Source organism: Streptomyces sp. NPDC001678 (assembly GCF_042892945.1).
Lineage (GTDB): Bacteria > Actinomycetota > Actinomycetes > Streptomycetales > Streptomycetaceae > Streptomyces.
On sequence record NZ_JBIAUP010000011.1, the window covers coordinates 111,657 to 166,761 of the forward strand.

Genomic DNA, 55,105 nt, shown 5'->3' on the forward strand with positions numbered 1-55,105 from the left:
AAGCGGCAGCCGTACGCGCCTCAGAGCGCCGACAGCTCCGTCACCAGGTCGTCCAGGCCCAGCGAGCCCAGGGACAGCGCCGCCATGTGCCAGGCCTTGGCGTCGAACGCGTCCCCGTGCCGCTTCCGCGCCGCCTCGCGCCCCGTCAGCCACGCCCGCTCGCCGAGCTTGTAGCCGATCGCCTGCGCCGCCATCCCCTGATAGCGCACCAGCTCGCTGTCGACGAAGTCCGCCGGGCGGCCGCTGTGCATGCCGAAGAACTCCCGCGCCAGCTCCGGCGTCCAGCGCTCACCGGGGTGGAAGGGGGAGTGCCCGGGGATCTCCAGCTCCAGGTGCATACCGATGTCGATGATCACCCGCGTGGCGCGCATCATCTGGGCGTCCAGATAGCCCAGGCGACGCTCGGGGTCGGTGAGGAAGCCCAGCTCGTCCATGAGCCGCTCCGCGTAGAGCGCCCAGCCCTCGCAGTTGGCGCTGACGAGGCCGACCGTGGCCTGGTAGCGGGAGAGCCGGTCCGCGACGTGCACCCACTGCGCCAGCTGGAGGTGGTGGCCGGGCACGCCCTCGTGGTACCAGGTCGACACCAGGTCGTACACCGGGAAGCGGGTCTCGCCCATGGTGGGCAGCCAGGTGCGGCCCGGGCGGGAGAAGTCCTCGGACGGCTGGCTGTAGTACGGCGCCGCCGCGCCGCCCGGCGGGGCGATGCGGGACTCGACGCGCTTGACGCGCTCGGCCAGTTCGAAGTGGGTGCCGTCCAGCGCCTCGATCGCCTCGTCCATCAGCTCCTGGAGCCAGACGCGCACCTCCTCGACGCCCTCGATGTGGGTGCCGTGCGCGTCGAGGTGGGCCAGCGCCTCCCACGGGCTCTTCGCGCCCGGCAGGATCTTCTCCGCCTCCACGCGCATCTCCCCGAGTATGCGGTGGAATTCGGACCACCCATAGGCGTACGCCTCGTCCAGGTCCAGGTCGGTGCCGTTCCAGTAGCGGGACCAGCGGGCGTACCGCTCACGGCCCACGACGTCCGGCGCGCCCTCGACGGCCGGGGCGTAGACGTCCCGCAGCCAGTCGCGCAGCGCGACGAGGCCGCCCGTGGCGACGAGCGCCGACTCCGCGAGCTCGGCGCGCAGTTCCTCGGGCCCGTCGGCGACGAAGTCGCCGAACCAGCCCGCGTCCGTGCCGATCCAGTCCGTCAGCTGCCCCAGCACCGTGGTCACCTGGAGGGGGCCGCCGAGCAGGCCCCGCGACAGACCCTCGGCGAGGGAGGCGCGATAGCCCTCCAGGGCCGCCGGCACGGCGCGCAGCCGCTCGGCGACGGCCGACCAGTCGTCCTTGCCGTCGAGCGGCATGAGCGTGAACACCTCGCGCACCATGTGCAGCGGCGAGTGCAGATTGCTGACCGTGCGCAGGTGCTCGCCCGCGTCGTGCACGGCGAGTTCGGCGGTCAGCCGCTCGCGCAGCAGCCGGGCGCAGCGCCGCTCGCCGTCGCTGTCCGCGCCAGGCCGCGTCTCGGCCTCGGCCAGCGCCGCCAGGGTGGCGCGGGCCAGGTCGGCGACGGCCCGCTGCCCCGCCGGGGAGAAGTCCGGCAGCCGCCGGGAGCTCTCCGCGACCCCCAGGAAGGTGCCGGTGATCGGATCGAGCTCGGTGAAAGCGGTGACGTAGGCGTCGGCGACCTGGCGGGGCAGTTCTGCGCTGGTGGTGTTCGGCATGCGCCCATCCTCGTACGCGCGGTGCCGCCGCGTCACCGGTTTTTTCCTCCGGCGGGCCGCCGGTCAGCCACCCGTGGCGCGGCGTACGGTCACGGGACGTCCCGGGGTGACCGGGGGCCGGCCGGCGGTGCGGGCGGCGATGCGGGCGGTGATGACGAGCGTGCCCTCCTCGACCTGGTAGTCCAGGGGCAGTTCCAGGGCGCGCATGGCGGCGACGACGCCGGTGTTGGAGGCGGTGGTGACGGCGTAGACGCTCTCGCAGCCCGCCTCGGTGGCCATGGCCGCCAGCCGGCCCAGCAGTTGGCCGCCGACCCCGCGCCGCTGCCAGGCGTCCTCGACGAGCAGCGCGACCTCCGTCTCGTCGCCGTCCCACAGCAGATGTCCCAGCGCCACCAGCCGTCCGGTGGCGGTGTACGCGGCCAGGGTGCGGCCGAAGCGGGGGCTCAGCAGGTGGTGGAGATAACGGTCGGCGTCGCCGACGGGGCCGTGGTAGCGCTGGGAGAGCGTCGCGGGGGAGCAGCGCTCGTGCATCTCCCGGGCGGCGGCCAGGTCGCCGGCGCAGGCGCGCCGGACGGTGATCTCGCCGCCCTCGGGCAGCGTCAGCACGTCGCCCGGGCGCGTGGCGCGCGGGCCCAGGCGGGCGTCGAGCTCGACCAGCGCGCGGGCGCGGGCGAACTCGGTCGGGGTGAAGGGCAGATACGGGCGGTCGATGGTGATGGTGCCGCCGGAGGGGTCGCGCAGCCGCATCACCGTCCCCTCCCACACCCCGTCGTCCGGTACGGACTCGCCGTCCGCGCCGGAACGGGCGGCCGGTATCGAGCGGATGGTGCAGCGGCCCAGCAGCCGGCGCAGGGCGAGCGGCAGTTCGGCGGCGTCGAGGGCGGTGCGGGTGGCGAGGTGGAGGACCCGGGTGGGGGCGTCCACGAGGTCGTGGGCGTCGGCCCGCTCCAGCCAGGTGTCGCGGCCGCCGCCCTCGGCTGCGGCGCGGGTGAGCTCGGCGGGAGCCAGGGCGGCGGGGGCGCGCAGCAGCAGTTCGTCGGCGGTGCCGTCGCCCAGCGGGTGGGTCTGGAGGGACAGTATGTCGACGCCGAGGCCCGCGAGGGCCAGGCCGAGGGCGGCCAGGCTGCCGGGCTCGTCGCGTACGGTCGTCCGCATCCGCCACAGCGTCGTGGGGCCGCCCTGCCGGGCGGAGGGCGCGGCGCCGTCGGCCGTGGCGGGCGGAGCGGGTGTGGGGTCGGGGGCCGGGGGCGCGGGGCCGCGGCGCCGTGACCACCAGGTGTGGAAGGCGGCCGTGGCCAGCAGCGCGGCGGCGGAGGCACCCAGCAGGACGGGGCCGTCGGGGCCGTGGACGACGGTGTCGGCGACCGAGTCGGCGATGGCGACCGCGCTGAACAGGGCGGCCAGTTCCACCAGGTCCCGGCGCCAGTGGTGCCGGTGGGAGCTCTTCGCGATGGTCTCGTCGGTCATGCGGCCACCCTGACGGAGCGGTGTTGCGTGATCACGAACACCCTGTGTCCGATGAGTAAAGGCCGCTTCTGTTCGCTTCTGTGCCCGCTGGGTAAATTTTCCTGATGTTTACGCGCCGAGATCGCGCAGCGCGTCCTCCACGCCCCGGTGGAAGGTGGGGTAGGCGTAGATCATGTGCCGGAGCGTGGCCACGGGCACCCGCGCCTGGACCGCCACCGCCAGGCCGTACATCACCTCGCCGCCCATGGGCCCCATCGCCGTCGCCCCGACCAGCACCCCGCGCTCCGCGTCCTCGACCAGTTTGACCAGTCCCTCGTTGCCCGCCTTGTGGATCCAGCCGCGCGTCGAGTCCGGCACCTTCGAGCACCCCGTGCGCACCCGCAGCCCCTTGTCGCGGGCCTGCTTCTCGGTCAGGCCCACCGCGCCGACCTCCGGGTCGGTGAAGGTGACCCGGGGCAGGGCGCGGTAGTCGGCGTCCGGGCCGCCCCGGCCGAGGATCTCGCGGAGCACGATGTCCGCCTCGTACATCGCCACATGGGTGAAGGCCCCGTGCCCGGTCACATCGCCCAGCGCCCACAGCCCCGGCGCCACCCGCATCCGGCCGTCCGTCGGCAGCGCCCGGGCCGACGGGTCGAGGCCGACGGTGTCCAGCCCGAGCCCGGAGAGGTTTGCATGGCGGCCGGTGGCCACCAGCAGCTGATCTCCCGTCAGTTCCGAGCCGTCCGCCAGTTCCAGCACGAACGCGTCGCCGTCGTGCCGCACCCGCGCGGCCCGGGTGCCCGTCCGCAGCGTCAGCCCCTCGGCGCGCAGCACCCCGGCCAGCAGTTCGCCCGCCTCCGGCTCCTCCGCGGGGATCAGGCCGTCCATCGCCTCGATGACGGTGACGCGCGTACCGAAACGGGCGTAGACCTGGGAGAGCTCGACGCCGATCGCCCCGCCGCCCAGCACCAGCAGCGAGCGCGGCGGCTCCTTCGCGGCGATCGCGTCCCGGTTGGTCCAGTACGGCACGGTGTCCAGGCCCGGCACCGGCGGGATCTGCGGCTTGCTGCCCGTGGCGACGACGATGCCGCGCCGGGCCTCGAAGACCTCGTCGCCGACCGCCACCTTCCCCGGCCCGGCGAGCCGCCCCCGGCCGCGCACCAGCCGGCCGCCCTTCCCGGTGAACCGGTCGGCCGCGACCCGGTCGTCCCAGTCGTCGGTGGCGTCGTCCCGGACCCGGGCGGCGACCGGGGCCCAGTCCGCGTCGACCCGCGCCGAGCCCGCCATACCGGGCACCCGGCGGGCCTCGGCCAGCAGATTCCCGGCGCGGATCATCATCTTGCTGGGCACACAGGCCCAGTACGGGCACTCGCCGCCGACCAGCTCGGCCTCGACGCCCACCACGTTCAGCCCGGCCTCCGCCAGACCGCCCGCGACGTGCTCACCGCCGGGGCCCATCCCGATGACGACGACATCCACCTCTTCGGCCACGGCACCGCACCTTCCTCGCGACGGGGTGAGGCTGTCACCATCCCACCGCGCCTGGAAGAGTGCTGCAACTGGGGCGCGTCGGACAGTCAACTTCTCAGCCTTGAAGGACCCTGCTGACCGACCGGATCCCTAGCTGAGTCGCGCTCCCGACTGTCCCCTACGGCAGGACGGTCACGGGTCGCATCTCCCACGGCAGAAGCCTTACCTCCGCTGTGAAACGGGTCCGTTGACGAGGACCCACGCCGAGCGTGCACGGTTGCGCACGTTGACCCCGGCGACGAGGTCGGCGGGGCCAGCGAGCCCGCACCGCCTGCATCGGAAAGTGTCCCGTTCGGGACGGTTGTCCCTCGCTGTGTGCCTGCAGCGTGGGCACATCTGTGAGGTGTAGGCAGCATCCACTTCGATCACCGGTACACCCAGACGGAGGGCCTTGTAATGGATGTGTTCGGCGAGCTGGTGGAACGGCCAAGTGGAGAACGTGGCCCGCTGGTCGCGGGAAGGCCGTACCCGGTCGCGGATGCCGTCGAGCTCTTCGAGGGCGATGCCGCGTCCGGTGCGTTGTGCGACGGCCACGATCTTTTTGGCGATTCTGTGGTTGATGTGCGCGGCGTGCCGAGCTTCTCTCTTTGCGCGCCGTTTGGCTCGGCGGTTCGCTGAACGAGTCCGCTTTGCCTGGAGCTCCTGACGTTTTCGGGCATGCCACCGCCGATACCGGGACAGGCGGCGGCCCTGATGGTTGTCCCCGTCCGAAGTGGTGGCGAGGTTGACGACGCCCCGGTCTACTCCGATCCAGTCGACGGGGTCGTACAGCTCACCTTCTGGCACTTCACATACCGCCACCAGGAACCACTTCCCGTCCCGGTGTGCCAGATCGGTCTGACCTTTTCGGTACTCGCGCAGTGTCTTGAGTTGATTCGCACCACCGGCGAACTCGATACCGCGCAGACGTCCGCACACGGTCCAGATGCTCACTGTGCCCGTGTCCATCTGCCAGGACAGAATGCGGTCGTCGAACGGTTGCGCCGCGTCGATACGGAAAGAGATCGGCTTGCCTTCTGCCTTCGCGCGTCGTTTCGAGCCCTCCGGCCCGAGATTTCCGGCTCGGATGTTCGCGCGTAGCGTGGTGTAAGCGTCCACGACCTTCTTGACTGTGCGGACCGCTGGTTGTGCACCGAGCCCATAGTCGGCCTTGAGGTGGGCGTATACGAGCTTCTGTAAGTCGTTCCGGGACTGGGGGCCAGTCTCGAATGCAACGGTTGACGCCCGGTTGGCCGCCGTATTGCACGCGTGCAGTGTGGCCTTGAGGGCTGTCGCCTGCTCGGGCGACGGCAGAAGCTTCACCTGCACCACGATCTTCACCCGTTCACCGTATCGGGGGGGCGCCGTCAATACGCTCGAGATTTTCTTTTTTGTGCGTTCAAACCACTTCAGTGCACTGTTTGGGGCAGTTTCTGTTCCTTTCTGAAGAAGTTGTTCGGTGAGGCATGGGCGCGCTGGCTCAGTGGGCGCGCCCATGCCGCCACCGTCCTGCCCCGCGCTGTCGTGGGCCCGGCAGTCGAACATCCCGTGAACAGCGCTCAGCGCGAGGTGTCCAGTGCGACGCGGGTGACGAGCGCCGGGTCGTCGTTCATGGGCACGTGACCACAGCCGGGCAGGCGGACCAGCCGGGCCCCGGGGATCACCTTCTTCGCCCGCACCCCCTGGCGCCGCGGAAGCACCCGGTCACTGGTGCCCCAGGCGATGGTGACCGGCACGTCCGGCACGTCGTGGGTGTAGAGCAGCGAGCGCCCGGCGGCCAGGGTGGCCTCGAAGCCCGTCGCCCCGCGCATCGCCCGTGACTCGGCGACCACCGCGTCGGGCGAACGGCGGCCCGGCCGGGCGTAGATGGAGCCGGTCAGCGCGGCGCGCCCCGCGGCCGAGCGGGCCAGCCGGGCCACGGTGGGCTCCGGCATCCGCGACGCGCCCGTCCGCAGGGACCGCAGCACCGCGTACGCCCACCGGCGCTCGCCCTTGGTCCAGAACCCGGCGGGCGAGAGCGCCGTGACGGACCGTACGAGCTTGCGGTGCCCCAGCTCCAGGGCGATCAGGCCGCCGAGGGAGTTGCCCACGACGTGCGGCCGGTCCAGGCCGAGGGCGTCGAAGAGCGCGCCGAGCACGGGGATCACGCCCTTGAGGTCGTAGGAGATCCCGCCGGGCAGCCCGGGGGAGAGCCCGAAGCCCGGCAGGTCGACGGCGATGACGTCGTGCTCGGCGGCGAGCAGGCCCAGCACCGGGTCCCAGACCTGCAGATGGTGGCCGATCCCGTGCAGCAGAACCATGGGCTCCCCGCCGCCGAGGCGTTCGTACACCACCGTGGCCGTGCGCGGTCCGGAGGGCGTGTCGACGGGAAAGGAGATCTTCTCGGCCATGGGCGGCTCCTCGTCATCCGTGGGGCGACGTACCCAAGCGCTCCGCTGGAAGTCCGGTACGTCATCTGCTGGTGCGTCGTGGCTGGTCGCGCAGTTCCCCACGCCCCTTCGGGGCGCCACCGAACCGCACCGGACTTCGCCAAGGCCGCTTAGACAGGATGTCAGCAACGGTTACCGCTGGGTAGAGCGTGGGCGCGAGCTCTGCCCACGAGCGACGGGTGAGACCCGGTTCACGTGGACATTCACCATCCCCTCCGCTGGGATGAGGAGGTGAACGCAAGCGATGCCCTGCTCGACGTCTTCGAGGAACACCGCGCCACCCTGGGCGGGGTGGCCTACCGCATGCTCGGCCGGTTCGCCGACGCGGAGGACGTCGTCCAGGAGGCGTGGCTGCGCTGGTCGGCGGCGGACCGCGAGGACGTCCGCGACCCGCGCGGCTATCTCGTGCGCGTCACCACCCGGCTGGCCCTCGACCGGCTGCGCCTGGCACACACGCGGCGCGAGGCCTATGTGGGGCCGTGGCTGCCCGAGCCCGTCGCCACCGACTTCGGCGCGACCGTCCCCGACACCGCCGAACGGGCCGTGCTCGCCGACACCGTCTCCCTCGCCCTGCTCGTCGTCCTCGAATCGCTCTCCCCGCCGGAGCGCGCGGTCTTCGTCCTCCGCGAGGCCTTCGGTTTCCCCTACGCGGACATCGCCGAGGCCCTCGACCGCTCGGAGGCGGCCGTGCGGCAGCTCGCCGGGCGGGCCCGCCGTCATGTGGCGGAGCGCAGACCGCGCTTCGACGTCGACGCCGCGGGCCGCCGGGAGCTCACCGAGCGGTTCCTCGCCGCCGCCACCGGCGGCAGCGTCGGGGACCTCCTGGCCCTCCTCGCCCCCGGTGTCCGTCTCGTGGGCGACAGCGGCGGCAAGGCCAAGGGCCCGCTGCGCGTGCTGGAGAGCGCCGACAAGGTCGCCCGTTTCCTGCTGGCCATCGCCGCCAAGCCGATTCCCGACCCGGAGGTCCGCCTCGTCGAGGTCAACGGCGCCCCGGCGGTGCTGGTGCTGTCCCGGGGGCTGCCCGACACCGTGCTCAGCGTCGAGACCACCGACGGGCTCATCGCGGAGATCCATGTCATGCGCAACCCCGACAAGCTGACGGGGGTGCTGCCCTGACGTCCCGGCCGGGGCCGGGACGTCAGGACGGGCCGGGGTACGGCTACAGCCCGCCGGCCACGCGCAGCACCGCGCCCGTGGTGTACGACGCCTCCGGCGACAGCAGCCACGCCACCGCCCCGGCGACCTCCTCCGGCTCCCCGGGGCGGCCCATCGGTATCCCGCCGGCCTTGCGCCAGGGGCGCTCGGGGTCGCCCATCGAGGCGTGGATGTCCGTGGCGATCATGCCGGGCTGGACGGAGTTGACCCGGATACCTTCGGCGGCCAGCTCCTTGGACAGGCCCATCGTCATGGCGTCCACGGCGGCCTTGCTCGCCGCGTAGTGGACGTACTCGCCCGGGCTGCCCAGGGTGGCGGCGGCCGAGGAGATGTTCACGATGGCGCCGCCCCGGCCGCCGAGGCTCGTCGACATCTCCAGCGCCGCCCGCCGGGCGCAGATCAGCGCACCGGTGACATTGACGTCGACCACGCGGCGCATCTGCTCCACGGGGGTCTCCGTGAACCGGCCCAACAGCCCGGTGATCCCGGCGTTGTTGACGAGGCCGGTGACCGCTCCCAACCGCTCCTTCACCGCGTCGAAGAAGGCGTCGACCTCGCTCTCGACGCTGGTGTCGACCTGCAGGGCGACGGCCGCCACGCCCTCCGCGCGCACCGCCTCGGCCGTCTTCTCCGCGGCCTCCGCCGAACGCTCGTAGCCGATGGCCACCGCGTGACCCGCGCGCGCCAGCCGCAGGGCGACCGCGGCGCCGATGCCCCTGCTCGCTCCGGTGACCACCGTGACCTGGTCCGGGATCTGGTCCGTGACCTGTCGCATCGTCCGCCCCCTTGCCGCTCCGCCGATTCGCACCGACTCGTACTGGTGATCAATAACCGTATCCGACGGTATCGGAGGGCACTGACAGTGGCCGGTTCGCGACGCCATTGGTCTTGACCAAGTAGGCGCACCGCCCTATGGTCGCAGGCATACTGCAACAACCTTTAATAAATAAGCGCGCGAAAAGCCTTTGCGGAGGGTCAGGGTGGGGAGCACGCAGCTGGAATCGGTGCCGGAGCCCAAGTACTGGCACCTGAAAACCGTCCTCAGCGACGCACTCGACTCCGAGTTCGCGGTGGGTGAGATCCTGCCCAACGAGCGTGAGCTCGCGGCCCGTTTCGGCGTCGCCCGGGCCACGCTCCGTCAGGCGCTGGAGCAGTTGGAGCTCGAGGGCCGGCTGCAGCGCCGGCGCGGCGTCGGCACCACCGTCGCCCCGCCCCGGATGGGGGTCGCGGTCACCGACACCGAGCACTCCTGGCCCGGTGCGCCGGGCGACGCCTGGCAGCCCGTCGACAGCGCCGAGCAGATCCCGCCGGCCGCCGTGGCCCGGCTCCTCGACCTGGATCCGGCCGCATCGCTGCACACCGTCCGCCGCACCCGCAAGACGCGCGCCCAGCCGGTCGCCACCGAGGTGCTGTACGTGCCCGCCGCCAGCGTGCCCGGTCTCGCCGCCGACGAGCCGCCCACCGGGCCGGCCCGCGCCCACGCCGTGCTCCGCGAGCTCCAGCGGCTGCGGCTGGAGGGGCAGGACCAGGCCGTGGAGCTGGGCTCGGCCCGCGCCGACGACGCCAAGCAGCTCGACAGGCTGCCCGGTTCTCCCGTCCTCGTCGTCACCACGCGCTACTTCTCGGGCGGGCGCACCGTCGCCGTCGCCGTGGCCACGTACCGCGCCGACACCTGCCGGCTGACCTTCGGGGACACCCCCGCTGTCCAGCTCCTGGCAGGCTGACGCGCGCCGCCCGCCCGCCGGTCACCGGCGGGCGGTGACCGTGCTCTCGACCGCGAAGAGCTGCTTCTCGACGTGGTCGAGGGCCAGGCGCAGCGCCCCCGTGGCGACCGCCGCCTCGCCCAGCAGCGACTGGGCCACCAGCGGCGGCCGCAGACAGTAGCGGGCGAGCCGGGTGCGCAGCGGCTCCAGGATCCCGTCCAGGCCGGCGGCCCAGCCGCCGACCACGACCAGTTCCGGGTCCAGCGCCAGCACCAGCGCCGCCACGTCGTGCACGAGCCTGCGCAGATACCGCTCCACGGCGGCCCGGGCGCGTTCGTCCCCCCGTGCCGCGAGCGCGAACACCTCGGCCACCTGGGCCTCGTCCAGCGGATGCAGCGGTTCCCCGGTGGGGGAGAGGACCTCCTCGGGGGTGGCCTCGCGCCCCAGCAGATGCAGCGCGCCGATCTCCCCGGCCGCGCCCCCGAAGCCCCGGTGGAGCCGCCCGCCGATCAGCGCGCCGGCGCCCGGGCTCAGCCCGGCCAGCACGAACACGACGTCGTCGGACTGCCGGGCCGCGCCCTTCCAGTGCTCGGCCACGGCCGCCGCGTTGGCGTCGTTCTCCACCAGCACCGGGCAGCGGAACGAGCGGCGCAGCCGCTCCCCGAGCGGCAGCCCCGTCCAGCCCGGCAGCGCCGTGCCCAGCCGTACGGTGCCGTCCGCCTCCACGATGCCGGGGGTGGCCACGCCCACCGCCCGCAGTGAACTGCGGGCCACGCCAGAGCGCTTGAGCAGATCGGCGACGGCCACCCGCACCTGCTCCAGGCGCTCGTCGGCCGGCGCGGTCTCGGAGACCTCCACCTGCGCGGAGCCCATGACCCGCCCGCCCAGATCCGCCATCAGCGCGGCGACGCGGTGCGGGCCGATCTCGACGCCCAGCAGATGCCCGGCCTCCACCCGGAAGCGGAACCGCCGGGCGGGGCGGCCCTGACGGCGCGTCGCGCTCTCGTCGACGGCGGCCTCCACCACCAGACCGGTGTCGATGAGCCCCTCGACCACGCCTTCGACGGTCGGCCGGGACAGGCCCGTCACCGTGACCAGGTCCGTGAGCGTGGGGGCCTCGGCGGCGCGCAGCGCGTGCAGCACCACGGCCGAATTGATCCGCCGCAGCAGCGACGGATCCCCGCCGGTGAGCCGCCCCACGTGCCGCCTCCTACTAGCTTTGCGCTCCCTTTGCCGACGGATCGTAGCCGGTGGGAGTCGAGGGGGCGAGCGTCAGGGCTTACCCGTTGCCCACGGCGGCGCGCAGCCGCCCGTACTCCTCGGCCATCCTGGGCAGCGTCCAGTGCGCGTTCAGCCCACTGGGGTTCGGCAGGGCCCAGATCCGTGTGTCCCCGATCGTCCGCTCCTGCGGCCCGATCTTCGCCTTCTTGTCGCCGAAGGCGACGCGATAGGCGGTCACTCCGGCTATCGCCAGCCATTTCGGCCGCAGCAGGAGGACCTTCTCCACGAGAAGGCGCCCGCCCTCCCGGTACTCCTCGTCCGTCAGCTCGTCGGCCCGCGCGGAGGCCCGGGCCACCACATTGGTGATCCCGAGCCCGTAGCCGGGCAGCTCGTCCTGCTCCGCCGGTGCCAACTGGCGGGGGGTGAAGCCGGAGGCGTGGAGGACGGGCCAGAAGCGATTGCCGGGGCGGGCGAAGTGATGGCCCGTGGCAGCGGTCATCAGCCCGGGGTTGATGCCGCAGAACAGGACGTCGAGGCCGTCCGCGACCACGTCGGGGACGAGACGGTCGCGGGCGGCCTCCAGCTCTTCGGGAGTCATCCTTAAAGGATGGACCCCGGCTTGTACGCGGCCGCCTCGGGGTACCGCTCGGCGATGTCCTCGATACGGGAGACCACGGTGGCGACCTGGTCGCCCGCCGCGCCCGTGAAGGACAGCTTGTCGGCCATCAGCGCGTCGAGCGCGGCGCGGTCCAGCGGGACGCGCTCGTCGGCGGCCAGCTTGTCCAGCAGCTCGTTGCGCTCGGCGCCCTGCTCGCGCATCGCCAGCGCGGAGGCCACCGCGTGCTCCTTGATGACCTCGTGCGCGACCTCGCGGCCGACACCGGCCCGCACCGCGCCCATCAGCACCTTGGTGGTGGCGAGGAAGGGGAGGTAGCGGTCCAGCTCACGGGCGACGACGGCCGGGAAGGCGCCGAACTCGTCGAGGACGGTCAGGAAGGTCTCCAGCAGGCCGTCGAGCGCGAAGAACGCGTCCGGCAGCGCCACGCGGCGCACCACGGAGCAGGAGACGTCGCCCTCGTTCCACTGGTCGCCCGCCAGCTCGCCGGTCATCGAGGCGTAGCCGCGCAGGATCACCATCAGGCCGTTGACGCGCTCGCAGGAGCGGGTGTTCATCTTGTGCGGCATCGCGGACGAGCCGACCTGGCCGGGCTTGAAGCCCTCGGTGACCAGCTCGTGGCCGGCCATCAGCCGGATCGTCTTGGCGAGCGAGGACGGCGCGGCGGCCAGCTGCACCAGCGCGGTGACGACGTCGTAGTCGAGGGAGCGCGGGTAGACCTGGCCGACGGAGGTGAAGGCGTGCGCGAAGCCGAGGTGCTCGGCGGTCCGGCGCTCCAGCTCCGCGAGCTTCTCCGTGTCGCCGCCGAGCAGGTCGAGCATGTCCTGGGCGGTGCCGACCGGGCCCTTGACGCCGCGCAGCGGGTAGCGGGCGAGGAGCTCCTCGGTGCGGGCGAAGGCCACCAGCAGCTCGTCGGCGGTGGTCGCGAAGCGCTTGCCCAGCGTGGTGGCCTGCGCGGCGACGTTGTGCGAGCGGCCCGCGACGACCAGCTCGGCGTGGTCGGCGGCCAGCTTGCCGAGCCGGGTCAGGACGGCCACGACGCGGTCGCGGACCAGCTCAAGGGAGAGCCGGATCTGGAGCTGCTCGACGTTCTCCGTGAGGTCGCGGGAGGTCATGCCCTTGTGGACGTGCTCATGGCCGGCGAGGGCGTTGAACTCCTCGATACGGGCCTTCACATCGTGCCGCGTGACCTTCTCGCGCTCGGCGATCGAGACCAGGTCGACCTGGTCGAGGACGCGCTCGTAGTCGGCGAGGGCGGTGTCCGGCACCTCGATCCCCAGGTCCTTCTGCGCGCGGAGCACGGCCAGCCACAGCCGGCGCTCCAGCTTCACCTTGTGTTCGGGGGACCACAGCACGGCCAGCTCGGGGGAGGCGTAGCGGCCGGCGAGGACGTTGGGGATGCGGGGCTTTGCAGTCACGTGACCGAAGTCTACTGGCGGTTCGCGCAGACGGACGCCCCGCCCCGGTTTGTGGCTTGCTACGAGAGCGCCGGGATCAGGAGGCCGGGGCGTCGTACGGCAGCAGCTCGGCGCGCTTGGGCGGCCGGCCGTCGCCCGAGGAGCGGCCGGTCAGCCGGCGGCCGATCCACGGGGCCAGGTGCTCCCGGGCGAAGCGCGCGTCGGCCGTGCGGCGGGCGGCCCAGCCGGGGCGCACGGCCGGCGGCAGGGGCGCCCGCCAGTCGTACTCCGCCGGGTGGCCCAGCGCCTGCCAGACCGCCTCGGCCACCCGCCGGTGCCCCTCGGCGTCGAGGTGCAGCCGGTCCTCGGCCCACAGCCGGGGATCGCCCAGGACGTCGGCGCCGAAGAGGTCGACGACCACCGCGCCGTGCCGCTCGGCCAGCTCGTCGACGAAGCCGAAGAGGTGTTCCATGCGCGGCCGGAACCGTTCCGCCACCGGGCCCCGGCGTCCCGGGCTGCGCATCAGCACCAGCTGCCGGCAGCTCGGGGCCAGCCTGTCCGCCGCCTCGGCGAGGCGGGCGCAGACGAGGTCCACGTCGCACTTGGGGCGCAGGACGTCGTTGAGCCCGCCCACCAGCGTCACCAGGTCCGCGCCCATGGCGGCGGCCGGGCCCGCCTGCTCGTCGGCGATCTGGGCGATCAGCTTGCCGCGCACCGCCAGATTGGCGTAGCGGAAGCCGGTGGTCCGGGCCGCGAGCCGGGCGGCGAGAAGATCCGCCCAGCCGCGGTAGGAACCGTCCGGCAGACCGTCGGACATGCCCTCGGTGAAGGAGTCTCCGACGGCGACGAAGCTGGTGTACGGCTCGGGGTGGGTGTACGCGGCATTCATCGGCATGGCGGGGCGATCCTATCGCCCCGCCACCGGGGACCGCCGGTCACGGCAGGGAGCCGACCAGCTCGCGCAGCACGTCCTCCAGGGTGACCAGCCCGGCCAGCCGGTTGTCCTCGCCGATGACCGCGGCGAGGTGGGCGCCGGTGCCGCTCATGGCCGTGATCACGTCGTCCAGCGGGGTATCCGCCCGGACCCGGGCGATCGGGCGCATCCGCCGCAGCGGGAAGGGCATGTCGCGCGGCTTGGCGTCCAGGGCGTCCTTGACATGGAGATAGCCCAGGATGCGGCTCCCGTCGTCGACCACGGGGAAACGCGAGTAGCCGGATGCGGCGGAGAGCTGCTCCAGCTCCTCCGGGGTCACCCCGAAGTGGGCGCTGACCACGCGCTCCAGCGGCATCACCACGTCCTGGACCGGGCGCTTGCCCAGCTCCAGGGCGTTGCGCAGCCGCGCGGTGGCCCGCTGGTCCAGCAGCTCCGCCGCGCTGGAGTCGGCGACCATCCGGGCGAGCTGGTCGTCCGAGAAGACGGCCGTGACCTCGTCCTTGGGTTCGACGCGCAGCAGCTTCAGCACCCCGTTCGCCAGCCGGTTGATGGCGAAGACGAAGGGGCGCAGGGCCCGTGCCAGCGTCACCAGCGGCGGGCCGAGCAGCAGCGCGGTGCGCACCGGCTCGGCGAGCGCGATGTTCTTCGGCACCATCTCGCCGAAGAGCATGTGGAGATAGGTGGCCAGGGCCAGGGCGATCACGAAGGACAGCGGGTGGATCATCCCGTCCGGCAGCCCCACCGCCTCGAAGAGCGGCGTCGTCACATGCGCGATGGCCGGCTCGGCCACCACACCGAGGACCAGTGTGCACAGCGTGATGCCGAGCTGGGCCGCGGCCATCAGCGCGGAGATGTGCTTCAGGCCCCACAGGACACTGCGGGCCCGGCGGTCGCCGTCCTCCGCGTAGGGCTCGATCTGGCCGCGGCGCACGGAGATCATGGCGAACTCCGCGCCCACGAAGAAGGCGTTGGCGACCAGCGTCGCCAGCCCGATCAGCAACTGGACCAGCGTCATCGGTCCGCACCCCCCTCGGCGGGCGCGCCGCCGTCCGCCTCCGGCGGCGGGGCCGTCAGCAGCACCCGCGCCGCGCGCCGCCCGGCGGCGTCGGTGACCCGGATCCGCCAGCCCGCGACCTCGATCGTGTCGCCCTCGTCCGGGATCCGGCCGAGCTCGGTGGCGATCAGCCCGGCCACGGTCTCGTACGGGCCCTCCGGCGCGCGCAGCCCGATGTGCTCCAGCTGGTCGGTGCGGGCCGCGCCGTCGGCGTCGTAGAGCTTGCGGCCGTCGGCGTCCCGGCCCGCGGGGGCCAGGTCGGGCAGCTCGTGCGGGTCGTGCTCGTCGCGCACCTCGCCGACGACCTCCTCGATGATGTCCTCCAGCGTGACGACGCCGGCGGTGCCGCCGTACTCGTCGATGACGACGGCCATGCTGCGCTTGCCCGCGAGCCGGTCCAGCAGCCGGTCCACGGTCAGCGACTCCGGGACGAGCAGGGGCTCGCGCGTGATCGCCGTGACGGAGCGGCGCGGGCGCTCGTCGGCCGGTATGGCCAGGACGTCCTTGATGTGGGCGGTGCCGACGACCGTGTCGAGGCTGCCCTGGTAGACGGGGAAGCGGGACAGACCGGTGGCGAGCGTCGCGTTGGCGACGTCCTCGACGGTGGCCCGGGAGTCGAGCGCGATGACCTGGACACGCGGGGTCATCACGTTCTCGGTCAACAGGTCCGCGAGGTTCAGGGTGCGGACGAACAGCTCGGCCGTGTCCGCCTCCAGCGCGCCCTCCTTGGCGGAGTGCCGGGCCAGCGCGATCAGCTCCTGCGGCCCGCGCGCGGTGGCGAGCTCCTCGGCGGGCTCCAGGCCCAGCCGGCGCACCATGTGGTTGGCGGTGTTGTTGAGGTGGCGGATCAGCGGGCGGAAGGCGGCGCTGAACGCGCGCTGCGGGCCCGCGACCCGCTTGGCCACCGGCAGCGGCCGGGAGATCGCCCAGTTCTTGGGCACCAGCTCGCCGACGACCATCAGCACGACGGTGGAGACCACCGTGCCCAGGATCAGGGCGGTCTGGGACGCCACCGAGGCGGACAGGCCGAGCGCCTCCACCGGGCCGGTGAGCAGCGCGGCGATGGACGGCTTGGAGATCATGCCGATGATCAGGCCGGTGACGGTGATGCCCAGCTGCGCTCCGGACAGCTGGAAGGTGAGGCTCCGGACGGCCTTGAGGGCGCCCTCGGCGCCGCGCTCTTTGCTGTCGGCCGCCCGCTCCAGCTCGGCGCGCTCGACGGTGGTGAGGGAGAACTCCGCCGCGACGAAGACGGCGCACGCGAGCGTCAGCAGCAGCGCCACCACCAGGAGGAGGACTTCGGTCATCGGTTCACCTCCGTCCCATGATCGGGCAGGGGCGGAAGGACCGCGCGATGTCGGCTCCGGGGACTACTGGGGGGCTCGCCCATGGACGGACGCTCACACCTTTCACTCATGACAGGGTCGGATCACTGGGAAACAGGATGGTCACCATCACTGACGATGGTGACCATCAATAGTAAAGGACCAGCAAAGCAGTCGGCTGTGATCAGCCTCGCAGTTCCTCGATCACCGGGGCGAAGGTCTCCAGCGCGGGCTCCAGGACGGTGAAGTAGGTGAACCCGTACCGCTCGCGGTGGCCCCGCACCTGCTCGGCCATGTCCTTGACGGTTCCGGTCAGGACGGCGGGGTGGGCCAGCAGGTCGTCCTCGGTGAGACCGGGGGCGTTGGCGAGGTGCTCGCGGATCTTGGCGCGCCGGTCGGTGCCCGGCAGCACGAGGTGCACCAGATAGTTGAGCTCGGCGGGCTCGCTCCGGCCGGCCGCGAAGCCCTGATAGGCGGCGACGCGCTCGGCGAGCGCGTCGGGGGTGATCAGCCGGGTCTCCCCGGTGGCGTCCGTGGCCGCGCCGGTGAAGGCCGCGATGTCCGCGTGCCGGGCGGTCAGCCGCAGGACGCGGTTGCCGTTGCCGCCCAGCAGCAGCGGTACCCGGGGCGACTGGGCGGCCGCCGGGAGGTGCTCCGGGTCGGCGAGCAGCCGGGTGACCTCGGTGATCGTCCGCTCCAGGTGGTCGACCCGCTCGCGCGGCGAGCCGAACGGCAGCCCGGCCCGCTCGTGCTCGGCGCGTACGTAGCCGGTGCCCAGCCCCAGCTCCAGGCGGCCGCCCGTGAGCTGATCGGTGGAGGCCACCTCGCGGGCCAGCAGCGCGGGGTTCCAGAATCCCGCGTTGAGCACGAACGTGCCGACCCTCGGCCGCTGCGTGACCTCGGCGGCCGCCACCAGGGAGGGGAAGGGCGCGGGCATGCCGAGGTGGTCCGGCACGAGGATGACGTCATAGCCGAGCGCCTCCGCCCGGCGGCACTTCTCCCGCCACTCGGCGGACGTGCCCACGTTCAGCATGTTGACGGCGAAACGGAACGGTCGTGACATGGAACCCCCTCGGTTGTCGTGGACCACCAACTTACCGGAGGGTGCCTCCGTTCAGCTACGCATGGGTTCGGCGGGCCGCCGGGCCACCCCCAGCACACAGGTCGCGGAGGGCATCGGCACCCGGGTGCTGGGCATCAGCAGCCGCCGGTACGCACCGAGCTCGAACCCCGCCCCGTCAAGGGCGGCGAGCGGGTCGCGGGCCGTGTGGCAGCCGCCGAACAGCAATGGCCACACCGTCCGGTCCAGCGCCCGCTGGACCTCCGCGAGCACCCGCCCCTGGGCGATGCCGTGCTCGAAGAACCGCAGCTCACCACCCGGTCTCAGGACCCGCCGCAGCTCCCCGAGCGAGCGCCGCACATCCCGGACGGAGCACAGCACGAGGGAGACCACGGCCGCGTCGAACGCCTCGCTCTTGACGGGCAGCGCCTCCGCGGCGCCCGGCACCACGTCCACGGGCACCCCGGCCCGCACGGCGGCGTCCACCGCCAGCCGGCGCAGCCGGCGCTCCGGCTCGATCGCCACGACCTCCGACACGGTGCCGGGGTAGTGGGCGAAGTTCAGCCCGTTCCCCGCACCGATCTCGATGACCCGGCCCGAGAGCCCGGCCAGCAGCTCCCGCCGGTGCTCGGCCATCCCGGCGCGGTCGTCCAGCACGGGGCTCAGCTTCGCCCACACCTGGGCGAAGACCGGATGGTGCACGGCGTCGTGCGGGGTTCTGGTACTACGGAGCGGCATGGCACACCCCTTCCCGGGGATACGGCGGCTACCGCGATTGTTCCCCGGGGCGGGCACAATCAGCCCGTCCGGCGTTTGAGGACCGGGGCCCGGGGCGGAGCCCCGGGAAACGGAGAAGGGGCGGGACCGGGGCCTCAACCCCCATGCGCCGCCGCGAAGCCGGTGGCATCCCACGTCCCCGAAAGCTCCGGCGCCAGCCATCCACCCGCGGCCCGGCGGAAATCGGTGGGTGCCAACCCGCCGGCCCCCTCCGGCACAGCGCCCAGCAGCGGCGCCCCCGCCGCCCCCGGCAGATCCACGAGATTGCACCGCATGGCCAGATCCGGCGCGGCCGGCCAGCTCCCGATGACCACGCCCGCCTGCCGCAGCCCCCGCGCGGCCAGCGCCTCCGCGGTCAGCGACGTGACGTTGAGCGTGCCGAGCCCCGCCTGGGCGACGACCAGGACGGGCGCGTCCAGCGGGCCCGCCACGTCCGCGAGCGTGGAGCCGTCCTCGTCCAGCCGGACCAGCAGCCCGCCCGCGCCCTCGACGAGCACCAGGTCGTGCGCGCGTTCCAGTTCCCGTACGGCCCGGACGGTCTCGGCGGGCCGTACGGGCGCGAGGCCCGCCCGGAGGGCGGCCGTCGCGGGGGCCAACGGTTCGGGGAAGCGGCCGAGTTCGACCCCGGTCACGGGCCCCGCGAGCCGCAGCACCTCCGCGATGTCGCCCGGCTCGTCCACCGCGACCCCGGTCTGGGCGGGCTTGAGGACGGCCACCGAGCGGCCGGCGGCCAGCGCCGCCGCCGCGATCGCGGCCGTCACCACGGTCTTGCCGACCTCCGTGCCCGTACCTGTGACGACCAGTACCGACATGAATCTCTCCCTCTTCCCGCTTCCCGTCACGCCACCCGCGCTGCGGCGGTCACCGCGGCGCAGATCCTCGCCAGGTCCTCGTCGGCCGTGACGAACGGCGGCATGGTGTAGATCAGGTTCCGGAACGGCCGCAGCCACACCCCGGAGCCGACCACCGCACGGGTGGCCGCCGCCATGTCCACCTCGTGGTCGAGCTCGACGACGCCGATGGCGCCGAGCACCCGTACGTCCCGTACGCCCGGCAGGTCAGCCGCGCTGGCCAGGCCGTCGCGCAGCCCCGCCTCGATCCGCTTGACCTCCGTCCGCCAGTCCCCGGAGAGCAGCAGCTCCAGCGAGGCGTTGGCGATCGCGCAGGCCAGCGGGTTGCCCATGAACGTCGGGCCGTGCGCGAGCACCGGGACCTCGCCGGAGCTGATGCCCCGCGCCACCCGGGAGGTGCACAGCGCCGCCGCGAGGGTGACATAGCCGCCGGTCAGCGCCTTGCCGACGCACATCGCGTCCGGGGTGACCCCCGCGTGGTCAGCGGCGAAGAGGGCGCCCGTACGGCCGAAGCCCGTGGCGATCTCGTCGAACACGAGCAGCACGTCGTACTCGTCGCACAGCTCCCGCAACGCCCGCAGATACGCGGGGGAGTGGAAGCGCATGCCGCCCGCGCCCTGCACCACCGGCTCCACGATGACGGCGGCCAGCTCATGGGCGTGCCGCGCCAGCGTCTCGCGCAGGTGGGCCACGTAGGCGGGGTCGGCGTCGTCCGCGAAGCCGCCGGGCGGGGCGTCCGCGAAGGCGTGCTTCGGCAGCGCCCCGGACCACAGCTCGTGCATGCCGCCGTCGGGATCGCAGACGGCCATCGGCTGCCAGGTGTCGCCGTGGTAGCCGCCGCGCCAGGTCATCAGGCGCCGCTTCTCCGGCCGTCCCAGCGAACGCCAGTACTGGAGGCACATCTTGATCGCGACCTCGACCGACACCGAGCCGGAGTCGGCGAGGAAGACGTGCTCCAGCCCCTCGGGCGTGATGTCCACCAGGGTGGCGGCCAGCCGGACGGCGGGCTCATGGGTGAGCCCGCCGAACATCACATGGCTCATCCGCCCCAGCTGGGCCTGCGCGGCCGCGTTGAGGACGGGGTGGTTGTAGCCGTGGACGGCCGACCACCACGAGGACATCCCGTCGATCAACTCACGGGAGCCATGGGCCGGTTCGGCCAGCCGCAGCCGCACCCCGGAGGCGGACTCGACGACCAGCGGCTCCTGGCGGCCCGGCATCGGGCCGTAGGGGTGCCAGACGTGCCGCCGGTCGAGGTCGAGCAGCCGGCCGGGGTCGAGCGGCTCAGGCATTGGGCGGCAGGTCCGTCCCCGCGCCCCGGCGGCGCACGGCCACCAGGTCCGGCCGGACCTCGCCGGGCGCGGCCTGTCCCGTGCCGCCGGCCGGGACGGAAGCCGTGTCCGCGCCGGTGGCAGCCGCCGCCGGCGCCTCGGCCGTACCGCAGACGCTCGCGGAACCACAGCCGCCCGAAGCCGGAACCTCAGCCTCCGCGCCACTACCGTCGCCGCACGGCCCGCAGCCGCCGCCCGAGTGCCCGCCGCAACCACCGGCGGAGACGGCGGAGGCGGCAGCGGCGACATCGGCCCGGTGCGCGGGCAGCGTCGAGGTGTCCGCGCCCTCCACCTCGAAGCCCGCGTCCGCGATCATCGCCAGGTCGGCCTTGCCCTCCTGGCCCTCACTGGTCAGATAGTCGCCCAGGAAGATCGAGTTGGCGATCTCCAGCGCCAGCGGCTGCATCGTGCGCAGATGCACCTCGCGGCCGCCCGCCAGCCGGACCTCGACGTCCGGGCAGACGAACCGCGCCATCGCCAGGATCCGCAGGCAGCGCTGCGGGGTGAGGTGCCACTCCTTGGCCAGCGGCGTCCCCTCGAAGGGGATCAGGAAGTTGACCGGTACCGAGTCCGGGTCCAGCTCCCGCAGCGAGAAGACCACGTCCACCAGGTCGGCGTCGCTCTCGCCCATGCCCGCGATCAGGCCGGAGCAGGCGGACATGCCCGCCGCGTGGGCCTGCCGCACCGTCTCGACGCGGTCGGCGTAGGTGTGGGTGGTGGTGATGGCGCCGTAGGTGGCCTCGGAGGTGTTGAGGTTGTGGTTGTAGGCGTCGGCGCCCGCCGCGCGCAGCCGCTCGGCCTGGCCGTCGGAGAGCAGGCCGAGGCAGGCGCACACCTCGACGCCCTCGTTCTGCTCCTTGATCGCCTCGATGGTCTTCGACACCCGGTCGACGTCCCGGTCCGTCGGACCGCGCCCGCTGGCCACCAGACAGACCCGCTTCGCGCCCCCGGCGACACCCGCGGCGGCGGCCTTCGAGGCGTCCTCCGGCTTCAGCCAGGTGTACTTGAGGATCTCGGCCTTGGAGCCGAGCCGCTGCGAGCAGTACGAGCAGTCCTCCGGGCAGAGGCCCGACTTGAGGTTGACGAGGTAGTTGAGCTTCACCCGTCGCCCGAACCACTTACGGCGTACCTTTCCGGCCGCCGCCACCACGTCGAGCAGCTCGTCGTCGGAGGTCGCCAGTACGGCGAGCGCCTCTTCGCGGGTCGGCAGCTCCCGCCGCAACCCCTTGTCCACCAGCGTGTTCAGCAGGTCCATGGCGGAGATCCTCGCCTACTCCACCGCATCCGGCCAAGGTAGGGATCGCACAACAGGCGGCATTCGAGGTGTGTGTATCGCCACATCCTGCCCCGGCCTCCGGACGGCTAGGTTTTATGCAAACCCACCAAACGCGAGGGACGGCCATGCACCGCGACCCGTTCGACTGGATCGACGCGCGACAGGCGCGGCTGCGCACCGCCGGCCTCGTCCGCACCCTGCGGCCCCGCCCGGCCGACAGCGATCTCGTCGACCTGGCCGGAAACGACTATCTGGGCCTGACCCGCCATCCCGAGGTCACCGAGGCCGCCGCGCTGGCCGCCCGCCGCTGGGGCGCGGGCGCCACCGGCTCCCGGCTGGTCACCGGCACCACCGAGCTGCACACCCGGCTGGAGGAGGAACTGGCCGACTTCTGCGGTTTCGAGGCAGCGCTCGTCTTCTCCTCCGGCTACACCGCGAACCTCGCCGCCGTCACCGCCCTCTCCGGCCCCGCCGGCAGCGGCACCCTCCTGGTCTGCGACGAGGGCAACCACGCCTCCCTCATCGACGGCTGCCGGCTCGCCCGCGCGGAGAGGACCGTCGTCCCGCACACCGAGCCGGAGGCCTTCGCCAAGGCCCTCGCCGCACACGACGGCCGGGCGCTCGCCGTCACCGACTCCGTGTTCTCCGTCGACGGCGACGCCGCCCCGCTGGCCGCCCTCGCCGGGGTCTGCCGGGAGAACGGCGCGGCGCTGCTCGTGGACGACGCCCACGGCCTCGGCGTCCTCGGCGACGGCGGCCGGGGCGCCCTCCACGCGGCCGGCCTCGCGGGCGACGCGGACGTCGTCGCCACCGTCACCCTCTCCAAGTCGCTGGGCGCCCAGGGCGGCGCGGTCCTCGGCCCGGCCCGGGTGATCGAGCACCTCGTCAGCACCGCCCGCACCTTCATCTTCGACACCGGCCTCGCCCCGGCGGCGGCCGGCGCCGCCCTGGCGAGCCTCGCGCTGCTGCGCCGCGAACCGGAGCGCGCCCAGCGGGTCCGGGCCGTGGCCACCGAGCTCCACCGCGGGGTGACCGAGGCGGGGCTCGTGGCCGTGCGCCCCGACGCGGCGGTGGTCTCCGTACGGGCCCCCTCGCCCGAGGCCGCCGTGCGCTGGGCGGCGGACTGCCGGGCGGCCGGGCTCGCCGTCGGCTGCTTCCGGCCGCCGTCCGTGCCCGACGGCGTCTCGCGACTCCGGCTGACCGCCCGGGCGGACCTGACGGACCGGGAGGTGGCGGCCGCAGCCGACACGATCGTGAGGACCGCGCCGGCCGCCGGCTGACGGTTCCGGCTCGCGCCGGCTCAGGACCCGTCGGCGTCCTCGCCCGGGGAACGGCCCGGGCCGCCGCCGTCCAGGTCCGTGACGAAGGCCGACCAGGTGGTGCGGGGGAAGAGCAGGACAGGGCCGGCGTCGCGCCGTGAGTCACGCACGGCGAGCAGCTCCGTACCCAGGAGCGCCGTCTCTACGCAGTTGTTCATTCCCGTGCTGTAGCTGCTGCGGTGCCATACCGCGGCGCACCGAGCGGGCTGGGCCGATGCAGAGGGTACGTACCGAGGCATTGCGGACATGTCGCCTCCCTATGCGCCGTCACTGATCCCGGCGATGTATTCCAACGATTTCTCGTGCGACAGGGCGTGCGCCCGGAGCGTCGTGAATGCGGAGGCGTACGCCCGGAGGTCCTCTTTCCGCTCCAGATAGAGGCTACTCGTCAAGTGGTCGAGAACAACCACGTCCAGATCGGCGATGCGCGGAAATGAGAAGATAACGAAAGGGCCCGTGATGCCGATATGGTTGCCACTGGTGAACGGCAGTACGTGGAGCCGCACATGCGGCAGTGAGCCCCTTTCCAGCAAATGCCGTAGCTGTCCCGTCATCACCTCGGGGCTGCCCACCTCGTGCCGCAGCACCGCCTCGTCCAGCACCGCGCACAGCTCCAGCGGCCGGCGCCCCCCGAGCACCGCCTGCCGGGCCAGCCGCACCCGGACGAGCTCCTCGACCTGCTGGGCCGGCGGATCGCCGAGCGCCGCGCGGGTCACCGCCCGGGCGTAGTCGGGTGTCTGCAACAACCCGGGCACCACCGCGGTCTCCAGCGTGCGGGCGTGGGAGGCCTCCGACTCCAGGCTGATGAAGTCGAGATACGCCGAAGGCAGCAGGTCGCGATAGGCGTACCACCAGCCGCGCCGCGCCCCCTCCGCGTCCTTGGACCCCGCCCCGCACAGGGCCCCCAGCAGAGCCCGCAGCTCCGGGTCCGACACCCGGTAGACATCCAGCAGCCGGGCCACATCGGCGGGTTTCACCCCGCTGCTGCCCGTCTCGATCCGGCTCACCTTCGACTGGTGCCAGCCGACCGCGCAGGCCGCCTCCCGGCTCGTCATCCCGGTCAGCTCGCGCTGACGGCGCAGTTCCGCGCCGAGTTTGCGGCGGCGCACCGCGGGTCCGTACCGCATCAGCTCTCCCTCCCCGCCGCTCACATGGAAGCGTCGTGATAACCCTTGACGCGTTGTTCACACACCCCGCGTCAGAGTCAATAAACCAGTGTCACGGCCAAATCCGGTCGCTCGTCGTAGAGTTCACCGCTTTGAGCGACAGATATATCCACAATCCGGTGGATCACACCCATCGCGGCCGTTATCAGTGGGACGCTGGCGCACAAGAGCCGGGCCGAGCCTCGGTGGGAAAGGGACAGCGCCATGGCAGATCACCAGGAAGCATCCGTCACCCTGCCGAGCGCTCCCGCCTCGGTCTCCGCCGCCCGCCGCCATGTCATGGACGTTCTCGTCACCTGGGGCCTGACGGACGGGACGGACCTGGCCGACACGATCCGGCTGATCCTCTCCGAGCTGGCCACCAACGCCGTGCAGCACACCCGGGGCCAGTCGCCCACCTTCACCGTGGAGCTCCGGCTGGACCGGGAGGAGCGGCTGCGGGTCGGGGTCACCGACAGCCACCCGCGCCACCCCAGGCGGCTGCCCGCCGCCGTCCAGCAGGACAACGGCCGCGGCATGGTGATCGTCCGCGCGCTCACCGCCGAGTACGGCGGCAGGGTCGTCGTCACCCCGACCGCCGACGGCGGCAAGACGGTGTGGATCGCACTGCCGTGGACGGTGTCCGTCCGCTGACCGGCAGCGCGGAGGGGCCGGGCGGGAATGTCCGCCCGGCCCGGCGCTCTTGTGGAGCCGCGCACAGGAACCGGTGGGTTCTCGGGTGTCGCTGGTGCCGGTGGGCACCGCACGGCAGTCGGGTCCGCTGCCACGGGAGACGCGCTCGGCGCGCGGGAAGCCCGGCGCGACGGGTACGCGCGTTGGATTCTGCGGGACGACGGGGGCGGGAAGCGGTAGCCGCGCCGGTCGTCACCCGCGCCGGTGGTTCAGTCGTTCACTCGGCCGTACGAGACGCTTCTGGTCCAGATGCGCTCGAGGCGGACGACCGAACCGGTCTTCGGGGCATGCCAGATCAGATTGTTCCCGGCGTAGATCCCCACGTGGTAGACGCCGCCCCGGCCGTGGAAGAACACCAGGTCGCCCTGTTCCCGAGAGGGGGTGGGAATGTGTTCGGTGCGGTTGTACTGCTCCTGGGCGGTACGGGGCAGCTGCTTGCCGGCCCGTTTGAAGGAGTACTGCGTCAGCCCCGAGCAGTCGAAGCTGTACGGGCCCGTGCCACCCCATACGTAGGGGGAGCCCGCCTTTGAGGCCGCGATCCACAGGGCTTTGGTGGAGATGGTGGCGGCTTCGGCGTCGTCGACGACGCCGGGTGCCAGTACCGTTGCGCCGACGGCCGCCAGAGTCAGGGCGGATTTCACGGACAGGGGTACCACCCCGGCCCTGGACAGCCGTGAGGGACGTTTGTGCGCGCCCATGCCAAACCCTTCGTCAGCCGCCTGTGAAGGATGACCTGTCGGGTTCGGGCAGGCGAAGATGCCCGGCCGCCGAGGCGGCTTCACCCCAAGGGCTGGTCCGGAACTTCACAGCTCCGGCCCTCCCGTCGTGCCTGGGTCCTCCATCCCCGCCGATGCACTCATGTCGACCAGCGCCCGGGCGGCGGCGGGGTTCGGCGTCCGCCCGGACCGCCCCGCCGTGGTGGCGGGGTCTTGTCGTCGGAGGGATCTTGGCGCAGCCGCGCCGGGCACGCCGAGGGGATCCCGGCATATGTGAGCCTCGTCACCGTTGGGCAATTCCGGTGGACGCGGGGCGATTTGACTCCTGCGGATTCCCCCTGGTGAGCCGGTCACCTGCGGCGCGGGCGATCACCCCGAGCGCAAACCGCGCGTACGGCCCGACATGATCACCACGGGTTGTCTACGATCCCATCCGCTGTCTGAAGGAGATCGAGGGAAGAATGTTTCCGCTCCTCAGTTCGCAACCGAAGGCGGCAAGGTCACCCGCAGCGCCCGGCGTTCACCGTCCAGGACCCGCATCGCCCGCGCCAGCGTTCCCGCGTACACCTGTCGTTCTCCCCGCTCGTACATCGTCGCCAGCGCGTCGCGCAGTCCCGCGGCCGCGACCACGAGCCTCTGCGCGGCTCGTAGCCCGCCGTACGTGTCCTGCGCGCGGGCCGGGTTGATCCGTCCGAGCTGATCCAGTACTTCCAGATAACGGTCGACCAGCTCGCCCTCGGCCCGGGTCAGCGCGGGCAGCGGCGGCAGCTCCGGAGGGAACCGGTGGGACGGCCCGTGCGGCATCCCGCTCACCTCTCCCTGGCCGGCGCGCCCTGCGCCCGGCGGTCGGCGACCACCGCGTCGGCCAGGCCGTGGGCCACGGCCCCCGCCGCGTCGAGGACGGTGTCGCGCTCGACGTCCCGCCGGATCCGCTCCGGGCTCCGCCCGGTGTGCAGCGCCAGCATCTCCACCAGGGTCTCCCGGGCGCGCAGCATCTCGGCGGCCTGGATCTCCAGGTCCGAGGGCTGCCCCCGGACGGGCTCGGGCAGGGCCGGCTCATGGACGAGGACCCGGGAGTGCGGCAGCACCATCCGCTTGCCGGGGGTGCCGGCCGCCAGCAGCACGGCGGCGGCCGAGGCGGCCTGGCCCAGGCAGTAGGTCTGGACGTCGCAGCCGACGTAGCGCATGGAGTCGTAGATGGCGCACATCGCGGAGAAGGAGCCGCCGGGGGAGTTGATGTAGAGCGCGATGTCCTGCCCTGGCGCCGCGTGCTCCAGGTGCATCAGCTGGGCGATCACATCGCTCGCCGCCGCGTCGTCGAGGGCCGTCCCGAGGAAGACCACACGCTCGGAGAACAGCTTGGAGTAGGGGTCGAAGGTGCGCGTCCCGCCGCTGGTGCGTTCGGTGAACTCCGGCAGGACGTGCCGGGCGAGGGGTCGATGGTCCATGGTCACGCCTTTCGAACGGGTCGATCGGTGATCTGTAAAAAATGTACAGGACGTACAGGGGATTAGAATGGGACCGGATTCTGGTGATCAAGTCAAATGCCCAGGTCGGAGGCCGGTTTGACGGTTTGTCGAGGGCGTACGTCTCACAAATTTCTCTACGAGCTTTCGTTTGGATCGCCGGGCGGACCAGGGGAAGGCTGGTCGAGGACGGGGTCCACGAGGGTCTGCATGGCCGAAGTTGGACGCTCATGCGCTCGTGGCCATGGGCGGTGTCGTGTGTGGCCTCAGGACATGGATGACATGCGCTGGGTGCTCGGCCTCGTCACGGTGCTGGAGCAGATCGCGTGGATGCGCCTCGCCCAGGGAGAGGTGGCCTGGGCGCAGGTGGCCAGGTATAGATGCCCGGCCGGGACGGCCTGACCATCGCCGCCGACCTCGAACGGGCGTTGCCCGGCTGCCGCACCATCATCTGCACGACCTTCAGCCGACCCGGCTTGACGGGATGGGGCCGGTCATGGCGGCCAGGCCCCTCAAGGCGTTCGGCTCTTCCCTGGTCGATCTCGGGAGTGCATCTCGGAGGGCCGAGAGCTCGCTCGCCGAGAGGCGGGCCATTGGCAGCACGGGAATGCCGGAGGTGGGGAGGCAGACACTGGCTGGTCCGTCTCTCGGGCGAGGAGCGCGATCGTGCGGTGCGTGCTTTGGACGGCCCGTCCCGGCGGGAGCCTTCGGTGAATGCCCCACGGTTCGTGCCCTTGCCGACGGGTGCGGGTTCGTCCTCGGTTGTCGTCCGAACACGCATCGCGGGCTCCTGGGCACGCGCGTGATGAAGCCTCGCCGGGTTGCTGACGGGGCATCTCAATGCAGAAGTCAAGCCGTCGCAGGCGCCGGTGCTGCGGTCGTGAACAGGTGTTTGTCCCTCAGCATCGCCCAGAGCACGTCCACCCTGCGACGGCCCGGGCATCGTCATGGCGACCAGCGCTGGCCGCTACGGGCCTGACCGACGCCATCATGAACGGTCTGCCACCGCACATCGCCCAAGTGATCTGCGGACACAGAGCTCGTAACGCGATCTTGTAGAGATGTGATGGCCGGGTGTGGCTGGTGTGATGATCCGGCTATTTGTGGGATGTGAGTACCAAGCCTGTGCTCCCCTCCCTTTAGGGTTTCCCGCCTTGATGTGTACACCGAGGGCCGGGAAGGTCGCCCCGGGGGCACGAGGCCGACGGTCCGGGATCCTCCTCGGGCAGTACCGGATCCGGAGAGGGGGTGACGGTGCGTCATCCGGTGAGGGCGTCGGGGGAGGTCACCCGGGGTTCCCTCCTCGGTCGGCACTCATGAGAAACATCGCGCGTGGTCCGAGTTCCGCACTCCTCAGGAGCCGTCTTGCACATACCCAGATACGCCACCGCCGTCTGTGCCGCCGTCGCGGCGACGGTCTTGGCCACCTCCACGTCCGCGGCAGCGGAGACCGGCCCGGCGCAGGACAATTTCCTTCCCGCCATGGGCTATTCCATCCTCCGCCTCGACATCGATCCGCCCGGCGCCAACGACTGGAACTGCCGTCCCAGCGCCGCCCACCCGCGTCCGGTCGTCCTGGTCCACGGCACCTACGAGAACCGCTACAACAACTGGGCCCGGATGTCACCCGAGCTGAAGGCCCAGGGCTACTGCGTCTACGCCCTCGACTTCGGCGACACCGACGACGCCGGAGTGGCTCTCGCTCCCACCGTCAAGGGCTACGGAGACATCAAGAAGTCCTCCAAGGAGCTGGCCGCCTTCGTGGACAAGGTGCTCGCCGCCAGCGGCTCCGGGCAGGTGGACCTCGTCGGCCACTCCCAGGGCGGGACCCTGTCCCGCTGGTATCTCAAGGCCGACGGTGGCGCGAACACGAGCGATCCCTCGAAGAACAAGGTCAAGAAGGTCGTCCAACTCGGCGCGACCAACCACGGCACCACCATAAGCGGCATCGAGACCCTCGCCGACAAGCTCCACATGCTGGAGTCCGGGGAGAAGCCCCTCGGGAAGGCGGGCATCCAGCAGTACGAGAAGTCCGACTTCATCAAGGAGCTCAACGCCGACGGGGACACCGTTCCCGGGGTCGACTACACCGTGATCGGCACGAAGTACGACGAGATCACCACCCCCTGGCAAAGCACGTTCATGGTGGCGGGCCCTGGAGCAACGGTGCAGAACATCACCTTGCAGGAGGGCTGCTTCGTCGACTTCTCCGCCCATCTGAGCATGTCGTACAGCCCGCGTGCGATCGGACTGGTCAAGCGGGCCCTGGACCCCTCAGCCCCGGCGGCTCCTTGTGTGCCGAGGGCTCCCGCCTTCTGATTTCCGGCCCGAAGGTCCGTCTTGGCCGATCTCGACCTGCCCGCCGCAGCCGAAGTCGTGACCGCCGACCTCACCCGGCCCGACACGCTGCGCCCCGCACTCGACGGCGTGCGCAGGGTGTTTCTCTACGCCCCACCGGCCAGTGCGGAAGGCTTTGCCACGATGGCCGCCGAGGCGGACCTGGAAGGCGTCGTACTGCCCTGGACACCGGTGCGGCCCCTGGTCCTGGCGAGCAACAGCCTGGGCTGGGCGGAGTCGATCCGGCCGAGCGGCCTCGTGCGGCTGGTCCGCCCCGACGCCGTCACGGCGCCGGTCCACGAACGCGACGTCGCCGCCGTCGCGGTCACGGCCCTGGGTATCGGCACGCGCCACGGTCGTCATCGTCGAGGAAAAAGAGCCGCTCCAGTTCCGGACGCGTGGGCACCTCAGCGAACGTCCCGTACGCCTCGGCCTGCTCATCAGTCAGGAACTCCACCGGCACGAGGCGGACCGTAGCCAGCGCCGGCACCCGCTCGACGATCTTTCCACGAACCTCAGCGAGGCCGCAGAACGGTTTGCCAGCCGACCAAGATCAATCTCACCGGGATTTCCTGTACCCCAACTACTCACACCCGTGATCGGAAGGCGGCTCGCGGGACGAGCGCACGTGCAACGGCTGGTATTACTGGGGCATGCAGGAAGAGACGGCACGCTCCGCGATCGACACGTTCATCTCCGCGTTCAACGCCTCGGACGACAGCTATGTGACTGCCCTGCTCTCCCAGGCCCTGACCTCGGACGTGGTCTTCTGGGGGCCGTTGGGTCGCAGTGAAGGAATCGCGGCGGTCGAGCGGTTCGTGCTGGACATCCGGCGCCACCCGGCGGGGACCGGCACGATGGTGCGCTGCTCAGCGGTGGACATGCCTGACGAGTGGGCCCGGTACCGGTGGGTCTTCACCACGCCGGATGGAGGCCCCCGCCTGGCGGGAACGGACGTCGTCCATCTGCGGCGGAGCCTCATCGACCAGGTCATCGTCTTTGCGGGGGAGATCGAGCCGTCCGCCTCCTGAGTCGTCCTTTTGTTGCTGTTCTTCTCGTGAGCTTGTCCCTTTCGGCAGTCCGGTGCTGCGGTTCGCGGTCGCTCAGGCTGCGGCGTTGAGGGGGCGTCCGCCCCAGCGGATGCCCTTTTCGCTGCGGATGCGGGTGCGTTCCTTGCGGTGGGCGGCAAGTACGTCGGGGTGGCGGGCGTTGGCGTTGCGCCGGCGCGGGTAGCGGTGCGGTGCCTGGGTTTGTGTGGGGTGGCTGCGGTGGTGGGAGTTGGCCAGGGTGAACTGCCGCAGCGGGCCGAAGTGGGCCTCGATCGGGTTGGCCCAGGATGCGTAGGCCGGGGTGAAGCACAGCTCGACCAGCGGGGTGGGCGACTGCCGGCGGGGTCGACCGCGCCGCCGGCTGGGGCCGGCGGGGGCTGGAGTCGTGGACCTCGACGCGGACGACGCCGTCCTCGACGCTCATCGCGACGTGGAAGCCACGGCCGCGGCGTGTGCCGTGCGCGAGGGCGTTGGTGGCCAGCTCGAAGGCACAGAGGCGGACGTCATCGGCCCACCCCTTCCGGCTACAGGCGGTCAGGGCGCGAACGACGAAGTCCCGGGCCTGACCCACGGATTCGGGGACAGGGGCGAAGAAGCGTTTGATGGCATCGGGCATGACGAGCCTCATGTCTCGGCCTCCAGAGCAGGGACTGAGCTGGGAGTGCGGCGGTGAGAGTGGGTGGGCGCCCGGCGGGTGATGTTGTCGCGGACGACCATCAGCCGGATTCCGGATCGGGCGATCTCCCGCTGCCGCTCGGCGGCTATCGGTTCGGTCCCCAGGTGGGACGTAGCGGGCAGGACCACTCCGTAGACATCCGGCAGATCGAACACATCCAGTAGCCCGGTGAACGCCGCGCTGCTGGCGCTGCTGCCGCCGCGCTCGATGAAGATCGCTCCCAGCACCAGCTCGTGGCTGCGGCAGTACTCCGCCAGGGCCCCGGTCAGGGCCGTCTGCCGGGCCGTGGAGCTCTTGAGGAGTCGCTCGTCCGGGTCCAGGCCAGCCCGGGTGGCCTCCTTCTCCCGGAACTCCGCGTCGTACCTCTTGCGAATCTCCGCCATCAAACTTCCCCATAGCGGACATCTCCGTACTGCGAGAGGAGGGCGGCTCGATGAGCCGCCGGATGCGGGCCCCGCGTGTCCAGCGGTGAGAGGAGGGCCGGCACCCTGATGGCGGCGCCCGGGCCCTCCTGCTCGATTCGACGGGCGGGCACACGCCCGGCCGGAGCTGCGTGCGAGGGCAGTGGAGCGGGGCGTTCCGCCGCGCCGGAGACCTGCCAGGGTTCAGTGCGACCAGATAGCTCTTCGTCTCACCTCGTCTCACGCATCTCTCAAACACGAGAGCGCACGGGAGCGCGCGAGTACCTCTGACCTGGATCTTCGCTTTCGTCACGGACTACGGTGGACCAGGTGGACATTGCCTAGGCTAGGGCCATGGCCTACGAGATTCCTGTGACGCAAGCCCGAGCCGAGCTGGCGGACCTCATCAACCGTGTCGTCTACGGCGGCGAGCGGGTCGTCGTCACCCGTCACGGGAAGCCGCTGGTGGCCCTGGTCTCCGCCGACGACCTGCGACGACTCGAGGAGGAGGCGGCCGGGGCGGCCGCGCCGGAGGAGCCGGTGATCAGCACGGTCGCCACGGTCCGCCCGGTGTCGGCGTCCGCTCCGGGCGAACGCGGCCGCTTCGGCATCGCGGCCGAGCACCGGGGCCACGGGAGCATGGCCGCCGACCACCGTGACCCGGGCGGCACCGCCCGGCACTGACACCCCGGCGCGCACGGCGCCCGTCCGCGCCTGCGCCGGTCATGGACGCACCAAAAATCGGTCATCCCGGTTAACGCGTTGGAAAAGCTTGCGCCCTAATCTGCGGTCAGGAGCCGCGGGGAGAAGAACCCCAGGTCAACACTGTGTTGAGGTGGGTTACATGCAACTTTCCCCGCACGAGCAGGAACGGCTGCTCATCCATGTGGCCGCCGACGTCGCGGAGCGGCGCCGGGCCCGCGGGCTGCGCCTCAACCACCCCGAAGCGGTGGCCCTGATCACCGCCCACATCCTCGAGGGCGCCCGCGACGGCCGCACCGTCGCCGAGCTGATGTCCTCGGGGCGCAAGGTCCTCACCCGCGACGAGGTCATGGACGGCATCCCCGAGATGATCCACGACGTCCAGGTCGAGGCCACTTTCCCGGACGGGACGAAGCTCGTCACCGTCCACGAACCCATCGCGTGACGGGGGCACCATGATTCCCGGAGAGATCCTCCACGCCGACGCGCCCGTACGGCTCAACGAAGGGTCGCGACGCGTCCGGCTGGCCGTCCTCAATGCCGCCGACCGGCCCGTCCAGGTCGGCTCCCACTACCACTTCGCCGAGGCCAACCCGGGCCTCGCCTTCGACCGCGCGGCCGCCCACGGCCTGCGCCTCGACATAGCCGCCGGCACCGCCGTGCGCTTCGAGCCGGGCATCCCGGTCGAGGTCGACCTCGTGCCCATCGGCGGCAAGCGCGTCGTCGAGGGGCTGCGCGGCGAGTGCGGGGGACCGCTCGATGCCTGAGCTGACCCGCGCCGAGTACGCCGCGCTCTACGGGCCGACGGCCGGCGACCGGATCCGCCTCGCCGACACCAGTCTGCTGGTGGAGATCGAGGAGGACCGCTGCGGCGGCCCCGGCCACGCCGGGGACGAGGCGGTCTTCGGCGGCGGCAAGGTCATCCGCGAGTCGATGGGCCAGTCGCGCGTCACCCGCGCCGAGGGCGCCCCCGACACCGTGATCACCGGCGCCGTCGTCCTCGACCACTGGGGGATCGTCAAGGCCGACGTGGGCATCCGCGACGGACGGATCACCGGCATCGGCAAGGCCGGTAACCCCGACACCATGGACGGAGTCCACCCCGACCTCGTCATCGGCCCCGAGACGGAGATCATCTCCGGCAACGGCAGGATCCTCACCGCCGGCGCCGTCGACGCCCACGTCCACTTCATCTGCCCCCAGCTCGCCGACGAGGCGCTGGCCTCCGGCGTCACCACGCTCGTGGGCGGCGGCACCGGCCCCGCCGAGGGCAGCAAGGCCACCACCATCACCCCCGGCTCCTGGCACCTCGCCCGGATGTTCGAGGCCATGGAGGGGCACCCGGTCAACATAGGCCTCCTCGGCAAGGGCAACACCGTCTCGCACGACGCGATGCGCGCCCAACTGCGGGCCGGAGCCGTCGGATTCAAGATCCATGAGGACTGGGGCGCCACCCCCGCCGCCATCGACGCCTGTCTGAGCGTGTGCGAGGAGAGCGGCGCCCAGCTCGCCATCCACACCGACACCCTCAACGAGGCGGGCTTCGTCGGCGACACCCTCGCCGCCATCGCCGGACGCTCCATCCACGCGTACCACACCGAGGGCGCGGGCGGCGGCCACGCGCCCGACATCATCACGGTGGTCTCCGAGGCCAACGTCCTGCCCAGCTCCACCAACCCCACCCGGCCGCACACCGTCAACACCGTCGAGGAGCACCTCGACATGCTGATGGTCTGCCACCACCTCAACCCCGCCGTCCCCGAGGACCTCGCCTTCGCCGAGTCCCGGATCCGGCCCGGCACGATCGCCGCCGAGGACGTCCTCCACGACCTCGGCGCCATCTCGATCATCTCCTCCGACTCCCAGGCCATGGGGCGCATCGGCGAGGTGGTCCTGCGCACCTGGCAGACCGCGCACGTGATGAAGGAACGGCGCGGCGCCCTGCCCGGCGACGGCCGCGCCGACAACCGGCGGGCCCGCCGCTACGTCGCCAAGTACACGATCAACCCCGCCGTCGCCCAGGGACTCGACCACGAGATCGGCTCCGTCGAGACCGGCAAGCTCGCCGACCTGGTGCTGTGGGAGCCCGCGTTCTTCGGCGTCCGTCCCCTGCTCGTCCTCAAGGGCGGACAGATCGCCTACGCGCAGATGGGCGACGCCAACGCCTCCATCCCCACCCCCCAGCCCATCCTCCCGCGCCCCATGTTCGGCGCCCGGGGCAGGGCGCCCGCCGCCAACTCCCTCAACTTCGTCACCCAGTGGGCGCTGGACGACGGGCTGCCCGAGCGGCTGGGCCTGGGCAAACGCTTCGTCCCCATCCTTGACACCCGCCGCCTCACCAAGGCGGACATGCGCGAGAACGACGCCCGCCCCCGCGTGGAGGTGGACCCGGACACCTTCACGGTGACCATCGAGGGGGAGCCGGTCGAGCCGCGCCCGGCGACGGAGTTGCCCATGGCCCAGCGGTACTTCCTCTTCTGATGGGCCACCGATGAGCACCATGTCCGACAGCCGGCCGGCGGGCGGCGCCCTGTCCGCCGCGCTCCTCGTCCTGGCCGACGGCCGCTTCCCCGCCGGGGGCCACGCCCACTCCGGCGGCGCCGAGGCGGCCGTCAAGGCGGGCCGGGTCACGGACGGCGCGTCCCTGGAGGCCTTCTGCCGGGGACGGCTGCACACCGCCGGGCTGACCGCGGCCGGGCTCGCCGCGGCCGCGGCCGCCGGGATCGACCCGCTCGACCTCGACGCCGCCGCCGACGCCCGCACCCCCTCACCGGCCCTGCGCGCCGCCGCGCGCCGGCTCGGCCGGCAGCTGATGCGCGCCGCGCGCGCCGCCTGGCCGTCGCCCGGGCTCGACGCCCTCGCGGCGGCCCTGCCGCGCGGCGCCCACCAGCCCGTCGTCCTCGGGCTGGTGGCGCGCTCCGCCGGGCTGGGGCCGCTCGCCGCCGCTCACGCCGCCGCGTACGAGGCGGTGAGCGGGCCGGCGACGGCGGTGGTGCGGCTGCTGAGCCTCGATCCGTTCGAGGCGACGGCGGTGCTGGCGCGGCTGGCGCCGGAGCTCGACGCGGTGGCGGCGTCGGCGGCCGAGGCGGCGCTGCGGGCGCTCGACGAGGGGACCGACGCCCTGCCCGCGCCGGCGGCGCCGCTGCTCGACATCACGGCGGAGCAGCACGCGGCCTGGCCGGTGCGGCTGTTCGCCACGTAATCACTGTCTCCCGGGGGCTCCGCCCCCGGACCCCCGCCCCCGGAGGGAACCGTGCACCTCGATCACCCCGACACCTACCCCCACCGCCACACCTACAGCGCCGCCGCGCCCACCCGCCCCGACGGCACCCGCCGTGCCCTGCGGATCGGGCTCGGCGGGCCCGTCGGGTCCGGCAAGACGGCGACGGTCGCCGCCCTGTGCCGCGCGCTGCGCGAGCGGTTGTCCATCGCCGTCGTCACCAACGACATCTACACCCGCGAGGACGCCGAGTTCCTGCTGCGCAATGCCGTGCTGCCGCCCGAGCGCATCACCGCCGTGGAGACGGGCGCCTGCCCGCACACCGCCATCCGCGACGACATCTCCGCCAACCTCGAAGCCGTCGAGGACCTGGAGGACGCGGTCGGCCCGCTGGACCTCGTCCTGGTGGAGTCCGGCGGCGACAACCTCACCGCCACCTTCTCCAAGGGCCTCGTCGACGCGCAGATCTTCGTCATCGACGTGGCCGGCGGTGACGACATCCCCCGCAAGGGCGGCCCCGGCCTGACCACCGCCGATCTGCTGGTCGTCAACAAGACCGACCTCGCCCCGTACGTCGGCGTCGACCTGGAGGGCATGGCGCGCGACGCCAAGGCCCAGCGCGGGGAGCTCCCGGTGGCCTTCACCTCGCTCGCCACCGAGGGCGGCGTCGCGCCCGTACGGGACTGGGTGCTGGAGCGGCTCGCGATCTGGACGGCGGCGTGACTCCACCGGCCGCCGTGGCCACGGCGCTCGCGCCCGACCCCGCCGCTGTGGCCACGGCGCTCGCGCCCGACCCCGCCGGCGTGGTGGCGGCGGCCCGGATCGTCGCCGCCCCCGACGGCAGGGGCGGCACCGCCCTGCCCGTCCTGGAAGGCGGGGGGCCGTTCGCCCTGCGCCGGATCGGCGGGCGCGGGGCCGAGGCCCGGGTGGCGCTCGTGGGTGCCATGAGCGCCCCGCTCGGCGGTGACCGGCTGACGCTCGGCGCCCGCGTCGAGCGCGGCGCCGCGCTGTCCTTCTCCACCACGGCCGCCACGATCGCCCTGCCGGGCCGTACGGGCGCGCCCGCCACCTACGACACCCGTATCGACGTGGCCGACGGCGCCGCCCTGCGCTGGCTGCCCGAGCCGCTGATCTCCGCGCACGGCAGCGACGTCCGGACGACCACCCGCGTCGCGCTCGGTGCCGGGGCCCGGCTGCTGCTCCGCGAGGAGCAGGTCCTGGGCCGGGCGGGCGAGCCACCGGGACGGCTGCGCTCCCGGCTGACGGTCCACCTCGCCGGGCGGCCGCTGTTCGACCAGGAGCTGGGCTACGGACCGGGGGTGCCCGGCTGGGACGGCGGCGCGGTGCTCGGCGGGCACCGCGCGGTCGGCCAGCTCGTCGTCGTGCACCCGGTCTTCGAGGAGCGGCCGATGACGGCCCGCGCGCTCGGCGCCACCGCCGCCGTCACCCCGCTCGCCGGCCCGGCCGTCGTGGTGAGCGCGGTCGCACGGGACGCACTGGGACTGCGCAAGGTGCTGGATTCCTGGACAAGCGAGCTGAACGACGTAATCCGGGTGTTTTAGCGGCAGCTGGTGTGAAGGCCACCACCTGTGCCGCGCCTTGTTCCGTCATCTTTACGGATTAGTAAAGAACGCCCTCACACCCTGTCCTTTGTGGCAGGGGAGGCGGAAGGATTCCCCGCAGACCGCGTGATCATCGCTGCCCTCCGGGCGGCGTACAAAGCAGGGGGAATTACTGTCTTGAGACCCAACGCGATAGCCGGCGCGGCCGGCACCGTGCTGGCCGGTACGCTCGTCGCCGGTTTCCTGGCGGCTCCGACGGCGGGCGCGGCGCAGGCCGTGCCGGGAGGCGCCGCCGAGGCCAAGGGCGTGAAGATCGCCGCCGAGCGTGCCGCGAAGACGGGCGTGCAGTGGCAGGACTGTCCCGCCGACTGGGGCCAGCTGCCGAAGCCGATCCAGTGCGGCTTCGTGACGGTCCCCGTCGACTACGCCAAGCCCAACGGCCGCACCATCAAGATCGCCGTGGACCGGGCCAAGTCCACCGGCACCGCGAGCGAGCGCCAGGGCGCGCTCGTCTACAACCCGGGCGGCCCCGGCGGCTCCGGCCTGCGCTTCCCCACGCGGGTCACGACCAAGAACCCGCTCTACGCCAACATCGCCAAGGCGTACGACTTCGTGGGCTTCGACCCGCGTGGCGTCGGTCGCTCGGCCCCGATCTCCTGCGTCGACCCCCAGGAGTTCGTCAAGGCCCCCAAGGCCGACCCGGTGCCCTCCAGCGAGGCCGACAAGCGCGCCCAGCGCAAGCTGGCCAAGGAGTACGCGGACGGCTGCTTCGAGCGCAGCGGCGACCTCCTGCCGTACCTGACGACGACGAACACCGCCCGTGACGTGGACGTCGTCCGCGCCGCCCTCGGCGAGAAGAAGCTCAACTACCTGGGCGTCTCCTACGGCACCTACCTCGGCGCCGTCTACGGCACGCTCTTCCCGACGCACGTCCGTCGCATGATCGTCGACAGCGTCGTCAACCCGGCCCAGGACAACATCTGGTACAAGGCCAACCTCGAGCAGGACATCGCCTTCGAGGGCCGGTTCAAGGACTGGGAGAAGTGGGTCGCCCAGCACGACGACGCCTTCCACCTCGGCGCCACCCAGGCCACGGTCCACCAGAACTGGCTGAAGCTCCGCGCCTCCGCCAAGGCCAAGCCCATCGCCGGGCTCGTCGGCCCGGCCGAGCTGATCGGCTGGTTCCAGAAGGCCGCGTACTACGACTCCTCGTGGGTGCCGGTCGCCCAGACCTGGAGCAAGTACGTCGCCGGTGACGAGAAGCCGCTGGTCCAGGCCGCCGGCCCGGACATGGCCGACAAGGCGGGCAACATCGCCTCGGAGAACGGCAACGCCGTCTACACCGCGGTCGAGTGCGCCGACGCCAAGTGGCCCACCAACTGGAACAAGTGGGACCGGGACAACACCCGCGTGGACCGTCAGGCCCCGTTCATGACGTGGTCCAACGCCTGGATGAACCTGCCCTGCGCCACCTGGAAGGGCCCGCAGTACAACCCGATCGAGGTCACCACGCACAAGGGCCTGCCGCAGACCCTCATCGTGCAGTCCGACCGTGACGCCGCCACCCCCTACGAGGGCGCGGTCGAGCTGCACAAGCGCTTCCGCGGCTCGCAGCTGATCACGGAGAAGGGCGCCGGCTCCCACGGCGTCACCGGTCTCGTCAACCCCTGCATCAACACCAAGGTCGACGCCTACCTCCTGACCGGCAAGCTCACCGGCGGCTCCGACGTGACGTGCACCCCGCACGCCACCCCCGAGCCCCCGAAGGCCACCGCCGCCAAGTAGTCCCCGGTAGCGATACCTGTAGCGTCTGCGCCCCGGCCCGATATGGGCCGGGGCGCAGTCTCTTTTTCCGCGACTCGGGAGCAATCATGCCGCCGGGAAGCCGGAGCTCTGCGCCGCACGATTCGGTGGTGTCCTGAACACCACCGACCCCGGGGCCATCAGAGCATCGGGGGCCAGTAAAAGTCATGCCAGTAATCCGAGGTGGCGGCGGACTGAAGCTGCTCGTCATCACTGGTAGCGGCGGGCTGCGGCTGGTTGTCATCACCTGACACCTCGCTGTGGAACTCCGCGAGCCGCTGCCGGACCGCCTCGGCGTTCTCATCGAGCCAGTCTCGCAGCGCGCGTTCCTCGGCGAGTTTCTCAGGGGGTTTGACCGGCGGTTCAGCCAGATGGCGCTCGATGTGCAGAGCTATCAGCCGTAACAGCTCCGGATCGTCGAAGTAGGAGGTGTGCACCAGCGCGCCATCGGCGCGCGGTCGTTGTCCGGCAGCCGCTGCCTGCGGCAGTGGGACGCCGTCCAACGCGGCCCGCGCGAGCATCTGCCGGATCGCCGGGGCCAGTTGCGCCGACCTGGAGTCGGCGCGCTCCGTCAACCGGGCGGCGAGCAACTCGGGCAGGCCTGGAGGAAGGCGGTCCAGCGGCAGTGGCCAGGCTGCGGCGTAGACCAGGCTGGTCTGCGGCAGATCGTTGCCCTGGACGGCGTGCAGCAGTGTTCGCGAGATCCAGGCAGAGAGCCGTGGGCCGATCCAGCGGTTGAAAGCACTGCCCAGCGGCGACTTCACCACGTGGGTGAGCTTCCAGAGCGAAGCGTCGGGGATCATGCCGGCGACGGATATCGGGTTACCGATCCGGACCGGGATGCGCTGAGCCGGGACATTCGCTCTGGTCGGTTCCCATGACTTGCGTTCCTGCGGACGGCGCCACAACCAGGCGTAGGACGGCGCGCGCGGCGCGACGCCCTTGAGCACCCCGATAGCCTCATCATCTGTGGCCCAGAGACCGAGCCAGCGGTCCGCGAACCGCTCGAAGACTTTGCGGGAGGCGCGGGCCCGGTGGGTCAGCCCATCAGTGAACATCACTTGATTGGCCGGGCCTGCCATCAACATCCCCAGAACTGCCAGCCCCAGCAGGCCCCACAACACCAGCAGCCAAACCGTCGGCGGATGGATCCCGCGCAGCGTGATCAGTACGAGCAAGGCAAGCGCTGGTCCTCCCAGGAAGAATCCAAGGAAGCTGATCATATGCAGCAGAAGCAGGGGCAGGACGAACATGGCCTTTCCCGGCGTCGTTTGGACGTCATCCCCCGAAAGGGTGTACTGCGGGTGGCGCCAGCCGAGGACCAAACGGGTCGGCCGGGGCAGGAAATGCAGGAACGGCGTACCCACCGTGGTCACGCTGCGCAGACCTGTTAGCCGCGCGTCGACCCGCACTTGCTGACGCCCTCGTCGGTGCGTCAGGCTGTACGGTATCCAACTGCCCTCTGCGATGATTTGCGCTGAGACCAGCGTCTCCCAAATCACCGATCCGCCGTGGCTGTGCCCCACCAGGTGGTATTTCCGCTCCCGCTCCTCCAGCTTCAGGAGCAGATCCAACAGCTCGGCGCCGGCCTTGAGGCGCTTCGACTGAGCGTTGATACCGCTCCAGTGGAAGAGCCCGATCTCCTCGCCCGGCTCCGGCAGCGCGGCCCCCTTGGGGAGCACCGCCGCCAGCGCCTTCCAGCAGGCACTGTCCCGCTGCCACCAGCGCGGCCCCTCATCGCGCTGATCCTTGTCACCGGCGAAGGTGCCATGAACCAGAATGACCAGCTCATCTGACCCCACGTTAGCCGCCTGCCCGACATGCCCCCATCGGCAAACACGGCGTGCGCCTCTGCGCCCCACTCGCACGCTCATCGCCCAGGCCGACATGCGTACAGACGCGCAGCGCCGCATCGCTGCCCCCGATGAGGTGATCAGCTTGATGCGGGAGAGGGCAGCCGACGCTCCTGCAGGTCCCGTATTCCCCCGGCGGGTGCAGATAAAGACCTAGGTCGCGGATCAGCTCGACACGGCGGCCCCTTGGCGACACCGATCAGCCGGAGGATGCTCGGCCACCAGCCGACGTTGCGCGGGGTGGGGGAGGGCCGCCCGGTGGTGACGGTGTCGAAGGACGCTACGGACAAAGCCACTTGAGGCGAGCGGCCACCCCGCCCGCCGGCTCCGTCGCCCCGACACCCGCCCCGGGCGGTTCTTGACGGGGCCCCGCGCGTGGGCTGGAATTCCTGGGCCGGACATCCCGCCGGTCGCCGTGCGCGGCCGGCCCGCTCAGGGACGGGGACATGACTCCACTGCCGCAGGCAGGACCGCCGGTGACGGGCGGGCCGCTTCAGGATCTGCCCCCGCTGGTCTTCGCCGAGGAGTGCGACCGGCTGCGGGACCGGCTCGCGGCCGTCGCCCGGGGTGAGGCGTTCCTGCTGCAAGGGGGCGAGAGCGCGCGGAGTTTCGGCGGGACGACCGCCGATTCCGTCGGCGGGATCCTCCGGACGCTCCTTCAGATGGCCGTGGTCCTCACCTACGCGGCCTCGGTCCCGGTGGTCAAGGTCGGCCGGGTCGACTTCGGCCGCGTCGACTTCGGCGGGCCCACCGGCTCCGGCGACCCCGGCTCCCACCGGCTGCGCCGGATGTACGAGGCGTCGGCGACTACGCTCAATCTCGTACGCGCCTTCGGCATCGGAGGGCATGCCGACCTCCATCAAGTGCACGAGTGGAACCGCGGTTTCGTGACCGACTCCCCGGCCCGCCGGCGCTACACGGAGCTCGCCGACGGGATCGAGCGCTCCCTGCGTTTTATGCACGCGTGCGGGGTCGACCCCAAGGAGGTCCACACCGTCGACTTCTTCGCGGGCCACGAGGGGCGGCGGCTCGACTACGAGGAGGCGCTCACCCGCACCGACGGCCGCACCGGGCTGCCCTACGCGACCAGCGCCCATCTGCTGTGGACCGCCCTGCCCGGCCGGGAGGCGGACGGCGAGCACATCGCGTACCTCTCCCGGATCCACAACCCCGTCGCCGTGGAGCTCGGCCCCGGCGCCGACCCGGACACCGTCCTCGCCTGCGTCGACCGGCTCGACCCGGACCGCGTCCCCGGCAGGCTCACCTTCATCGCCCGGATGGGCGCCGGGGCCGTCCGCGACCGGCTGCCCGAGCTGGTGCGCAAGGCGGCGGGGGAGGGCGCCGCGCCCGCCTGGGTCTGCGACCCCGTGCACGGCAACACCGTCCGGACGGCCGACGGCCGCACGGCCTGTGACTTCGACGCCCTCCTCGACGAGGTCCGGGGCTTCTTCGAGGTCCACCGGGCCTGCGGCACCCACGCGGGCGGCATCCATGTGGCGCTGACCGGCGACCGGGCCGACGGGGACCGCCGCGGCGCCCGGCTCGACCGGGCCCAGTCCCTCGACCTGGCGTTCCTCGTCGCCGAGATGATGGGGGAGCGGGCCTGACCGACGGCCCGGTCGCTCCCCCGCGTCAGTGGGCCTCCGCGGTGAACACCGACGCGAAGGCCGCCCGGGTCGGCGAGTCCGTCCGCCGGTCGAGGATCGCGAAGACGACGTGCTCGAAACGGCCGGCGAAGCGCCCCGCGCCCGTCAGATGACCGGCGAACGCCGCCGCGACCTGCCCCGGGTCGTTGCGGAAGACCCCGCATCCCCACGCCCCGAGGACCAGCCGGCGGTAGCCGTGCGCGGCCGCCACCTCCAGCACCCGGCCCGCGCGCTCGTCCAGCGCCGCCGGGATCCGGGCGGTGAGCTCCGGGGTGCGCTGGGCGATCACCCCGGCGTTGGGGGCCGGGGAGGTCAGGAAGCCCACCGTGTACGGGGTCTCCAGGAGCCCGTCACGGTCGTCGCGGAAGACCGGGACGCCGGGGGAGTGGACGACCCGGTCGCTGTAGAAGGGGCTGGGGTCCGCGCGGTGGGCGGCGTAGTACTCCGGGGCCTCGCGCAGACAGGTGTACAGGGCCGAGCCCCGGCACAGCGCCTCCTCCTGCGCCTGGGCGCCGTTGAGGTAGCCGCCGCCGGGGTTGCGGGCGGAGGCGAAGTTGAGCACGGCGACCTCGCCGTCCGCCGCCAGGCGGCGCGACGCGTCCAGGCTGCCCTCGGCCGTCACCTCGAAGACCGTCGCCGCGGGGGCTGCCGCCCCGGGCTCCGCCGGCGGTACGGTCACCGGCTCCGGGCCGTACAGCCGCGTCCCCCGGCGGGCCGCCCCGACCGCCCCGGCGATGTCCGCCCACCGGCCGCCCGGCGTCGTGTAACCCCCGTCGGCGACGATCGACTCCGTCACCCGCGCGACCTCGCGCAGCCGTGCGCTCATTACGTTCCCCCTTGTCAGAAGCCTTTCGTACGGACGGGAGCGTACGGAGGGCGGTCGTCCGCCGCGAGGGATTTTCCCGACGGCTCGACGGCTCGACGGCTCGACGCCCCGACCGCCGACCGGGTGGCCGCCTCCCCCCACACGGGCGACGGGCCGGTGCCGTCACTTGCCGCCGGGCGGCCCCGCGCGGTGCCCTGGCACCCATGTCCGTACGCACCACCACCGCGGCAGCGGCGGCGACCCTCACCGCTACCGCCACCGCGCTCCTCGCATTGCCCCCGACGGCGGCGGGCATCGGCACCGAGGAAGCGGGACGGCTCCTCCTCACGATCTCCGGCGCGCGGAACACCTGGATCCGCGGCCTCCGGCTCGTCTGTCCCGTCGCGGGCGGCCACCACCCCCACGCGGCCGAGGCCTGCGCGGACCTGGAACGGGCGGGCGGCCGGCCCGACGCCCTCCCCGGCGACACCGGCCGGGTGTGCACCCGGGAGGACGACCCGGTCACCGCCACCGCCGACGGGGCATGGCACGGCACCACGGTGGCCTGGCGGAGGACCTACCCCAACCTCTGTCTCCTGGAGGCCGCCACGGGAGCGGTCTTCCGCTTCTGAGCCCCGCGTGCTCAAGCTCCGCGCGTCGCCATCGCCCCGAGCGTCGTCACGCCCAGCACCACCCAGGCGAACCACAGCCAGCCGTCGCTGCCGATCGTCACCGAGTAGGCGGTCACCAGCACCAGCCCCCCGACCGTGAGTCCCGCCATGGCCCTCGTCGATCCGGACATCCCGCACCTCCTCCACGGCGGCCCCGCCGTACGGCCGTACATACGCGCGGACCGCGGTCAGGAGACCATCGTCTCCCCACCGCGGTCCGTACCGCCATACCGCCGCCGGGCCCGGCCCGGCGCGTTCCGTCCTACCCCCGCTGGCCCTTGGCGTGGAGCGAGGCCAGATAGGCGTTGTAGGCCTGGAGCTCCTTGTCGCCGCTGCGCTCCTCCGCGCGGTCGGACCGCTTGGCCTGCCGCTGCTCGGAGCGGTACCACTGGTACACCAGCGCCAGCAGCACCAGGACCGACGGGATCTCGCTGAACGCCCAGGCGATGCCGCCGCCCGCCTTCTGGTCGTCCAGCGCGTCGATGCCCAGCGAGGCCGGCGGGTGCATATACGTGCCGATCATCGGCTCCGAGGCCATCATCAGCGCGATGCCGAAGAAGGCGTGGAAGGGCATGCCCGCGAACAGCTCCAGCATCCGCATCACATAGCCGGGCCGGTGCGGGCCCGGGTCCACGCCCATGATCGGCCAGAAGAACACCAGGCCCACCGCGAGGAAGTGCACCATCATCGCGATGTGCCCGGTCTTCGTCTCCATGAGGAAGTCGAAGAGCGGAGTGAAGTACAGCGCGTACAGGCTCGCGATGAACATCGGGATCGTGAACGCCGGGTGGGTGATGATCCGCATGTAGCGGCTGTGGAGCAGGGCCACCAGCCACTCGCGCGGGCCCTTGCGACCGCGCCCCGCCGCCGGCAGCGCCCGCAGCGTCAGCGTCACCGGGGCGCCCAGGAGGAGCAGGATCGGGGAGAGCATGCTGATCACCATGTGCTGCACCATGTGCACGCTAAACATGACCATGCCGTAGTCGTTGAGCTTGGTGCACATCACCAGCGCCACGCTCAGCACGCCCAGTGTGAACGCCACCACACGGCCCCACGGCCAGACGTCGCCGCGTCTGCGCAGCCGCACCACGCCCCAGCCGTAGAGGCCCAGCCCCAGCAGACAGCCGATCATGAAGAACGGCTCACTGCTGAACTGCAGACCCCGGCTCAGCGTGAACGGCGGCATGTCCATGTGCATCATGCCGTGCATGCCGGGCATGCCGTGCCCGCCGTGATCCATCCAGTCTCTCCCATTTCGCACCGATGCGCCGGGACCAGAGTAGAGGCGCCCCGGGGCGGGCCCACGGCCGGGGGCGCCCCCGGGACCGGACCGGGGACCGGATCAGAGCACGTTCTCGGCCTCGGCGTAGCGCTCCGCCGGGACCGTCTTCAGCCGTTCGGTGGCCTCGGCCAGCGGCACCAGCGTGATGTCCGTGCCGCGCAGCGCCGTCATCATCCCGAACGCGCCCCGGTGCGCCGCCTCCACCGCGTGCCAGCCGAAGCGGGTGGCGAGCACCCGGTCGTACGCGGTGGGGGTGCCGCCGCGCTGCACATGGCCGAGGATGACGGGCCGGGCCTCCTTGTCCAGGCGGCGCTCCAGCTCCCCGGCCAGCTGCCGGGCGACGCCGGCGAAGCGCTCGTGCCCGTAGACGTCCGTGCCGCCGGTCTCGAACTCCATCGAGCCGGGGCGCGGCTTGGCGCCCTCCGCGACGACCACGATGGCGAATCGTTTCCCCGCCTCGAAGCGCTTGCCGACGACCGCCGTCAGCTCGTCGATGTCGAAGGGCCGTTCCGGCACCACGATCGCGTGGGCGCCGGCGGCCATGCCCGACTGGAGGGCGATCCAGCCGGTGTGGCGGCCCATCACCTCCACGATCAGCACCCGCTGATGGGACTCGGCGGTCGTCTTCAGCCGATCCAGGGCCTCCGTGGCCACGCCCACGGCCGTGTCGAAGCCGAAGGTGACGTCGGTCGAGGCGATGTCGTTGTCGATGGTCTTGGGGACGCCGACGATCGGCAGCCCCGCGTCCGACAGCAGCCGGGCCGCCTTGAGGGTGCCCTCGCCGCCGATGGGGATGACGGCGTCCAGACCGAGCTCGGCCATATGGCCGCGGGCGCGCTCCACGCCGCCGCGCAGATCCTCGGGCCGTACCCGGGAGGAGCCGAGGACGGTGCCGCCGGTGGCGAGGATGCCGGCCACGGACTCCAGGTCCAGCGGCCGGTGGTCGCCCTCCAGCAGACCGCGCCAGCCGTCGTGGAAACCGATGACGGTATCGCCGTGGTCGACGACGGCACGGTGGACGACGGAACGGATGACGGCGTTGAGCCCGGGGCAGTCGCCGCCGGAGGTGAGCACACCGATGCGCATGACAGGGGGACCTTTTGGATCGGGGCCCCGCGGGGCCGCTTAAGGACCGGACCCCGTCGTCCGGTGGGAATCCCCGCCACCCTAAACCGTCGGGGCGGCGGGGATCACGACCGTCCGCTATGCGGGCTGTGTCGCCGCGGCGATCCGCTCGGCGCGCAGCGCCTCGTACCAGCGGTCGTCGACCGGCGGCAGGGCGTTGACGTCCAGCGCCAGCTTGATCAGCATGTCCGCGATGTGCGGGTTGCGGGCCATGACCGGACCGTGCATGTACGTACCGAAGACGGTCTCGTTGAACGCGCCCTCGGTGCCGTCGCCGGTGCCGTTGCCCTTGCCGAAGCGGACCCGGGCGAACGGACGGGCCGTCGGGCCCAGGTGGGTGACGCCCTGGTGGTTCTCGAACCCGGTCAGCGGGGGCAGGCCCAGCTGGGGGTCGATGTCGCCGAGGACGTCGCCGACGCAGCGCTCGCCCTCGCCACGGGTGCTGATGACGTCCAGCAGACCGAGGCCCTGCTCACGCCGGCCCAGGTCGTTGACGAACTCGTGGCCCAGGATCTGGTACCCGGCGCAGACCGAGAAGACGATCGCGCCGTTGGCGACGGCCCGGTTGAGACCGCCGTCGCGGCGCAGCCGCTCGGCGGCCAGCCGCTGCGGCCGGTCCTCGCCGCCGCCGATCAGATAGATGTCACCCGAGGTGGGGATCTGCTGGTCGGAGCGGACGTCCACGCGCTGGACGTCCAGGCGGCGCTGGTGGGCGCGGCGCTCCAGGACCAGGACGTTGCCCTGGTCGCCGTAGGTGCTGAGCAGGTCGGGGTAGACCCACACCACACGCAGACTGTTCTGGCTCATGCTCACAATCCTTTGAGTGCTGCCGTGGGTCAGTTGCCGACGACGCGGCGGATGTCCTGGAAGGCGGTGTAGTTCGCGATGACCTCGACCTTGCCGGGCGGGGCCATCTGCACCGCCTCGTCGAACGTCTCGCAGACCCGGAAGTCCACGCCCGCGACCTCCAGGCGCACGGCCAGGTCCAGCTTGCGGTCGCCGATGACCATGATCGGGTGCCCGGCGAGCCGGGTGTAGTCCACGTCCCACAGCCACGAGGTGTCGGTGCCGTCCGCGCCGCGGGCGTTCACCGACAGGATCACCGGCGCCGGCGGCCCGTCGATCAGCGAGAAGGTCTCCAGCCAGCCGGCCGGGTTCTTCGCCAGCAGCAGCCGCACCTCACGGCCGGAGTAGCTCACCACGTCGTACCGGCCGGCCACGGCCTGCACCTGGTACATCCGCTCCAGCGCCACCTGCGGCGGCACGCCGAAGGTCGCGGCCACGGCGGCCGAGGTGGTGGCGTTGGCCTTGTTGGCCCGGCCCGGCAGCTGGAGGTGGATGGGCCACGCGGAGCCGTGCGGGTCGAGGACGTAGTCCCCCGACAGCGCCCAGCTCGGCGTCGGCCGCCTGAAGCCGCACTCGCCGCAGAACCAGTCGTCGCCCGGGCGCTGCATCACACCACCGCAGGAGGGGCACGACCAGGCGTCGTCCTTCCACTCCTGGCCGGCCGCGACCCACACCACGTTCTGCGACGAGGACGCCGCCCACACGATCAGCGGGTCGTCCGCGTTGGCGATCACCACGGCCTTGGTGCCGGCCAGGCCCTCACGCCACTTCTCGGCCAGCATGCGGGTCTCCGCGGCGCGGTCCAGCTGGTCGCGCGAGAGGTTCAGCAGCGCTATGGCCTTGGGCGAGGTGTCGCGCGCGACACCCGCGAGGTACTTCTCGTCCACCTCGATCACGCCGTAGCGGGCGTCCGAGCCGCCCGCCAGGGCGGAGGTGATGCCCGCCGGCATGTTCGCGCCCAGCGCGTTGGACACCACCGGACCGCTGGCCCGCAGCGCCTCGGCGATCAGCCGGGTCGTGGTCGTCTTGCCGTTGGTGGCCGACACCAGGACCACGTCCAGGTGCGTTGCCAGCCGGGCCAGCAGGTCGGGGTCGAGCTTGAGTGCGACCTTGCCGCCGATCACCGACCCGCTGCCGCGGCCCGCTGCGCGCGACACCGCCGCAGCCGCCTTGCCCGCCGTCACGGCGAGCTTCGCCCGCGGCGACAGCGGCCCCGAGTTGCCTGCCATCGTCCTAGTCCTCCTTGTTCGGCGCCGGGCCGTAAATCCTGGTCAGCCGGTGGAACGCCCCCTCAGTGCCGAGGGCCGGCCAGGAGACTCCGGTCGGGGATCAGCCTATCGAGATCCGGCCGCGGGCCCGAACCCGCGGCCCGGGGAACGTACGCTGGAGCCCATGCGACGAGGCACCATTCCCGGCAGTTCAGGACGTGTGCGGCCCATGAGGCTGCTCGGAGACCGGGGTCTCGCGGCACCCTGCGAGGAGGTCACGGCGTTTGACGAGGACCTCGCCCGGCTCGTCGAGGACATGTTCGCCACCATGTACGCGGCGGGCGGCGTCGGCCTCGCCGCCAACCAGATAGGCGTGCCGCTGCGCGTCTTCGTCTACGACTGCCCCGACGACGAGGACCGCCGCCATCTGGGCCATGTCGTCAACCCCCGGCTCGTCGCCACCGACGGCCCGGTGATCCGCGGCCCCGAGGGCTGTCTGTCCGTGCCGGGGATCGAGGCGGGCACCCCGCGCTTCGACGAGGCCGTCGTCGAGGGCGTGCGCGTGGACGGCTCCCCGGTCACGGTGCGGGGCACCGGCTTCTTCGCGCGGTGCCTCCAGCACGAGTGCGACCACCTCGACGGCGGCCTCTACCTCGACCACCTCACGGGGCTCCGGCAGTGGCGCGCCCTGCGGGCGGCCCGGCGAGCCGGGCTGTCCCCGGCCCCGGCCGGGGCCTCGACGGCCGAGACCGAGGCCGCGGCGGTCGAGGCTCCGGCCCCCGCCCCGGCCCTGGGAGGCCGGGCGGGCTGACACGGACGGCCCGCCCGCCCGGGCCCGGCCCGGGCCGCCGTGCCCCGTTCGCGCGTGCCGTCCCGGCCCGGGCGCGGGGACGCGGACGTACGTCCACGGGCGTCCCGGCGTACGGGCCCGGCCTACGGACCCGGCGGGCCGGGCCGGAGGCCGCCCCGTCAGAACCCCGGCCCGTCCGCCCGGTCGCCCGACGTGGCCAGGCGGCCCCACAGCAGGTCCGCGAGGTACCGGACGAGCTGCTCGCGCGGGAACGGGCGCTCCCGCAGCCACCAGTCGCCGGCGGCGTGCATCATGCCGACGATGCCGTGGCCCCACGTCCGCGCCAGCTCCTCCCCGTCCGGGCCGAGGTCCACGCGCTCGACTATGACCTGGGCCAGCTCCTCGCCCATGCGCCGCAGCAGCGGCGCCGAGTGCCGGCCGACGTCGAAGCCCTGGTCGGAGGGCTGGCCCTCGTCGGCCGGGTGCATCAGGAAGCGGTAGACCTGGGGCCGTGCCTCTATGGCCGCCAGATAGCTGTCCAGCGTCGTCTCCACCCGCTCGCGCCGGTTGGTGGGCGCGTCCAGCGCCGCCCGCAGCCCGGCGAGCAGGGCGTCGGTGTGCCGTACGGCCAGCGCCCGGTACAGGCCCCCCTTGTCGCCGAAGTGGCGGTAGAGGATGGGCTTGGTGATGCCCGCCTCCGCCGCGATGGCGTTCATCGACGCCCCCGGTCCCTCCCGCAGCACCACCCGGTCTGCGGCCTCCAGCAGCTCCCTCCGCCGCTGCTCCGCCGCCTTGTGCTGCTCTTCCCGCTGACTGGTCTCCATCAGACGTCTCTCCCCGCCCCAGTGATTCGAAATGCCTGCGCAAAGTAACACCCGGTCCACACAGCGGATTCGGGTGGCGGTCCGTTGACAGGCTTTACCCGTGGGTAACATACTGCCGTTACCGCGAGTAGCGCATGTTGGGAGGGGACATGGCCGCCTTCGAGCCGGAGCTGGGCGACGAGCAGGAGACCGTCCGGGACTGGGTCCACGGCTTCGCCGCCGAGGTGATGCGACCCGCGGCCGCGGAGTGGGACGAACGGGAGGAATTCCCCTGGCCGGTGGTCCGGGAGGCCGCCCGGATCGGGCTCTACTCGCTGGACTTCTACGCCCGCCAGTTCTTCGACCCCACGGGCCTGGGCATCCCGGTGGCCATGGAGGAGCTCTTCTGGGGCGACGCGGGCCTGGGCCTGGCGATCACCGGCACGGGGCTCGCGGCGGTCAGCGTCTTCACAGGCGGCACCGACGAACAGATCGGCACCTGGGTGCCGCAGATGTACGGCGACGCCAACGATGTGAAGATCGCCGCGTTCTGCTCCTCCGAACCCGACGCGGGCTCCGACGTCTCGGCCATGCGCACCCGCGCCCGCCACGACGAGGCCAAGGACGAGTGGGTGATCGACGGCGTCAAGGCGTGGGCCACCAACGGCGGCATCGCCGACGTCCACGTCGTCGTCGCCGTGGTCGACCCGGAGCTGGGGGCCAGGGGCCACGCCTCCTTCGTCGTCCCGCCCGGCACCCCCGGCCTCACCCAGGGCCAGAAGTTCCGCAAACACGGCATCCGCGCCTCCCACACCGCCGAGGTCGTCCTCCAGGGCGTCCGGGTCCCCGGCCACTGCCTCCTCGGCGGCAAGGACCGGCTGGACGAACGCCTCGCCCGCGCCCGCGAGCGCGCGAACGGCGGCGGGCGGGGCGGGAACGCGGCGATGGCCACCTTCGAGGCGTCCCGCCCGGCCGTCGGCGCCCAGGCCGTGGGCATCGCCCGCGCCGCCTACGAGGTGGCGCTCGACTACGCCCGCACACGCGTCCAGTTCGGCCGCCCGATCATCGACAACCAGGGCGTCGCCTTCCAGCTCGCGGACATGCGCACCCGGATCGACGCGGCCCGCCTGCTGGTGTGGCGCGCCTCCTGGATGGCGACGGCCGGCCGCCCCTTCACCGCGGCGGAGGGCTCGATGTCCAAACTCTTCGCGGGCGAGACCGCCAAACAGGTCACGGCCCAGGCCATGCAGATCCTCGGCGGCAACGGCTACACCCGCGACTACCCGGTGGAACGGATGCACCGGGACGCCGCGATCTACTCGGTCTTCGAGGGCACGAGCGAGATCCAGCGCCTGGTGATCGCACGGGCGATCTCGGGGATGCCCATCCGGTAGCCGACCCGGCTCCGGCGACCCTCTCGCGCCGTATGCCGCGCCGCGCCGCGACTAGCGTGGCTCCCCACAGTCGATCATGTGGGGAAGGGAGCCGTATGCCGGGCTTACGGAACAGTCGTGCCGGGCGGTCTCGGGAGTCCGCGAGGGGCCTTGACGCCGACACTTTGCAGCTCGTGGCCGTGAAGAGCCCGCCGGACGCGGGACGGACCCCCGCGCCCGACGGTGGAGGCCGCGCTTCCGGCCTGGCGAGGGCCGGCGCCGTGATGGCCGCCGGCACGCTGTTCTCCCGGCTGACCGGTTTCGCGCGCAGCCTTGTGATCTCCGCGGCTCTGGGGACCGCCGTACTCGGCGACACCTACACCGTGGCCTCCACCCTCCCCACGATGATGTACATCCTCACCGTTGGCGGCGGGCTCAACTCCGTTTTCGTGCCCCAGCTCGTGCGCGCCATGAAGCAGGACGAGGGCGGGGGCGAGGCGTACGCCAACCGCCTTCTCACCCTCGTCATGGTGACGCTCGGCGCCATCGTCGCCGTCGCCGTCCTCGCCGCGCCGCTCCTGGTCCGGCTGATGTCGAACACCATCACCCAGGACGAGGCCGCCAACAGCGTCGCCGTCGTCTTCGCCCGCTACTGCCTGCCCACCATCTTCTTCATGGGCCTGCACGTCGTCATGGGCCAGATCCTCAACGCCCGTGGCAGGTTCGGGGCGATGATGTGGACGCCCGTGCTCAACAACGTCGTGGTCATCGCCACATTCGGCGCGTTCATCTGGGTCTACGGCGCCTACCGCGAGTCCGGCGTGAGCGTCGGCACGATCCCGCCGGAGGGGGTGCGGCTGCTCGGCGCCGGGACGCTGCTCGGTCTCGTCGTACAGGCTTTGGCCATGATCCCGTACCTCCGGGAGACCGGCTTCCGGTTCCGGCCCCGCTTCGACTGGAAGGGGCAGGGGCTCGGCCGGACGGTCCGGCTCGCCAAGTGGACCGTGCTGTTCGTCCTCGCCAACCAGGCGGGCGCGACGGTCGTCACCCAGTTGGCCACCGCCGCCGGCGAGGCGTCGGGCAAGGAGGGTGCCGGCTTCACCGCGTACACCAATGCCCAGCTGATCTGGGGCATGCCCCAGGCCATCATCACCGTCTCGGTCATGGCCGCCGTGCTGCCCCGCCTCTCCCGCGCGGCCCAGGACGGCGACCCGGGAGCGGTGCGCGACGACATCTCCCGGGCGCTGCGGACGTCGGCGGTCGCCATCGTCCCCGTGGCGTTCGCGTTCCTCGCGCTCGGTCTGCCGATGTCCCTGCTGCTCTTCTCCGGCGTGGGCCCCGAAGCCGCCCGGGGCATGGGCTTCATCCTCATGGCGTTCGGCCTCGGACTCGTCCCGTACTCCGTGCAGTACGTCGTCCTCCGCGGCTTCTACGCGTACGAGGACACCCGGACGCCCTTCCTCAACACGCTCGCCGTCGCCGGCGTCAACGGCGCGGCGGCCGTCGCCTGCTACCTGCTGCTTCCGGCCGCCTGGGCGGTCGCCGGGATGGCGGCCTCCTACGGCCTCGCCTACGCGGTGGGCGTCGGCATCGCGTGGAAGCGGTTGCGCGACCGCCTCGGCGGCGATCTCGACGGGCCGCGTGTCGTCCGGACCTACGCCCGGCTGTGCGCCGCGGCCGTGCCGGCGGCCCTCGTCGGCGGCACGGCCGCGTTCGCCGTCACCCACGGCCTGGGGGACGGCGTCCTCGGCTCGGTCACGGCACTGGCCGTCGGCGGGTCCGTGCTGCTCGGCGTCTTCGTCGTCATGGCGAAACGACTCCGTGTCGAGGAGTTCGACGCGCTGGCCGGCCTGGTCCGGGGCCGGCTCGGCGGGGCCCGCTCCGGGGCGGCGGTCCGGTAGGTCCCGATCGTCCCCCGGTCGCCGGGTATCACCGCCACGGTTTGATCACCTGAATGTCACAGGAGGCCCACAGGCCCCCTGGATGGCGAAAACGGCTCTGACCTGCGGGTAAGAATGTGCACGTCAAAAACCGAACCACCACGGGGGATACACCATGCGTCGTCAGCTCTCCACCGCCGCGATCGTGATCGCACTCGCCGCCACCGCCACCGCCTGCAACAGCGACGGTGTCGACGCCAAGCCCGACAGCAGCGCGAGCGCGAGCCAGGGTGCCGTCGCTCCCGACCCGGGCAAGGGCGGCGGTGCCGACAAGGGTGGCGCCGACCAGGGCGGGGCGGACAAGGGGTCCGCCGGTCAGGGCGGCGGCCAGGTCGCCGGCAACACCGTCACCATCAAGGCCAAGAACGGTGCCCAGCTCGCCGTCACCGTGAAGAACTTCGCCGACCCGGCCCAGAGCGACAACAAGTTCATGAAGCCCGCTGCGGGCAAGCGCTGGGTCGCCGTCCAGCTGGAGATCGTCAACACCGGCAAGGAGGTGTACGACGACAGCCCGGCCAACGGTGTGAAGGTCACGGACGAGGCGGGCCAGGCCTACACCCACTCCATCGGCTCCACCACCGCCGGCGCCAACATGCCCGCCACGGTCAAGCTCACCGCGGGCCAGAAGGCCCTCGGCTACGTGGTGGTCTCCATGCCCGAGACCGCCAAGGTCAAGACCATCAGCTTCACCCCGGACTCCGGCTTCGCCAAGGAGACCGCGGAGTGGACGATCAAGAAGTGACGAACCGCCCGCGACGCGGGTGACGTTCAGGCGGCGAGGCCCTCGGGGTCGAGCCGCCTGACGTCGTAGCGGACCGTGAGCCGGCCGCGCACCGCCGCGGCCGCCGAGGCGGTGCCGGCCGGGACGTCGACGATCGTCCAGCCGGCGGGCCACGGGGGCGTGTCCGGGCCGCCGTTGCCCACGTAGTCGAGCGCGGGGGAGCGGCCCAGGCCCGCGCCCAGCCCCTTGAGGTAGGCGTGTTTGCGGACCCGCAGCCGGGAGTGGACCGCGGGGCGGCGCACCACCGGCGCGGCCATGACCTCGCGGTGCTCGGCGGGGTGGAGGGAGCGGGCGGCCTCGGCCACCGTGTGGACGCCCGGGGGCCGTTCGGCGGCCACGCCCACGGGGGTGGAGGCGACGCCGATCAGCACCAGCCCCGCGCCCCGCGCCAGGGAGAAGGAAGGCGCGCCGGGCGCGGCCGGTCTGCCGTGCGGCCCGCCGCAGCAGGGGCACGCCTCGCGGACGAGGGCCACCGCGCCGGGGGCGGCGTCCAGATACGCCCCGAGGATCCGACGCAGCGTCAGATGGGCTGCCACATAGCCCGCGCGGTCGAAGGGATGGGCGAACGCGTCCGCCCGGGCGCGCTCCTGGCCGTCGAGCGGTGTCTCGTCGAGGGCGGCCGTGCCGAGCCACGGTCCGGGGAGCCGCAGCAGCCAGAGGTCGAGCGCTCCGGCGGGCGGGGTGTCGAGGGCCGTGGGCCAGGAGGCGTCGGCGGCTTGGCCCGGGCGGAGGGTGGTGGCGGGGTCCAGGGGTAACTGCACAGGGCGCTCCGGTGAGTCGGTGACGGCCGGGAGCGTACAGGAGTCATATGTCCCACACATATCGGCTTCGGGGGAGAGCGATACTTGTGATCGTTTTCTATGCAGAAGTGCAAGTACCTTGATGAAGTCTGGTCATTCTTCTAGGTCTTTCCTGAGCGGAACCTTGGGCAGAGTGCCTGCGTACCGGTTTCATCAGTGGTTTCACCAGCCCCCGAAAGGTCAGGATCCACGTGGGAGTCAACCAGCACCTGTCGCGCCGTCGTCTGCTCGGCATGGCGGCCTTGAGCGCCGCCGCCCTCAGCGGGGCCACGACGATCTCCGCGGCGCCCCGGGCGCAGGCCG

The 55,105-nt window shown here is 72.2% G+C and carries 55 protein-coding genes, 2 pseudogenes and 1 riboswitch (1 of these 58 running past the window's edge); of the genes and pseudogenes, 23 read left to right on the forward strand and 34 right to left on the reverse strand.

What is annotated here, in order from left to right; genetic code table 11:
- Positions 1-20 precede the first annotated feature (20 nt).
- The 5 genes from ACFYZR_RS22970 to ACFYZR_RS22990 form a co-directional block, all read right to left on the reverse strand.
- Positions 21-1,706: a DUF885 domain-containing protein gene (locus tag ACFYZR_RS22970; RefSeq protein ID WP_391913120.1), complete on the reverse strand. Its 1,686-nt coding sequence runs from the start codon at positions 1,704-1,706 to the stop codon at positions 21-23.
- 63 nt (positions 1,707-1,769) lie between these two features.
- Positions 1,770-3,173 (reverse strand): GNAT family N-acetyltransferase, encoded by a 1,404-nt coding sequence (locus ACFYZR_RS22975; RefSeq protein WP_391913122.1) that lies wholly within the window; start codon positions 3,171-3,173, stop codon positions 1,770-1,772.
- Positions 3,174-3,281: 108 nt separating this feature from the next.
- Positions 3,282-4,643: a dihydrolipoyl dehydrogenase family protein gene (locus ACFYZR_RS22980; RefSeq protein WP_391913124.1), complete on the reverse strand. Its 1,362-nt coding sequence runs from the start codon at positions 4,641-4,643 to the stop codon at positions 3,282-3,284.
- A 201-nt stretch (positions 4,644-4,844) separates the two neighbouring features.
- Entirely contained in the window at positions 4,845-6,002 is a 1,158-nt protein-coding gene (locus ACFYZR_RS22985) for an RNA-guided endonuclease InsQ/TnpB family protein (protein WP_391913126.1), read from the reverse strand.
- Between the two features lie 218 nt (positions 6,003-6,220).
- A complete protein-coding gene (locus ACFYZR_RS22990) occupies positions 6,221-7,051 on the reverse strand; it encodes an alpha/beta fold hydrolase (RefSeq protein ID WP_391913128.1) in 831 nt (276 codons plus the stop codon).
- A gap of 270 nt (positions 7,052-7,321) precedes the next feature.
- Here ACFYZR_RS22990 and sigJ point away from each other — a divergent pair, with 270 nt between their 5' ends.
- Positions 7,322-8,206 carry an RNA polymerase sigma factor SigJ gene (gene sigJ, locus ACFYZR_RS22995; RefSeq protein ID WP_391913130.1) on the forward strand — a complete coding sequence of 295 codons (885 nt, stop codon included), beginning with the start codon at positions 7,322-7,324 and terminating at the stop codon, positions 8,204-8,206.
- Between the two features lie 43 nt (positions 8,207-8,249).
- Here the strand turns inward: sigJ and ACFYZR_RS23000 are convergent, their stop codons facing one another.
- Positions 8,250-9,020, reverse strand: a complete 771-nt coding sequence (locus ACFYZR_RS23000) for an SDR family oxidoreductase (RefSeq protein WP_391913132.1) — start codon at positions 9,018-9,020, stop codon at positions 8,250-8,252.
- A gap of 205 nt (positions 9,021-9,225) precedes the next feature.
- On the opposite strand from ACFYZR_RS23000, the gene ACFYZR_RS23005 reads away from it, so the two are divergent.
- Positions 9,226-9,969, forward strand: coding sequence for a GntR family transcriptional regulator (locus ACFYZR_RS23005; protein ID WP_391913134.1), 744 nt, complete (start codon positions 9,226-9,228; stop codon positions 9,967-9,969).
- 21 nt (positions 9,970-9,990) lie between these two features.
- On the opposite strand, the gene ACFYZR_RS23010 is transcribed toward ACFYZR_RS23005, so the two are convergent.
- The 11 genes from ACFYZR_RS23010 to bioB all read right to left on the reverse strand — a co-directional run bounded on the left by ACFYZR_RS23010 (position 9,991) and on the right by bioB (position 21,769).
- Positions 9,991-11,148 (reverse strand): ROK family protein, encoded by a 1,158-nt coding sequence (locus ACFYZR_RS23010; protein ID WP_391913136.1) that lies wholly within the window; start codon positions 11,146-11,148, stop codon positions 9,991-9,993.
- Between the two features lie 79 nt (positions 11,149-11,227).
- Positions 11,228-11,767: a G/U mismatch-specific DNA glycosylase gene (gene mug / locus ACFYZR_RS23015; RefSeq protein WP_391913138.1), complete on the reverse strand. Its 540-nt coding sequence runs from the start codon at positions 11,765-11,767 to the stop codon at positions 11,228-11,230.
- Positions 11,768-11,769: 2 nt separating this feature from the next.
- The gene (gene purB, locus ACFYZR_RS23020) at positions 11,770-13,203 is read right to left on the reverse strand and encodes an adenylosuccinate lyase (protein WP_391913141.1); all 1,434 of its coding nucleotides are present in this window, start codon (positions 13,201-13,203) and stop codon (positions 11,770-11,772) included.
- 76 nt (positions 13,204-13,279) lie between these two features.
- Positions 13,280-14,077 carry an SGNH/GDSL hydrolase family protein gene (locus ACFYZR_RS23025; RefSeq protein WP_391913143.1) on the reverse strand — a complete coding sequence of 266 codons (798 nt, stop codon included), beginning with the start codon at positions 14,075-14,077 and terminating at the stop codon, positions 13,280-13,282.
- A 40-nt stretch (positions 14,078-14,117) separates the two neighbouring features.
- Complete coding sequence (locus ACFYZR_RS23030; protein ID WP_391913145.1) at positions 14,118-15,131, reverse strand: hemolysin family protein; 1,014 nt, start codon at positions 15,129-15,131, stop codon at positions 14,118-14,120.
- Positions 15,128-16,477 (reverse strand): hemolysin family protein, encoded by a 1,350-nt coding sequence (locus ACFYZR_RS23035; RefSeq protein ID WP_391913147.1) that lies wholly within the window; start codon positions 16,475-16,477, stop codon positions 15,128-15,130. Before ACFYZR_RS23035 ends, ACFYZR_RS23030 begins: the two co-directional genes overlap by 4 nt.
- A gap of 202 nt (positions 16,478-16,679) precedes the next feature.
- The gene (locus ACFYZR_RS23040; RefSeq protein WP_391913149.1) at positions 16,680-17,558 is read right to left on the reverse strand and encodes an LLM class F420-dependent oxidoreductase; all 879 of its coding nucleotides are present in this window, start codon (positions 17,556-17,558) and stop codon (positions 16,680-16,682) included.
- Between the two features lie 51 nt (positions 17,559-17,609).
- A complete protein-coding gene (locus ACFYZR_RS23045; RefSeq protein WP_391913151.1) occupies positions 17,610-18,293 on the reverse strand; it encodes a class I SAM-dependent methyltransferase in 684 nt (227 codons plus the stop codon).
- A 134-nt stretch (positions 18,294-18,427) separates the two neighbouring features.
- Positions 18,428-19,144 carry a dethiobiotin synthase gene (gene bioD / locus ACFYZR_RS23050; protein ID WP_391913153.1) on the reverse strand — a complete coding sequence of 239 codons (717 nt, stop codon included), beginning with the start codon at positions 19,142-19,144 and terminating at the stop codon, positions 18,428-18,430.
- A 26-nt stretch (positions 19,145-19,170) separates the two neighbouring features.
- The gene (locus ACFYZR_RS23055; protein WP_391913155.1) at positions 19,171-20,475 is read right to left on the reverse strand and encodes an adenosylmethionine--8-amino-7-oxononanoate transaminase; all 1,305 of its coding nucleotides are present in this window, start codon (positions 20,473-20,475) and stop codon (positions 19,171-19,173) included.
- Positions 20,468-21,769, reverse strand: a complete 1,302-nt coding sequence (gene bioB, locus ACFYZR_RS23060) for a biotin synthase BioB (protein ID WP_391913157.1) — start codon at positions 21,767-21,769, stop codon at positions 20,468-20,470. Before bioB ends, ACFYZR_RS23055 begins: the two co-directional genes overlap by 8 nt.
- Positions 21,770-21,915: 146 nt before the next feature.
- Here bioB and ACFYZR_RS23065 point away from each other — a divergent pair, with 146 nt between their 5' ends.
- Entirely contained in the window at positions 21,916-23,070 is a 1,155-nt protein-coding gene (locus ACFYZR_RS23065) for an 8-amino-7-oxononanoate synthase (RefSeq protein WP_391913159.1), read from the forward strand.
- A gap of 20 nt (positions 23,071-23,090) precedes the next feature.
- Here ACFYZR_RS23065 and ACFYZR_RS23070 read toward each other — a convergent pair whose 3' ends face one another.
- Positions 23,091-23,357, reverse strand: coding sequence for a DUF397 domain-containing protein (locus ACFYZR_RS23070; RefSeq protein WP_391913161.1), 267 nt, complete (start codon positions 23,355-23,357; stop codon positions 23,091-23,093).
- 9 nt (positions 23,358-23,366) lie between these two features.
- Positions 23,367-24,236, reverse strand: a complete 870-nt coding sequence (locus tag ACFYZR_RS23075) for a helix-turn-helix domain-containing protein (protein WP_391913163.1) — start codon at positions 24,234-24,236, stop codon at positions 23,367-23,369.
- Between the two features lie 243 nt (positions 24,237-24,479).
- Between ACFYZR_RS23075 and ACFYZR_RS23080 the strand changes: the two genes are divergently transcribed.
- Positions 24,480-24,908 carry an ATP-binding protein gene (locus ACFYZR_RS23080; RefSeq protein ID WP_391913165.1) on the forward strand — a complete coding sequence of 143 codons (429 nt, stop codon included), beginning with the start codon at positions 24,480-24,482 and terminating at the stop codon, positions 24,906-24,908.
- 248 nt (positions 24,909-25,156) lie between these two features.
- Here the strand turns inward: ACFYZR_RS23080 and ACFYZR_RS23085 are convergent, their stop codons facing one another.
- The 3 genes from ACFYZR_RS23085 to ACFYZR_RS23095 all read right to left on the reverse strand — a co-directional run bounded on the left by ACFYZR_RS23085 (position 25,157) and on the right by ACFYZR_RS23095 (position 27,111).
- The gene (locus ACFYZR_RS23085; RefSeq protein ID WP_391913167.1) at positions 25,157-25,645 is read right to left on the reverse strand and encodes a C40 family peptidase; all 489 of its coding nucleotides are present in this window, start codon (positions 25,643-25,645) and stop codon (positions 25,157-25,159) included.
- Positions 25,646-25,648: 3 nt separating this feature from the next.
- Positions 25,649-25,852: riboswitch (cyclic di-AMP (ydaO/yuaA leader) on the reverse strand.
- Positions 25,853-26,137: 285 nt separating this feature from the next.
- Entirely contained in the window at positions 26,138-26,467 is a 330-nt protein-coding gene (locus ACFYZR_RS23090; RefSeq protein ID WP_391913169.1) for a hypothetical protein, read from the reverse strand.
- A gap of 5 nt (positions 26,468-26,472) precedes the next feature.
- Complete coding sequence (locus ACFYZR_RS23095; protein WP_391913171.1) at positions 26,473-27,111, reverse strand: ATP-dependent Clp protease proteolytic subunit; 639 nt, start codon at positions 27,109-27,111, stop codon at positions 26,473-26,475.
- Between the two features lie 291 nt (positions 27,112-27,402).
- Between ACFYZR_RS23095 and ACFYZR_RS23100 the strand changes: the two genes are divergently transcribed.
- The 4 genes from ACFYZR_RS23100 to ACFYZR_RS23115 all read left to right on the forward strand — a co-directional run bounded on the left by ACFYZR_RS23100 (position 27,403) and on the right by ACFYZR_RS23115 (position 30,497).
- Positions 27,403-27,531 (forward strand): hypothetical protein, encoded by a 129-nt coding sequence (locus ACFYZR_RS23100; protein ID WP_391913173.1) that lies wholly within the window; start codon positions 27,403-27,405, stop codon positions 27,529-27,531.
- A 963-nt stretch (positions 27,532-28,494) separates the two neighbouring features.
- Positions 28,495-29,448, forward strand: coding sequence for an esterase/lipase family protein (locus ACFYZR_RS23105; protein WP_391913175.1), 954 nt, complete (start codon positions 28,495-28,497; stop codon positions 29,446-29,448).
- 21 nt (positions 29,449-29,469) lie between these two features.
- The gene (locus ACFYZR_RS23110) at positions 29,470-29,943 is read left to right on the forward strand and encodes an SDR family oxidoreductase (RefSeq protein ID WP_391913433.1); all 474 of its coding nucleotides are present in this window, start codon (positions 29,470-29,472) and stop codon (positions 29,941-29,943) included.
- Positions 29,944-30,119: 176 nt separating this feature from the next.
- Positions 30,120-30,497: a nuclear transport factor 2 family protein gene (locus tag ACFYZR_RS23115; RefSeq protein ID WP_274911083.1), complete on the forward strand. Its 378-nt coding sequence runs from the start codon at positions 30,120-30,122 to the stop codon at positions 30,495-30,497.
- A 72-nt stretch (positions 30,498-30,569) separates the two neighbouring features.
- Here ACFYZR_RS23115 and ACFYZR_RS23120 read toward each other — a convergent pair.
- From ACFYZR_RS23120 to ACFYZR_RS23130, 3 genes and pseudogenes are all read right to left on the reverse strand, one after another.
- Positions 30,570-30,836: pseudogene (locus ACFYZR_RS23120) on the reverse strand (IS630 family transposase); the annotation flags it as partial.
- Between the two features lie 73 nt (positions 30,837-30,909).
- Positions 30,910-31,143, reverse strand: a pseudogene (locus ACFYZR_RS23125) (ATP-binding protein); the annotation flags it as partial.
- Positions 31,140-31,574, reverse strand: a complete 435-nt coding sequence (locus ACFYZR_RS23130) for a hypothetical protein (protein WP_391913177.1) — start codon at positions 31,572-31,574, stop codon at positions 31,140-31,142. The pseudogene ACFYZR_RS23125 and the gene ACFYZR_RS23130, both read right to left, overlap by 4 nt.
- A 372-nt stretch (positions 31,575-31,946) precedes the next feature.
- Here ACFYZR_RS23130 and ACFYZR_RS23135 point away from each other — a divergent pair, with 372 nt between their 5' ends.
- From ACFYZR_RS23135 to ACFYZR_RS23170, 8 genes are all read left to right on the forward strand, one after another.
- The gene (locus ACFYZR_RS23135) at positions 31,947-32,276 is read left to right on the forward strand and encodes a type II toxin-antitoxin system Phd/YefM family antitoxin (protein WP_391913179.1); all 330 of its coding nucleotides are present in this window, start codon (positions 31,947-31,949) and stop codon (positions 32,274-32,276) included.
- Positions 32,277-32,436: 160 nt separating this feature from the next.
- Complete coding sequence (locus tag ACFYZR_RS23140) at positions 32,437-32,739, forward strand: urease subunit gamma (protein WP_229356557.1); 303 nt, start codon at positions 32,437-32,439, stop codon at positions 32,737-32,739.
- A gap of 10 nt (positions 32,740-32,749) precedes the next feature.
- Positions 32,750-33,061: an urease subunit beta gene (locus ACFYZR_RS23145; protein ID WP_391913182.1), complete on the forward strand. Its 312-nt coding sequence runs from the start codon at positions 32,750-32,752 to the stop codon at positions 33,059-33,061.
- Positions 33,054-34,775 (forward strand): urease subunit alpha, encoded by a 1,722-nt coding sequence (locus ACFYZR_RS23150; protein WP_391913184.1) that lies wholly within the window; start codon positions 33,054-33,056, stop codon positions 34,773-34,775. The genes ACFYZR_RS23145 and ACFYZR_RS23150 overlap by 8 nt, the downstream gene beginning before the upstream one ends.
- A gap of 19 nt (positions 34,776-34,794) precedes the next feature.
- The gene (locus ACFYZR_RS23155; RefSeq protein WP_391913186.1) at positions 34,795-35,496 is read left to right on the forward strand and encodes an urease accessory protein UreF; all 702 of its coding nucleotides are present in this window, start codon (positions 34,795-34,797) and stop codon (positions 35,494-35,496) included.
- A 51-nt stretch (positions 35,497-35,547) separates the two neighbouring features.
- A complete protein-coding gene (gene ureG, locus ACFYZR_RS23160; RefSeq protein WP_391913188.1) occupies positions 35,548-36,237 on the forward strand; it encodes an urease accessory protein UreG in 690 nt (229 codons plus the stop codon).
- 47 nt (positions 36,238-36,284) lie between these two features.
- Positions 36,285-37,076, forward strand: coding sequence for an urease accessory protein UreD (locus ACFYZR_RS23165; protein WP_391913425.1), 792 nt, complete (start codon positions 36,285-36,287; stop codon positions 37,074-37,076).
- 177 nt (positions 37,077-37,253) lie between these two features.
- Positions 37,254-38,861 (forward strand): alpha/beta hydrolase, encoded by a 1,608-nt coding sequence (locus ACFYZR_RS23170; RefSeq protein ID WP_391913190.1) that lies wholly within the window; start codon positions 37,254-37,256, stop codon positions 38,859-38,861.
- A 158-nt stretch (positions 38,862-39,019) separates the two neighbouring features.
- On the opposite strand, the gene ACFYZR_RS23175 is transcribed toward ACFYZR_RS23170, so the two are convergent.
- A complete protein-coding gene (locus tag ACFYZR_RS23175) occupies positions 39,020-40,681 on the reverse strand; it encodes a hypothetical protein (protein ID WP_391913192.1) in 1,662 nt (553 codons plus the stop codon).
- Positions 40,682-41,178: 497 nt separating this feature from the next.
- On the opposite strand from ACFYZR_RS23175, the gene ACFYZR_RS23180 reads away from it, so the two are divergent.
- A complete protein-coding gene (locus ACFYZR_RS23180) occupies positions 41,179-42,339 on the forward strand; it encodes a 3-deoxy-7-phosphoheptulonate synthase (protein WP_391913194.1) in 1,161 nt (386 codons plus the stop codon).
- A 25-nt stretch (positions 42,340-42,364) separates the two neighbouring features.
- On the opposite strand, the gene ACFYZR_RS23185 is transcribed toward ACFYZR_RS23180, so the two are convergent.
- Positions 42,365-43,204, reverse strand: a complete 840-nt coding sequence (locus ACFYZR_RS23185; RefSeq protein WP_391913196.1) for a TIGR02452 family protein — start codon at positions 43,202-43,204, stop codon at positions 42,365-42,367.
- 203 nt (positions 43,205-43,407) lie between these two features.
- On the opposite strand from ACFYZR_RS23185, the gene ACFYZR_RS23190 reads away from it, so the two are divergent.
- A complete protein-coding gene (locus ACFYZR_RS23190; protein ID WP_391913198.1) occupies positions 43,408-43,815 on the forward strand; it encodes an SSI family serine proteinase inhibitor in 408 nt (135 codons plus the stop codon).
- A gap of 11 nt (positions 43,816-43,826) precedes the next feature.
- Here the strand turns inward: ACFYZR_RS23190 and ACFYZR_RS23195 are convergent, their stop codons facing one another.
- The 5 genes from ACFYZR_RS23195 to ACFYZR_RS23215 form a co-directional block, all read right to left on the reverse strand.
- On the reverse strand, positions 43,827-43,985 hold the full coding sequence (locus ACFYZR_RS23195) for a hypothetical protein (protein WP_391913200.1): 159 nt from the start codon (positions 43,983-43,985) through the stop codon (positions 43,827-43,829).
- Positions 43,986-44,116: 131 nt separating this feature from the next.
- The gene (locus tag ACFYZR_RS23200) at positions 44,117-45,094 is read right to left on the reverse strand and encodes a cytochrome c oxidase assembly protein (RefSeq protein WP_391913202.1); all 978 of its coding nucleotides are present in this window, start codon (positions 45,092-45,094) and stop codon (positions 44,117-44,119) included.
- 102 nt (positions 45,095-45,196) lie between these two features.
- Entirely contained in the window at positions 45,197-46,222 is a 1,026-nt protein-coding gene (locus ACFYZR_RS23205) for a 6-phosphofructokinase (RefSeq protein ID WP_391913204.1), read from the reverse strand.
- A 117-nt stretch (positions 46,223-46,339) separates the two neighbouring features.
- Positions 46,340-47,068 carry a glutamine amidotransferase gene (locus ACFYZR_RS23210; protein WP_361704375.1) on the reverse strand — a complete coding sequence of 243 codons (729 nt, stop codon included), beginning with the start codon at positions 47,066-47,068 and terminating at the stop codon, positions 46,340-46,342.
- A 29-nt stretch (positions 47,069-47,097) separates the two neighbouring features.
- On the reverse strand, positions 47,098-48,336 hold the full coding sequence (locus ACFYZR_RS23215) for a MurT ligase domain-containing protein (RefSeq protein WP_391913206.1): 1,239 nt from the start codon (positions 48,334-48,336) through the stop codon (positions 47,098-47,100).
- Between the two features lie 163 nt (positions 48,337-48,499).
- On the opposite strand from ACFYZR_RS23215, the gene def reads away from it, so the two are divergent.
- Positions 48,500-49,126, forward strand: coding sequence for a peptide deformylase (def, locus tag ACFYZR_RS23220; protein ID WP_391913208.1), 627 nt, complete (start codon positions 48,500-48,502; stop codon positions 49,124-49,126).
- Between the two features lie 158 nt (positions 49,127-49,284).
- Here the strand turns inward: def and ACFYZR_RS23225 are convergent, their stop codons facing one another.
- Complete coding sequence (locus tag ACFYZR_RS23225; RefSeq protein WP_391913210.1) at positions 49,285-49,929, reverse strand: TetR family transcriptional regulator; 645 nt, start codon at positions 49,927-49,929, stop codon at positions 49,285-49,287.
- Between the two features lie 149 nt (positions 49,930-50,078).
- On the opposite strand from ACFYZR_RS23225, the gene ACFYZR_RS23230 reads away from it, so the two are divergent.
- From ACFYZR_RS23230 to ACFYZR_RS23240, 3 genes are all read left to right on the forward strand, one after another.
- Positions 50,079-51,302, forward strand: a complete 1,224-nt coding sequence (locus tag ACFYZR_RS23230) for an acyl-CoA dehydrogenase family protein (RefSeq protein WP_391913212.1) — start codon at positions 50,079-50,081, stop codon at positions 51,300-51,302.
- 173 nt (positions 51,303-51,475) lie between these two features.
- Positions 51,476-53,182 carry a murein biosynthesis integral membrane protein MurJ gene (gene murJ, locus ACFYZR_RS23235; RefSeq protein WP_391913214.1) on the forward strand — a complete coding sequence of 569 codons (1,707 nt, stop codon included), beginning with the start codon at positions 51,476-51,478 and terminating at the stop codon, positions 53,180-53,182.
- Positions 53,183-53,336: 154 nt separating this feature from the next.
- On the forward strand, positions 53,337-53,963 hold the full coding sequence (locus ACFYZR_RS23240; protein WP_391913216.1) for a DUF4352 domain-containing protein: 627 nt from the start codon (positions 53,337-53,339) through the stop codon (positions 53,961-53,963).
- 26 nt (positions 53,964-53,989) lie between these two features.
- On the opposite strand, the gene ACFYZR_RS23245 is transcribed toward ACFYZR_RS23240, so the two are convergent.
- Positions 53,990-54,763, reverse strand: coding sequence for a 4'-phosphopantetheinyl transferase family protein (locus ACFYZR_RS23245; protein ID WP_391913218.1), 774 nt, complete (start codon positions 54,761-54,763; stop codon positions 53,990-53,992).
- Positions 54,764-55,035: 272 nt separating this feature from the next.
- Here ACFYZR_RS23245 and ACFYZR_RS23250 point away from each other — a divergent pair, with 272 nt between their 5' ends.
- Positions 55,036-55,105, forward strand: partial view of a GMC oxidoreductase gene (locus ACFYZR_RS23250; RefSeq protein ID WP_391913427.1) — the beginning only. 1,532 nt of this gene lie beyond the right edge of the window; the window shows 70 of its 1,602 coding nt (coding positions 1-70); it begins with the start codon at positions 55,036-55,038; the stop codon falls past the right edge of the window.

Bases quoted from the DNA above. Each gene is read 5' to 3' on its own strand.
- ACFYZR_RS23210 (WP_361704375.1), bottom strand. From the start codon at position 47,068: ATGAGCCAGAACAGTCTGCGTGTGGTGTGGGTCTACCCCGACCTGCTC.
- ACFYZR_RS23070 (WP_391913161.1), bottom strand. From the start codon at position 23,357: ATGTCCGCAATGCCTCGGTACGTACCCTCTGCATCGGCCCAGCCCGCT.
- ACFYZR_RS22990 (WP_391913128.1), bottom strand. From the start codon at position 7,051: ATGGCCGAGAAGATCTCCTTTCCCGTCGACACGCCCTCCGGACCGCGC.
- ACFYZR_RS23045 (WP_391913151.1), bottom strand. From the start codon at position 18,293: ATGCCGCTCCGTAGTACCAGAACCCCGCACGACGCCGTGCACCATCCG.
- ACFYZR_RS23065 (WP_391913159.1), top strand. From the start codon at position 21,916: ATGCACCGCGACCCGTTCGACTGGATCGACGCGCGACAGGCGCGGCTG.
- ACFYZR_RS23185 (WP_391913196.1), bottom strand. From the start codon at position 43,204: ATGAGCGCACGGCTGCGCGAGGTCGCGCGGGTGACGGAGTCGATCGTC.
- ACFYZR_RS23130 (WP_391913177.1), bottom strand. From the start codon at position 31,574: ATGGCGGAGATTCGCAAGAGGTACGACGCGGAGTTCCGGGAGAAGGAG.
- ACFYZR_RS23150 (WP_391913184.1), top strand. From the start codon at position 33,054: ATGCCTGAGCTGACCCGCGCCGAGTACGCCGCGCTCTACGGGCCGACG.
- ACFYZR_RS23180 (WP_391913194.1), top strand. From the start codon at position 41,179: ATGACTCCACTGCCGCAGGCAGGACCGCCGGTGACGGGCGGGCCGCTT.
- mug (WP_391913138.1), bottom strand. From the start codon at position 11,767: ATGACTCCCGAAGAGCTGGAGGCCGCCCGCGACCGTCTCGTCCCCGAC.
- ACFYZR_RS23080 (WP_391913165.1), top strand. From the start codon at position 24,480: ATGGCAGATCACCAGGAAGCATCCGTCACCCTGCCGAGCGCTCCCGCC.
- ACFYZR_RS23100 (WP_391913173.1), top strand. From the start codon at position 27,403: ATGGATGACATGCGCTGGGTGCTCGGCCTCGTCACGGTGCTGGAGCAG.
- ACFYZR_RS23085 (WP_391913167.1), bottom strand. From the start codon at position 25,645: ATGGGCGCGCACAAACGTCCCTCACGGCTGTCCAGGGCCGGGGTGGTA.
- ACFYZR_RS23115 (WP_274911083.1), top strand. From the start codon at position 30,120: ATGCAGGAAGAGACGGCACGCTCCGCGATCGACACGTTCATCTCCGCG.
- ACFYZR_RS22970 (WP_391913120.1), bottom strand. From the start codon at position 1,706: ATGCCGAACACCACCAGCGCAGAACTGCCCCGCCAGGTCGCCGACGCC.
- def (WP_391913208.1), top strand. From the start codon at position 48,500: ATGCGACGAGGCACCATTCCCGGCAGTTCAGGACGTGTGCGGCCCATG.
- ACFYZR_RS23000 (WP_391913132.1), bottom strand. From the start codon at position 9,020: ATGCGACAGGTCACGGACCAGATCCCGGACCAGGTCACGGTGGTCACC.
- ACFYZR_RS23145 (WP_391913182.1), top strand. From the start codon at position 32,750: ATGATTCCCGGAGAGATCCTCCACGCCGACGCGCCCGTACGGCTCAAC.
- ACFYZR_RS23200 (WP_391913202.1), bottom strand. From the start codon at position 45,094: ATGGATCACGGCGGGCACGGCATGCCCGGCATGCACGGCATGATGCAC.
- ACFYZR_RS23215 (WP_391913206.1), bottom strand. From the start codon at position 48,336: ATGGCAGGCAACTCGGGGCCGCTGTCGCCGCGGGCGAAGCTCGCCGTG.
- ACFYZR_RS23140 (WP_229356557.1), top strand. From the start codon at position 32,437: ATGCAACTTTCCCCGCACGAGCAGGAACGGCTGCTCATCCATGTGGCC.
- ACFYZR_RS23030 (WP_391913145.1), bottom strand. From the start codon at position 15,131: ATGACGCTGGTCCAGTTGCTGATCGGGCTGGCGACGCTGGTCGCCAAC.
- ACFYZR_RS22975 (WP_391913122.1), bottom strand. From the start codon at position 3,173: ATGACCGACGAGACCATCGCGAAGAGCTCCCACCGGCACCACTGGCGC.
- ACFYZR_RS23190 (WP_391913198.1), top strand. From the start codon at position 43,408: ATGTCCGTACGCACCACCACCGCGGCAGCGGCGGCGACCCTCACCGCT.
- ACFYZR_RS23205 (WP_391913204.1), bottom strand. From the start codon at position 46,222: ATGCGCATCGGTGTGCTCACCTCCGGCGGCGACTGCCCCGGGCTCAAC.
- bioD (WP_391913153.1), bottom strand. From the start codon at position 19,144: ATGTCGGTACTGGTCGTCACAGGTACGGGCACGGAGGTCGGCAAGACC.
- ACFYZR_RS23040 (WP_391913149.1), bottom strand. From the start codon at position 17,558: ATGTCACGACCGTTCCGTTTCGCCGTCAACATGCTGAACGTGGGCACG.
- ACFYZR_RS23240 (WP_391913216.1), top strand. From the start codon at position 53,337: ATGCGTCGTCAGCTCTCCACCGCCGCGATCGTGATCGCACTCGCCGCC.
- ACFYZR_RS23135 (WP_391913179.1), top strand. From the start codon at position 31,947: ATGGCCTACGAGATTCCTGTGACGCAAGCCCGAGCCGAGCTGGCGGAC.
- ACFYZR_RS23225 (WP_391913210.1), bottom strand. From the start codon at position 49,929: ATGGAGACCAGTCAGCGGGAAGAGCAGCACAAGGCGGCGGAGCAGCGG.
- ACFYZR_RS23035 (WP_391913147.1), bottom strand. From the start codon at position 16,477: ATGACCGAAGTCCTCCTCCTGGTGGTGGCGCTGCTGCTGACGCTCGCG.
- ACFYZR_RS23195 (WP_391913200.1), bottom strand. From the start codon at position 43,985: ATGTCCGGATCGACGAGGGCCATGGCGGGACTCACGGTCGGGGGGCTG.
- ACFYZR_RS23025 (WP_391913143.1), bottom strand. From the start codon at position 14,077: ATGCCGATGAATGCCGCGTACACCCACCCCGAGCCGTACACCAGCTTC.
- ACFYZR_RS23095 (WP_391913171.1), bottom strand. From the start codon at position 27,111: ATGGACCATCGACCCCTCGCCCGGCACGTCCTGCCGGAGTTCACCGAA.
- ACFYZR_RS23155 (WP_391913186.1), top strand. From the start codon at position 34,795: ATGTCCGACAGCCGGCCGGCGGGCGGCGCCCTGTCCGCCGCGCTCCTC.
- ACFYZR_RS23075 (WP_391913163.1), bottom strand. From the start codon at position 24,236: ATGCGGTACGGACCCGCGGTGCGCCGCCGCAAACTCGGCGCGGAACTG.
- ACFYZR_RS23055 (WP_391913155.1), bottom strand. From the start codon at position 20,475: ATGCCTGAGCCGCTCGACCCCGGCCGGCTGCTCGACCTCGACCGGCGG.
- ACFYZR_RS23230 (WP_391913212.1), top strand. From the start codon at position 50,079: ATGGCCGCCTTCGAGCCGGAGCTGGGCGACGAGCAGGAGACCGTCCGG.
- bioB (WP_391913157.1), bottom strand. From the start codon at position 21,769: ATGGACCTGCTGAACACGCTGGTGGACAAGGGGTTGCGGCGGGAGCTG.
- ACFYZR_RS23090 (WP_391913169.1), bottom strand. From the start codon at position 26,467: ATGCCGCACGGGCCGTCCCACCGGTTCCCTCCGGAGCTGCCGCCGCTG.